At 69.2% G+C, this 55,142-nt stretch carries 51 protein-coding genes, 1 tRNA gene and 1 pseudogene (1 of these 53 running past the window's edge); 29 read left to right on the top strand and 24 right to left on the bottom strand.

The window, feature by feature from the left end; translation table 11 throughout:
* The 3 genes in view from ACE3TL_RS02310 to ACE3TL_RS02300 are tightly spaced (at most 45 nt apart) and all read left to right on the top strand, a layout consistent with a single transcriptional unit that may run on beyond the window.
* Nucleotides 1-1,044: the 3' portion of a PAS domain S-box protein gene (locus ACE3TL_RS02310; RefSeq protein WP_374577036.1), read on the top strand. It extends 453 nt beyond the left edge of the window; 1,044 of the gene's 1,497 nt are visible here — the last part of the coding sequence; its start codon lies off the left edge, out of view; the stop codon is at nucleotides 1,042-1,044.
* Nucleotides 1,037-1,645: a response regulator FixJ gene (gene fixJ / locus ACE3TL_RS02305; protein ID WP_374577034.1), complete on the top strand. Its 609-nt coding sequence runs from the start codon at nucleotides 1,037-1,039 to the stop codon at nucleotides 1,643-1,645. The genes ACE3TL_RS02310 and fixJ overlap by 8 nt, the downstream gene beginning before the upstream one ends.
* A 45-nt stretch (nucleotides 1,646-1,690) precedes the next feature.
* Entirely contained in the window at nucleotides 1,691-2,524 is an 834-nt protein-coding gene (locus tag ACE3TL_RS02300; RefSeq protein WP_374577033.1) for a ChbG/HpnK family deacetylase, read from the top strand.
* Between the two features lie 7 nt (nucleotides 2,525-2,531).
* On the opposite strand, the gene ACE3TL_RS02295 is transcribed toward ACE3TL_RS02300, so the two are convergent.
* Both ACE3TL_RS02295 and ACE3TL_RS02290 read right to left on the bottom strand, forming a co-directional pair.
* Nucleotides 2,532-4,514, bottom strand: a complete 1,983-nt coding sequence (locus tag ACE3TL_RS02295; protein WP_374577032.1) for an OPT family oligopeptide transporter — start codon at nucleotides 4,512-4,514, stop codon at nucleotides 2,532-2,534.
* A gap of 78 nt (nucleotides 4,515-4,592) precedes the next feature.
* Nucleotides 4,593-5,984: an SLC13 family permease gene (locus ACE3TL_RS02290; RefSeq protein WP_374577031.1), complete on the bottom strand. Its 1,392-nt coding sequence runs from the start codon at nucleotides 5,982-5,984 to the stop codon at nucleotides 4,593-4,595.
* An 88-nt stretch (nucleotides 5,985-6,072) separates the two neighbouring features.
* Between ACE3TL_RS02290 and ACE3TL_RS02285 the strand changes: the two genes are divergently transcribed.
* Entirely contained in the window at nucleotides 6,073-6,906 is an 834-nt protein-coding gene (locus ACE3TL_RS02285) for a hypothetical protein (RefSeq protein ID WP_374577030.1), read from the top strand.
* Nucleotides 6,907-6,912: 6 nt separating this feature from the next.
* Here the strand turns inward: ACE3TL_RS02285 and pip are convergent, their stop codons facing one another.
* A complete protein-coding gene (pip, locus tag ACE3TL_RS02280; protein ID WP_374577029.1) occupies nucleotides 6,913-8,013 on the bottom strand; it encodes a prolyl aminopeptidase in 1,101 nt (366 codons plus the stop codon).
* 158 nt (nucleotides 8,014-8,171) lie between these two features.
* Between pip and ACE3TL_RS02275 the strand changes: the two genes are divergently transcribed.
* The gene (locus ACE3TL_RS02275; RefSeq protein ID WP_374577028.1) at nucleotides 8,172-8,861 is read left to right on the top strand and encodes a glutathione S-transferase family protein; all 690 of its coding nucleotides are present in this window, start codon (nucleotides 8,172-8,174) and stop codon (nucleotides 8,859-8,861) included.
* 80 nt (nucleotides 8,862-8,941) lie between these two features.
* Here ACE3TL_RS02275 and ACE3TL_RS02270 read toward each other — a convergent pair whose 3' ends face one another.
* Nucleotides 8,942-9,184 (bottom strand): hypothetical protein, encoded by a 243-nt coding sequence (locus ACE3TL_RS02270; RefSeq protein WP_374577027.1) that lies wholly within the window; start codon nucleotides 9,182-9,184, stop codon nucleotides 8,942-8,944.
* A 181-nt stretch (nucleotides 9,185-9,365) separates the two neighbouring features.
* Between ACE3TL_RS02270 and ACE3TL_RS02265 the strand changes: the two genes are divergently transcribed.
* Nucleotides 9,366-10,769: an aldehyde dehydrogenase family protein gene (locus ACE3TL_RS02265; protein ID WP_374577026.1), complete on the top strand. Its 1,404-nt coding sequence runs from the start codon at nucleotides 9,366-9,368 to the stop codon at nucleotides 10,767-10,769.
* Between the two features lie 52 nt (nucleotides 10,770-10,821).
* Here the strand turns inward: ACE3TL_RS02265 and ACE3TL_RS02260 are convergent, their stop codons facing one another.
* The 4 genes from ACE3TL_RS02260 to ACE3TL_RS02245 are packed head-to-tail and all read right to left on the bottom strand — an operon-like array spanning nucleotide 10,822 to nucleotide 14,177.
* A complete protein-coding gene (locus ACE3TL_RS02260; protein WP_374577025.1) occupies nucleotides 10,822-11,802 on the bottom strand; it encodes an SDR family oxidoreductase in 981 nt (326 codons plus the stop codon).
* A 49-nt stretch (nucleotides 11,803-11,851) separates the two neighbouring features.
* Nucleotides 11,852-12,352: a DUF6306 domain-containing protein gene (locus ACE3TL_RS02255; RefSeq protein WP_374577024.1), complete on the bottom strand. Its 501-nt coding sequence runs from the start codon at nucleotides 12,350-12,352 to the stop codon at nucleotides 11,852-11,854.
* Entirely contained in the window at nucleotides 12,349-13,548 is a 1,200-nt protein-coding gene (metB, locus tag ACE3TL_RS02250) for a cystathionine gamma-synthase (RefSeq protein WP_374577023.1), read from the bottom strand. Before metB ends, ACE3TL_RS02255 begins: the two co-directional genes overlap by 4 nt.
* Nucleotides 13,548-14,177, bottom strand: coding sequence for a peroxiredoxin (locus ACE3TL_RS02245; RefSeq protein ID WP_374577022.1), 630 nt, complete (start codon nucleotides 14,175-14,177; stop codon nucleotides 13,548-13,550). Before ACE3TL_RS02245 ends, metB begins: the two co-directional genes overlap by 1 nt.
* A gap of 378 nt (nucleotides 14,178-14,555) precedes the next feature.
* Between ACE3TL_RS02245 and ACE3TL_RS02240 the strand changes: the two genes are divergently transcribed.
* A complete protein-coding gene (locus ACE3TL_RS02240) occupies nucleotides 14,556-15,401 on the top strand; it encodes a LysR family transcriptional regulator (protein WP_374577021.1) in 846 nt (281 codons plus the stop codon).
* Between the two features lie 32 nt (nucleotides 15,402-15,433).
* Here ACE3TL_RS02240 and ACE3TL_RS02235 read toward each other — a convergent pair whose 3' ends face one another.
* The 3 genes from ACE3TL_RS02235 to ACE3TL_RS02225 are packed head-to-tail and all read right to left on the bottom strand — an operon-like array spanning nucleotide 15,434 to nucleotide 17,125.
* Nucleotides 15,434-16,027 (bottom strand): 5-formyltetrahydrofolate cyclo-ligase, encoded by a 594-nt coding sequence (locus ACE3TL_RS02235; RefSeq protein WP_374577020.1) that lies wholly within the window; start codon nucleotides 16,025-16,027, stop codon nucleotides 15,434-15,436.
* 11 nt (nucleotides 16,028-16,038) lie between these two features.
* On the bottom strand, nucleotides 16,039-16,302 hold the full coding sequence (locus ACE3TL_RS02230; RefSeq protein WP_374577019.1) for a hypothetical protein: 264 nt from the start codon (nucleotides 16,300-16,302) through the stop codon (nucleotides 16,039-16,041).
* A 10-nt stretch (nucleotides 16,303-16,312) separates the two neighbouring features.
* Complete coding sequence (locus ACE3TL_RS02225; RefSeq protein ID WP_374577018.1) at nucleotides 16,313-17,125, bottom strand: universal stress protein; 813 nt, start codon at nucleotides 17,123-17,125, stop codon at nucleotides 16,313-16,315.
* A gap of 153 nt (nucleotides 17,126-17,278) precedes the next feature.
* Here ACE3TL_RS02225 and ACE3TL_RS02220 point away from each other — a divergent pair, with 153 nt between their 5' ends.
* Nucleotides 17,279-17,626 (top strand): DUF488 domain-containing protein, encoded by a 348-nt coding sequence (locus ACE3TL_RS02220; RefSeq protein ID WP_374577017.1) that lies wholly within the window; start codon nucleotides 17,279-17,281, stop codon nucleotides 17,624-17,626.
* Nucleotides 17,627-17,632: 6 nt separating this feature from the next.
* Here the strand turns inward: ACE3TL_RS02220 and ACE3TL_RS02215 are convergent, their stop codons facing one another.
* Together ACE3TL_RS02215 and ACE3TL_RS02210 are read right to left on the bottom strand one after the other, a co-directional pair.
* Nucleotides 17,633-17,914: a DUF1971 domain-containing protein gene (locus ACE3TL_RS02215; protein WP_374577016.1), complete on the bottom strand. Its 282-nt coding sequence runs from the start codon at nucleotides 17,912-17,914 to the stop codon at nucleotides 17,633-17,635.
* A gap of 4 nt (nucleotides 17,915-17,918) precedes the next feature.
* Nucleotides 17,919-18,377 carry a group III truncated hemoglobin gene (locus tag ACE3TL_RS02210; protein ID WP_374577015.1) on the bottom strand — a complete coding sequence of 153 codons (459 nt, stop codon included), beginning with the start codon at nucleotides 18,375-18,377 and terminating at the stop codon, nucleotides 17,919-17,921.
* Between the two features lie 94 nt (nucleotides 18,378-18,471).
* On the opposite strand from ACE3TL_RS02210, the gene ctaD reads away from it, so the two are divergent.
* Both ctaD and ACE3TL_RS02200 read left to right on the top strand, forming a co-directional pair.
* Nucleotides 18,472-20,133, top strand: a complete 1,662-nt coding sequence (gene ctaD / locus ACE3TL_RS02205; protein ID WP_374577013.1) for a cytochrome c oxidase subunit I — start codon at nucleotides 18,472-18,474, stop codon at nucleotides 20,131-20,133.
* A gap of 68 nt (nucleotides 20,134-20,201) precedes the next feature.
* Complete coding sequence (locus ACE3TL_RS02200; RefSeq protein ID WP_374577012.1) at nucleotides 20,202-20,648, top strand: Rrf2 family transcriptional regulator; 447 nt, start codon at nucleotides 20,202-20,204, stop codon at nucleotides 20,646-20,648.
* A 412-nt stretch (nucleotides 20,649-21,060) separates the two neighbouring features.
* Here ACE3TL_RS02200 and ACE3TL_RS02195 read toward each other — a convergent pair whose 3' ends face one another.
* Nucleotides 21,061-21,810, bottom strand: a complete 750-nt coding sequence (locus ACE3TL_RS02195; RefSeq protein ID WP_374577059.1) for a PAS domain-containing protein — start codon at nucleotides 21,808-21,810, stop codon at nucleotides 21,061-21,063.
* Nucleotides 21,811-21,969, bottom strand: a pseudogene (locus ACE3TL_RS02190) (type II toxin-antitoxin system Phd/YefM family antitoxin); the annotation flags it as partial.
* A 251-nt stretch (nucleotides 21,970-22,220) separates the two neighbouring features.
* Between ACE3TL_RS02190 and ACE3TL_RS02185 the strand changes: the two are divergent.
* Together ACE3TL_RS02185 and ACE3TL_RS02180 are read left to right on the top strand one after the other, a co-directional pair.
* Nucleotides 22,221-23,726 carry a sulfotransferase gene (locus ACE3TL_RS02185; RefSeq protein WP_374577011.1) on the top strand — a complete coding sequence of 502 codons (1,506 nt, stop codon included), beginning with the start codon at nucleotides 22,221-22,223 and terminating at the stop codon, nucleotides 23,724-23,726.
* Nucleotides 23,727-24,187: 461 nt separating this feature from the next.
* A complete protein-coding gene (locus tag ACE3TL_RS02180) occupies nucleotides 24,188-24,829 on the top strand; it encodes a PEPxxWA-CTERM sorting domain-containing protein (protein ID WP_374577010.1) in 642 nt (213 codons plus the stop codon).
* Between the two features lie 195 nt (nucleotides 24,830-25,024).
* On the opposite strand, the gene ACE3TL_RS02175 is transcribed toward ACE3TL_RS02180, so the two are convergent.
* A tRNA-Cys gene (locus tag ACE3TL_RS02175) sits at nucleotides 25,025-25,098 on the bottom strand.
* Between the two features lie 161 nt (nucleotides 25,099-25,259).
* Between ACE3TL_RS02175 and ACE3TL_RS02170 the strand changes: the two genes are divergently transcribed.
* From ACE3TL_RS02170 to ACE3TL_RS02145, 6 genes are all read left to right on the top strand, one after another.
* Nucleotides 25,260-25,832 (top strand): protein-L-isoaspartate O-methyltransferase, encoded by a 573-nt coding sequence (locus tag ACE3TL_RS02170; RefSeq protein ID WP_374577009.1) that lies wholly within the window; start codon nucleotides 25,260-25,262, stop codon nucleotides 25,830-25,832.
* 207 nt (nucleotides 25,833-26,039) lie between these two features.
* A complete protein-coding gene (locus ACE3TL_RS02165) occupies nucleotides 26,040-27,500 on the top strand; it encodes a TolC family outer membrane protein (RefSeq protein WP_374577008.1) in 1,461 nt (486 codons plus the stop codon).
* A gap of 134 nt (nucleotides 27,501-27,634) precedes the next feature.
* Nucleotides 27,635-28,171, top strand: coding sequence for a DUF2497 domain-containing protein (locus ACE3TL_RS02160; RefSeq protein ID WP_374577007.1), 537 nt, complete (start codon nucleotides 27,635-27,637; stop codon nucleotides 28,169-28,171).
* 204 nt (nucleotides 28,172-28,375) lie between these two features.
* On the top strand, nucleotides 28,376-31,039 hold the full coding sequence (locus ACE3TL_RS02155) for a valine--tRNA ligase (RefSeq protein WP_374577006.1): 2,664 nt from the start codon (nucleotides 28,376-28,378) through the stop codon (nucleotides 31,037-31,039).
* A gap of 193 nt (nucleotides 31,040-31,232) precedes the next feature.
* Nucleotides 31,233-32,987: a class I adenylate-forming enzyme family protein gene (locus ACE3TL_RS02150; RefSeq protein ID WP_374577005.1), complete on the top strand. Its 1,755-nt coding sequence runs from the start codon at nucleotides 31,233-31,235 to the stop codon at nucleotides 32,985-32,987.
* A gap of 13 nt (nucleotides 32,988-33,000) precedes the next feature.
* A complete protein-coding gene (locus tag ACE3TL_RS02145; RefSeq protein ID WP_374577004.1) occupies nucleotides 33,001-33,732 on the top strand; it encodes a TlyA family RNA methyltransferase in 732 nt (243 codons plus the stop codon).
* A gap of 72 nt (nucleotides 33,733-33,804) precedes the next feature.
* On the opposite strand, the gene ACE3TL_RS02140 is transcribed toward ACE3TL_RS02145, so the two are convergent.
* Together ACE3TL_RS02140 and ACE3TL_RS02135 are read right to left on the bottom strand one after the other, a co-directional pair.
* On the bottom strand, nucleotides 33,805-34,386 hold the full coding sequence (locus tag ACE3TL_RS02140; RefSeq protein WP_374577003.1) for a hypothetical protein: 582 nt from the start codon (nucleotides 34,384-34,386) through the stop codon (nucleotides 33,805-33,807).
* 45 nt (nucleotides 34,387-34,431) lie between these two features.
* Nucleotides 34,432-34,875 (bottom strand): glycine zipper 2TM domain-containing protein, encoded by a 444-nt coding sequence (locus ACE3TL_RS02135; RefSeq protein WP_374577002.1) that lies wholly within the window; start codon nucleotides 34,873-34,875, stop codon nucleotides 34,432-34,434.
* Nucleotides 34,876-35,044: 169 nt separating this feature from the next.
* On the opposite strand from ACE3TL_RS02135, the gene ACE3TL_RS02130 reads away from it, so the two are divergent.
* Nucleotides 35,045-36,331 carry a class I SAM-dependent RNA methyltransferase gene (locus ACE3TL_RS02130; protein WP_374577001.1) on the top strand — a complete coding sequence of 429 codons (1,287 nt, stop codon included), beginning with the start codon at nucleotides 35,045-35,047 and terminating at the stop codon, nucleotides 36,329-36,331.
* A 17-nt stretch (nucleotides 36,332-36,348) separates the two neighbouring features.
* Here the strand turns inward: ACE3TL_RS02130 and ACE3TL_RS02125 are convergent, their stop codons facing one another.
* Nucleotides 36,349-37,014 (bottom strand): DUF4328 domain-containing protein, encoded by a 666-nt coding sequence (locus tag ACE3TL_RS02125; RefSeq protein ID WP_374577000.1) that lies wholly within the window; start codon nucleotides 37,012-37,014, stop codon nucleotides 36,349-36,351.
* 77 nt (nucleotides 37,015-37,091) lie between these two features.
* Nucleotides 37,092-38,156 carry a PA0069 family radical SAM protein gene (locus ACE3TL_RS02120; protein WP_374577058.1) on the bottom strand — a complete coding sequence of 355 codons (1,065 nt, stop codon included), beginning with the start codon at nucleotides 38,154-38,156 and terminating at the stop codon, nucleotides 37,092-37,094.
* Between the two features lie 100 nt (nucleotides 38,157-38,256).
* Between ACE3TL_RS02120 and ACE3TL_RS02115 the strand changes: the two genes are divergently transcribed.
* The gene (locus ACE3TL_RS02115) at nucleotides 38,257-38,709 is read left to right on the top strand and encodes a cell wall biosynthesis glycosyltransferase (RefSeq protein WP_374576999.1); all 453 of its coding nucleotides are present in this window, start codon (nucleotides 38,257-38,259) and stop codon (nucleotides 38,707-38,709) included.
* Between the two features lie 29 nt (nucleotides 38,710-38,738).
* Here ACE3TL_RS02115 and ACE3TL_RS02110 read toward each other — a convergent pair whose 3' ends face one another.
* Together ACE3TL_RS02110 and ACE3TL_RS02105 are read right to left on the bottom strand one after the other, a co-directional pair.
* Entirely contained in the window at nucleotides 38,739-40,355 is a 1,617-nt protein-coding gene (locus ACE3TL_RS02110; RefSeq protein ID WP_374576997.1) for a lytic transglycosylase domain-containing protein, read from the bottom strand.
* Between the two features lie 69 nt (nucleotides 40,356-40,424).
* The gene (locus tag ACE3TL_RS02105; RefSeq protein WP_374576996.1) at nucleotides 40,425-41,246 is read right to left on the bottom strand and encodes a uracil-DNA glycosylase family protein; all 822 of its coding nucleotides are present in this window, start codon (nucleotides 41,244-41,246) and stop codon (nucleotides 40,425-40,427) included.
* Nucleotides 41,247-41,389: 143 nt separating this feature from the next.
* Here ACE3TL_RS02105 and ACE3TL_RS02100 point away from each other — a divergent pair, with 143 nt between their 5' ends.
* From ACE3TL_RS02100 to ACE3TL_RS02080, 5 genes are all read left to right on the top strand, one after another.
* Nucleotides 41,390-43,072, top strand: coding sequence for an electron transfer flavoprotein-ubiquinone oxidoreductase (locus ACE3TL_RS02100; protein ID WP_374576995.1), 1,683 nt, complete (start codon nucleotides 41,390-41,392; stop codon nucleotides 43,070-43,072).
* Nucleotides 43,073-43,224: 152 nt separating this feature from the next.
* Nucleotides 43,225-43,509 (top strand): type II toxin-antitoxin system RelE/ParE family toxin, encoded by a 285-nt coding sequence (locus ACE3TL_RS02095; protein ID WP_374576994.1) that lies wholly within the window; start codon nucleotides 43,225-43,227, stop codon nucleotides 43,507-43,509.
* A gap of 11 nt (nucleotides 43,510-43,520) precedes the next feature.
* Nucleotides 43,521-43,838, top strand: a complete 318-nt coding sequence (locus ACE3TL_RS02090; protein ID WP_374576993.1) for a HigA family addiction module antitoxin — start codon at nucleotides 43,521-43,523, stop codon at nucleotides 43,836-43,838.
* Nucleotides 43,839-43,914: 76 nt separating this feature from the next.
* Nucleotides 43,915-45,621, top strand: coding sequence for a tetratricopeptide repeat protein (locus tag ACE3TL_RS02085; protein ID WP_374576992.1), 1,707 nt, complete (start codon nucleotides 43,915-43,917; stop codon nucleotides 45,619-45,621).
* 7 nt (nucleotides 45,622-45,628) lie between these two features.
* Nucleotides 45,629-46,516, top strand: a complete 888-nt coding sequence (locus ACE3TL_RS02080; RefSeq protein WP_374576991.1) for a 4-(cytidine 5'-diphospho)-2-C-methyl-D-erythritol kinase — start codon at nucleotides 45,629-45,631, stop codon at nucleotides 46,514-46,516.
* Nucleotides 46,517-46,590: 74 nt separating this feature from the next.
* Here the strand turns inward: ACE3TL_RS02080 and ACE3TL_RS02075 are convergent, their stop codons facing one another.
* Together ACE3TL_RS02075 and ACE3TL_RS02070 are read right to left on the bottom strand one after the other, a co-directional pair.
* Nucleotides 46,591-47,904: an ammonium transporter gene (locus ACE3TL_RS02075; protein ID WP_374576990.1), complete on the bottom strand. Its 1,314-nt coding sequence runs from the start codon at nucleotides 47,902-47,904 to the stop codon at nucleotides 46,591-46,593.
* A 38-nt stretch (nucleotides 47,905-47,942) separates the two neighbouring features.
* Nucleotides 47,943-48,281 (bottom strand): P-II family nitrogen regulator, encoded by a 339-nt coding sequence (locus ACE3TL_RS02070; RefSeq protein WP_374576989.1) that lies wholly within the window; start codon nucleotides 48,279-48,281, stop codon nucleotides 47,943-47,945.
* Nucleotides 48,282-48,612: 331 nt separating this feature from the next.
* On the opposite strand from ACE3TL_RS02070, the gene ACE3TL_RS02065 reads away from it, so the two are divergent.
* The 4 genes from ACE3TL_RS02065 (at nucleotide 48,613) to ppdK (ending at nucleotide 54,981) form a co-directional block, all read left to right on the top strand.
* Nucleotides 48,613-48,975, top strand: a complete 363-nt coding sequence (locus ACE3TL_RS02065; RefSeq protein ID WP_374576988.1) for a hypothetical protein — start codon at nucleotides 48,613-48,615, stop codon at nucleotides 48,973-48,975.
* An 80-nt stretch (nucleotides 48,976-49,055) separates the two neighbouring features.
* Nucleotides 49,056-49,982 (top strand): glycine--tRNA ligase subunit alpha, encoded by a 927-nt coding sequence (locus tag ACE3TL_RS02060; RefSeq protein ID WP_374576987.1) that lies wholly within the window; start codon nucleotides 49,056-49,058, stop codon nucleotides 49,980-49,982.
* Between the two features lie 2 nt (nucleotides 49,983-49,984).
* On the top strand, nucleotides 49,985-52,267 hold the full coding sequence (gene glyS, locus ACE3TL_RS02055) for a glycine--tRNA ligase subunit beta (RefSeq protein WP_374576986.1): 2,283 nt from the start codon (nucleotides 49,985-49,987) through the stop codon (nucleotides 52,265-52,267).
* A gap of 17 nt (nucleotides 52,268-52,284) precedes the next feature.
* Complete coding sequence (gene ppdK / locus ACE3TL_RS02050) at nucleotides 52,285-54,981, top strand: pyruvate, phosphate dikinase (protein WP_374576985.1); 2,697 nt, start codon at nucleotides 52,285-52,287, stop codon at nucleotides 54,979-54,981.
* Nucleotides 54,982-55,142 lie beyond the last annotated feature (161 nt).

Below are 55,142 nucleotides of genomic sequence, written 5' to 3'. Positions count from 1 at the left end.
CAGGGGATCATGCAGTCGTTCTCGACCACGGCCGAGCGGCTGTTCGGCTGGACCGGCGACGAGGTGATCGGCCAGAACGTCAAGATCCTGATGCCCTCGCCCCATCGCGAGGCGCATGACGGCTATCTGGAGCGCTACTACCGCACCCACGAGCGGCGGATCATCGGCATCGGCCGCGTCGTCGTCGGCCAGCGCAAGGATGGCTCGACCTTCCCCATGGAGCTGGCGGTGGGCGAGATGTGCACCGAGGGCGGCCGCTTCTTCACCGGCTTCGTCCGCGACATCACCGAGCGCCAGGAGACCGAGGCGCGGCTGCAGGAGCTGCAGTCCGAACTGGTCCACATCTCGCGCCTTACCGCCCTGGGCGAAATGGCCTCGACCCTGGCGCACGAGCTGAACCAGCCGCTCTCGGCCATCGCCAACTATCTGCGCGGCTCCATGCGCCTGCTGACCAGCGAGCCGGTCCCGCGCGAGCGCCTGGCCGACGCCCTCGACAAGGCGGCCGAGCAGACGCTGCGGGCCGGCGAGATCATCCGCCGCCTACGCGACTTCGTCTCGCGCGGCGAGACCGAACGGCGGGTCGAAAGCCTGCCCAAGCTGATCGAGGAGGCCGGCGCCCTGGCCCTGGTCGGCGCCAAGGAGCATGGGGTGCGCGTCGAGTTCGATCTCGACCCGGCGGTCAATTTCGTCCTCGCCGATCGCGTGCAAATTCAGCAGGTGATCCTCAACCTGATCCGCAACGCCATGGATTCCATGGCCTCGGTTTCCCGCCGCGAACTCCACTTGGCCATACGGCCTGATGGCGAGGGCATGGCTCGGGTCACCATCTCCGACACCGGTCCCGGAATCAGCCCGGAGATCGCCGAACACCTCTTCCAGCCTTTCATCACCACCAAGCGTCATGGCATGGGGGTGGGCCTGTCCATCTCGCGCACGATCGTGGAGGCGCACGGCGGGCGGATCTGGGTGGAGGAGACGCCTGGCGGCGGGGCGACCTTCAACTTCACCCTGCACAGCGTTGAAGACGAGGAACTCGATGGCTGACGAGCTGGTGCATGTGATCGACGACGATCCGGCCGTGCGGGATTCGCTCGCCTTCCTGCTGGAGACCGCGAACCTGCGGCCGTGCGTTTACGAATCCGCGCTCGCCTTCCTCGACGCCCTGCCGCAGGTGACGGAAGGCTGCGTGGTCACCGACGTCCGCATGCCCGAAATGACCGGCATCGAGCTGGTCAAGCGGCTGAAGGCCGAGGGCTTCGCCTTGCCGATCATCATGATCACCGGTCATGCCGACGTGCCGCTGGCGGTGGAGGCGATGAAGGCTGGGGTCGCCGACTTCATCGAAAAGCCCTTCGACGACGAGGCCCTGCTGTCGGCGATCCACAGCGCTCTCCAGGCCGGCGAGAAGGACCGCCAGGGCGCGGCCGAGGCCGCCGAGATCGCCGCGCGCATCGCCACCCTGTCGGGCCGCGAACACGAGGTGCTGCAAGGTCTGGTCGCCGGGCGGGCGAACAAGGTCATCGCCTATGACCTCGGCATCAGCCCGCGCACCATCGAGATCTATCGCGCCAACGTCATGACCAAGATGAAGGCCGCCAGCCTGTCGGAGCTGGTCCGTATGGCCATGCGCGCCGAGCGGGTCTGAAGCTTCGGCGCGCCGGCGCCGCGACGATTCGATGGAGGAAGCGCCATGAGCCTTGTCGAACGCCTGGGCTATGGGCCTGGCCAGCGCCTGCTGATCGTCAACTGCGACGATGTCGGCTCCAGCCACGCGGCCAATCTCGCCTGCCTGGAGGCCATGACCGGGGGCCTCGCCACCAGCGGCACTCTGATGGTCCCCTGCGCCTGGGCGCGCGAGGCGGTCGACATGTTCGCCGGCCTCGACCTTGGCGTCCATCTCACCCTGACGGCGGAATATCCCGGCTATCGCTGGCGCTCGCTGACTGGCGCGGCCTCGCTGCACGACGCCGACGGCTTCCTGCCGGCCGCCGCCGCCGAGGTCTTCGCCCGCGCCAGCGTCTCGGACGTGCGCGCCGAGTGCCGCGCCCAGATCGAGCAGGCCCTGGCCTGGGGCGTCGATGTCACCCACCTCGACTCGCACATGGGCGCCAACCAGATCGATCCGCGTTTCTTCGAGGTCTATGTCGAGTTGGCGGCGGAATTCGCCTTGCCGCTGCGCATGGTCGGCCCCGCCGCCGACGCGCGGCTGGGCTTTTCCGGCCGCGCGCAGGCCGCGGCGGCGGGGATCGTCTTCAACGACGAGTTCGTCTCCCGCTGGGGCCATCCGACCGCCGAGCTGATGCGCTCGGTCCTGCCCAAGCTCGGACCCGGCGTCGCGGAAGTGAACCTGCATCCGGTCCACGACGGTCCGGAGCTGCGCGGCTACGACAAGCGCGAGCCGCAGATCCGCATCGACGACCATGCCGTCGCCATGGACCGGGCGATGGCCGACTTCATCCTGGGCCAGGGCTTTGCGCCCATCAGCTTCCGTCCCTTGCGCGACCTGCAGAGGGCTGGCGGATAAGCGGCGCTCAGCCGGGCGGCAGCTTGCGGGCGGTCGCTTCGCTCCAGGCGTAGAGCGCGAAGATCGTCAGGGCGACGAACGCCGCCCCCAGCCACATGGTCTGCTCGGGGAAGGCCGCAGGCGCCACGGCGATGGGCGAGGGGTTGTTGGTCGCCACGATCAGCCCGGCCAGGGCCACGTTGAACAGGCTTTCCCCGACGATGAAGCCCGAAGCCAGCAGCACGCCCAGCCGCTGCGCCGCTGGTCCGTGCGGCCCCTTGGCCACGCGCCGGTCGTAGGCCCAGCCGATCACCGCGCCGGCCACCACCGGTAGCGTCACCGCCGCCGGCAGGTAGATGGCGATGCCGACGCCCAGCGGCGGCAGGCTGTAGCGCTTGGTCCGGCGCAGCAGTTCGTCGACGATCACCAGCACCACGCCCAGCGCGATCCCCACCCCGATGAAGCGCCAGGGCAGGTCGCCCTGGATCACCCCCTTGGCCAGGGTCGAGATCAGCACCGCCTGCGGCGCGGCCAGCGGCTGGTCGGAGATGGTGTTGAGGTTGGCCGCTCCGGCGAAACCGAACGCCTTGTTCAGCACGTCGAGGATCGGCGGGATCACGCAGGCCCCGGCCACCACCCCGACGAGCAGCGCCGCCTGCTGCTTCCAGGGCGTGGCGTCGACCAGTTGGCCGGTCTTCAGGTCCTGCAGGTTGTCGTTGGCGATGGTCGCGACGTTCAGCAGCACGGCGGTGACGAAGAGGGCGTAGGCGACCAGGGCGGCGTGTCCCTGCGGCCCCACCGTGTTCGCCGCCAGCGCCACCAGCAGCAGCGAAGCGCCCAGCACCGACAGGATGGCCAGGCCCGACACCGGGCTGTTGGACGATCCGATCAGCCCGGCCATGTAGCCGCACACCGCCGCCACCAGGAAGCCGGCCAGCACCACGTACAGCACCCCGCCGGCGATCAGCGGGAAGATCACCTGTTCCAGCGGTCCGGCCGCCAGGAAGTCGTTGAGCAGCACCGCCAGCGGAACGAGGCTGGCCAGGATCACCGCCCCGACGATCCAGATCGGGATGTCGCGTTCGGTGCGCGGCAGGTCCTCGCCCTGGCCATGCGCGCGCAGGCTCGAGGCGCGGACCGCGCCTATCAGCCCCGTCCAGACCGGCGCGGCCAGCTTGGCCAGGGTCCAGATCGCGGCGGCCCCGATCGCGCCGGCCCCGATGAACCGCACGTTCGGCGCCCAGGCGGCCTGGGCGACCTCGGCGGCGGGGCCGGCGGCCGGGTGCAGGTGGGTCATGATCGGCACCGCCACGCCCCAGGCGATGATCGTCCCGACCAGCATGGCCATGCCGACCGCGATCCCCATCAGGTGCCCGGCCCCGATCAGCGCCAGTTGCAGCCCGCCGGCCAGGCCCGTGGCCGTGGTCGGGGTGGGGCGGAACCACACCGCCAGTTCGCCGGCCAGGGCGCGGACCCCGATCGCCGCGGCGACCAGGGCCGAGCCCGCCGCCCCGACGATCACCGCCATCAGCCCGGCCTTGGCCTCGGCTCCGCCCGCCTGGTCGCGCGAGCCGGTCCCGACCTTCAACACCTCGGCCGCCGCGCGGCCTTCGGGATAGGGCAGGTCGGAATTGGTCACCAGCGCCCGGCGCAGCGGGATCGTGTACATCACCCCCAGCACCCCGCCGATCACGCAGATCGAGAACGAGGTCCAGAACGGAAAGCCGGTCCACCAGCCGACCATCACCAGGCCCGGCAGCACGAAGATGATCGAGGACAGCGTTCCCGCCGCCGAGGCGACGGTCTGGACGATATTGTTCTCCCAGATGGTCGAGGTCTTCAGCCCGCGCAGCACAACCATCGAGATCACCGCCGCCGGGATGGAGGAGGCGAAGGTCAGGCCCACCCGCAGGCCCAGATAGACATTGGCCGCCGTGAAGACGACGGTGATCAGGCAGCCCAGCGCCAGCCCGCGCAGCGTCAGTTCGATGCGCCTGTCGTCCCCGCGCATATGGCCCTTCTCCCCGCGACGTAATCGCCTAGTGGTGGCAGATCGCAGGCGCCCGCGCCAGGGGGCTGCGCAGGGGGTTCAGAACGGGAAGACGGCCGGGATCGCCACCATGGCCGCGGCCCAGGTGATGAGGTTCAGCGGCAGGCCGACGCGCACGAAGTCCATGTAGCTGTAGCGGGCCATGTTGAAGACCAGCACGTTGGTCTGATAGCCGAACGGCGTGGCGAAGGCGGCCGAGGCAGCCATCATCACCGCCACCAGGAAAGGGCGCGGATTGACCCCCAGGCTCTCGGCCACCGCCACGGCGATCGGCGTCATCAGCACCGCGACCGTGGCGTTGGAGAGCAGTTCGGTCGCAAACAGCGTCACGCCGTAGAGCACGATCAACGCCCCCAGCGGGCCCAGCGGCCGGATCACGTCGATCAGCCGCTCGGCCCCCGCCGCGGCCAGGCCCGTCACCTCCATCGCAGTCCCGACCACCACCATGCCGGCGATCAGCAGCAGGATCTCCGGCCGCAGTCCCGCATAGGCCTCGTCCGGCGTGATGACCCGCAGCAGCACCAGCGCCACGGCTCCGGCGAAGGCGGCCGCGGCGATCGGCGCCCAGCCGAGGCCGGCGGCCGCGATCACCGCCGCGAACACGCCCAGCGAGATCATCGCCGGCCGGAACTGGAACGGCCGGTCGGCGGCGCTGTAGAGCGTCACGTCCCCCAGCCGCGCATCGCCCGACCCGTCCGGCTGATTGCGGGCTTCGCCCAGGCGGGGCAGGCGGAAGGGCAGGCGCAGCCACCGCCGGACCCGTTCCTCCCGCGCCTTCTCCTCGGCCTGGCGCGCGGCCTCGGCCTCTTCCTCGGCGGCGGCCCGGCTCAGTTGCCGCGCGCCGACGAAATAGAGCCAGAGCCCGCCGACCGAGGCGATGACCAGGCCGACCGGGGTGATCTCGAACAGGCCGAACACCGGCTGGCCGGCGTTGCGCGCCATGTCGCTGACCAGCAGGTTGGTCGAGGTGCCGATCAGAGTCAGCAGCCCGCCCATCACCGTCACGTGGCTGAGCGGCATCAGGAACCGCTTGGGCGACAGGCCCAGCGACTGGGCGACATCGCGGATCACCGGCGCGGCCAGCACCACCACCGGAGTGTTGTTGAGGAAGCCGCCCACCGACCCGCACAGGCCGATCACCGCCCATATGCCCAGGGCGCCGACCTTGCTGGAGAACTCGGTGGCCTTGCGGATCATCAGGCCGAGTAGGCCCGACAGCTCGATGGCGTAGGCGATGACGAACAGGCCCGCCAGCGCGATGACCGCGGGGCTTGCGAAGGCGGCCTGCACCTCGACCGGGCGCACCACGCCCAGCACCAGCAGCACCGCCGCGCCGAGGAGAGCCACCACATCGGCTCTCATCTTGCCGTGGATCATCAATCCCACGACGCCGACGAGCACGACCAGGGCCGCGATCTGATCAAAGGTCATCGGTCTTGCAGACTGCGCCATGGGGCGCAGGTCAATTCACAACCTCGTCGGCGCCACGATGCGGAAAGCTCGTGCTAGGGTAGGCGGCATGACCGGATCGCTATCGCCAATCGGCCCGCTCGCCATCGTCCTGGCGGCGGCCGGCCTGACGCTCGCCGGATGCCAGCGGGAGGAGCCCGCGCCGGCGCCCAAGCCGGTGGAAGCCGCTCCGCCGCCGGCGGTCGTCCCGCCCGCGCCGCCCTTGCCGCCGCCCGCCCTCAGCCGCGCCGACATCCTCGCGGCCATCGAGGTCGCAGCCTCCGACTACGCCGCCGGCCGTCCGGCCCAGGGCCACTTGATCGCCGGGCGCAGGTTCCTGGTCCGTCAGCCGTTCGGATGCTTGGACTCCGATGGCGACGACCCCGCCGACGGCCTGGCCAACTGGTCCTGGGGCAAGACGCGCAAGACCATCGTCCTCAGCCTCAGGCCCGCCGACTGGAAGGACTCGGCGCTCGCCGAGGCCGGCGACTGGGAGGCGGTGGAAGGCTTCTGGATCTCGCGGCCCTGGCTGAAGGACGAAACCTGCCCGGCCGGGCAGTGGACGCAGGGGAGCGATGGCGAGGCGCCGGCCCCGGTCTCCACGCCGCAGGTCGCCGGCGTCGCCGCCGTCTTCGAGCATGGCGGTTCGCGCCTGGGCCGCCGCAGCGGCCGGGCCTACGCCTTCACCGTGCGCGGCGAGGGCGACCAGCCGCCGCCCGCGCCCGTCGCCGGCTATCGCCTGGTGCTGGAAGGCCGCCTGGGGTCTTTCGACGACGGCCGCGCCATCCACTGCCGCGCGAGCGGTCCCGACCAGCGGCCGGTCTGCATCGCCGCCGTCCTTCTCGACCGTGTCGCCTTCGAGGACGCCGGCGGCGCCGTGCTCAGCGAGTGGCGCGGGGGATAGACCCCTTCAGAGCCTCGGCAGGCCGTCCATGATCGCCGTCAGGGCCAGCGCCGTGTCGCGCTCCATGGCGCTGTGCCCCGCGTTGGTGACGATGAAGCTGGCCGGCGGGGCGCCCAGGGCCGTCAGGGTGGCGGCCAGGCGCGAGGCCTGGGGCAAGGGACAGACCTGGTCGAACCGGCCGTGGACGATGTGGGTGTCGATCCCGACCAGCTTGTCCGCATTGGCGATGATGTAGTCGGCCGGCAGGAACAACTGGTTGGCGAAGAAGTGCGCTTCGATCTGCGCGAAGCAGAGCGCGAAATCGGCCTCGCCGAACTTCCCCGCCTCCGCCGGTTCGGGGATCATGTTGGAGATCGTGCCTTCCCAAACCGACCAGGCCAGGGCCGCCCCAAGCTGGCGCTCGCGCTCGGCCTCGCTCGCGGGCGTCATGTCGAAGATCGCCTTGTAGGCGCCCATCATGTCCCCGCGCTCGCCCGGCGGTATGACCTCGACGAAGGCCTTCCACTCGTCGGGATAGGTGACGTAGGAGCCGGGCTCGGTCAGCTCGAAGGGCGCGGCCTCATAGCGCGCAGCATTGCCCTGGTACATGTAGAGCAGGTCTTCCCGCGTCCCCAGGAAGACGCCTCGCAGGATCAGCGAGGCCACATGCTCGGGATGGCGGATGGCGTAGACCATGGCGAGCGTGCTGCCCCAGCTTCCGCCGAAGACGTGCATCTTGCCGTCGATCCCCAGCGCTTGGCGCAGCGCCACGATGTCGGCGACCAGATGGTCGGTGGTGTTGTTGGTCAGGGCGACCTTCGCCCCGGCCGAGGCCACGGTCGGCTCGCTCTTCCCGCAGCCGCGCTGGTCGAACAGGATCACGCGATAGCGCGCCGGATCGAAGAACCGCGCCATCACCGGGGCGCAGGCGCCGCCCGGGCCGCCGTGCAGGAACATCACCGGCTCGCCGTCCGGCGCGCCGTATTCCTCCCAATAGAGCTTGTGATCGGGCGCGTGGTCGACCTGCAGCAGCCCCGTCCGGTTCGGCTCGGCCTGGGGATAGGCCCATTCGTCGCCGATCTTGCTGCTCGCCTGGAGTTTCGAGAGGTCGAGTTTCGAGAGGTCCATCGCCTGCCTCCGCCGCCATATGATGCGTCCGGCTTGGACCCATCGGCGGGGCTGATCAAGGGCGGCGATGGAAGTTTCCGCTATGGGAAACCAAGGCTTGCGGGCGGTGGGCGCGGGGAAATAGCTTCCTCTCAAGGAACTATCGGCCGGAGCCTCCCGTGACCCTCGTCCTGCACGCCCATCCGCTGTCGTCCTACTGCTGGAAGGTGCTGATCGGCCTCTATGAACTCGGCGCGCCGTTCGAGGCCCGCACGGTCGATCTGGGCGACCCCGCGGCGCGTGCGGCCTTCGTGGCGATGTGGCCGACCGCCAAGATTCCGCTGCTGCAGGATGGCGACCGCGTCGTGCCCGAAACCTCCATCCAGCTCGAATATCTCGACCGGCGGTTCGGCGGCCGCCTGCTGCCGGCCGATCCCGACGCACGGCTGGAGGCCCGTCTGTGGGACCGGGTGTTCGACAACTATGTCATGACGCCGATGCAGCAGATCGTCGCCGATCGCCTCCGTCCCGAGGACGCCAAGGACCCGCTGGGCGTGGCGCAGGCGCGCGGTCAGCTCCAGACGGCCTACGGCATGATCGAGGCGCGGTTCACCGGCGACGCCCGCACCTGGGCGACAGGCGAGGATTTCGGCCTGGCCGACTGCGCCGCCGCTCCGTCGCTGTTCTACGCCCATCTGGTGGAGCCGTTCGGTGAAGATCGTCCCGCGCTCGCCGCCTATCTGGAGCGCTTGATCGCGCGGCCGTCCGTGGCGCGGGTCCTGGCCGAGGCGCGGCCGGTCTTCCAGTATTTCCCCTATCGTGAGCGGCTGCCGGCCCGATTCTGGGACCCGGAAGAGGCGCAGGCGTGAGTCTGCCCGGGCGCGGACCTACCGCCTGGCCCCCGGCGCGTTCGAGCGGCTGGAGCGCTGGGCCGCGGCGCGCAAGGCCGCTACCAGGTCTTGATCGGCCGCGTGGCCATCGGTGCCTTGTAGATATAGGGGGCGGGCTTGGCTGCGGGGTCGAAGCGCGGCGTGACGCGCAGACTGGAGCTGCGGGCCGCGGCGGGGGCGGCCTTGTAGTCGGCCCTGACCAGCAGGGCAGGTTCCTTGGCGCGCGTGACGGTCCCGCTCTGCGCGACGGCGGCTCCCGCGACGGCCAGGCCGACCGCGGCTCCCAAGGCGACGATCTGCACGCCCCTTCCTCCCATTTCAGTCCGGGCCTTCTGACGAGGCCTCGAAGATCAGGCTGCACCGGTTTCCACGGCCAGGCAAGACGTCGGCGCCCCCTCTCGCCGCGTCATGGTTGGCGCGGAGGCCCGGACATGTGACCTTGGGCCAAGGCCGTAGAGGCGCACGAAAATGGGAGAAGACGCGATGGGTCCGTTCAAGCTGCTGATCGATGGCGCGCTGGTCGACGGCGACAGCACGATGGAGGTGCTGAACCCGGCCACCGAGGCGGTCCTGGCGACCTGCCCGCGCGCCTCCAAGGCCCAGCTCGACCAGGCGGTCGCGGCCGCCAAGGCTGCGTTCCCCCCCTGGGCCGCCAAGCCGATCGAGGAGCGCCGCGCCGCCCTCCTGGCCATGGCCGACGCCATCCAGGCCGCCGCTCCCGACCTTGGCCGCATCCTGACCCAGGAGCAGGGAAAGCCGCTGCAGGACGCCATGGGCGAGGTGTTCGGCGCCGCCGCCTTCTTCCGCTACTTCGCCAGCCTGGACGTGCCGACCAAGGTCATCGACGACAGCCCGGACCGCAAGGTCGAGCTGCGCCGCCGCCCGCTGGGCGTCATCGGCGCCATCGTGCCCTGGAACTTCCCGCTGATCCTGATGGCCTTCAAGGTCCCGGCCGCCCTGCTGGCCGGCAACACCGTGGTGCTGAAGCCGGCCGGCACCACCCCGCTCTCGACCCTGAAGATCGCCGAGCTGGTCAAGGACCTGCTGCCGGCCGGCGTGCTCAACGTCATCGCCGACGCCAACGACCTGGGCGGCGAACTCACCAAGCATCCCGACGTGCGCAAAATCTCCTTCACCGGCTCGACCGAGACCGGCAAGCGGGTGATGGCCGGCGCGGCCGAAGCGCTCAAGCGCATCACCCTGGAGCTCGGCGGCAACGACGCCGGCATCGTGCTGGGCGACGTCGATCCGGCCGCGACCGCGCCCAAGATCTTCGGAGCGGCGTTCCAGAACTCAGGCCAGGTCTGCATCGCCATGAAGCGGGTCTACATCCACGAAAGCGTCTACGACGCCATGTGCGACGAACTGGCCAAGCTCGCCGAAGCCGCCGTGGTCGGCGACGGGCTGGAGCAGGGGACGCAGTTCGGCCCGCTGCAGAACAAGGCTCAGTACGAGAAGGTCCTCGGCTACATCGAAGACGGCCGCCGCGACGGCAGGATCATTGCCGGCGGCGGGGCTGTGGAAGGCAAGGGCTACTTCATCCGCCCGACCATCGTGCGCGATATCGCCGACGGCTCGCCCCTGGTCGACGAGGAGCAGTTCGGCCCGGTCCTGCCGCTCATCAAGTTCTCCGACCCGGAAGACGCCCTGAAGCGCGCCAACGCTTCGGAGGTCGGGCTCGGCGGCTCGATCTGGTCGTCGGACCTCGACAAGGCCTATGAACTGGCCACCCGCATGGACACCGGCACGGTCTGGATCAACAAGCACGCCGAACTGGCCCCCAACATCCCGTTCGCCGGCGCCAAGCTCTCGGGCGTCGGGACCGAGCTGGGCGAGGAAGGCCTGCTGGAATTCACCCAGTCCCACGTCATCAACATGGCCCGCTGAGCGGGCTCATAGGCACCGGGGCCGCGGTGAGCGGCCTCGGCGTCGCCGCGCCTCAGTAACCGCCGATGATCGGCAGGATCTCGCCGGTGATGTAGCTGGAGCAGTGGGGGGAGGCGAGGAAGACGTAGGCCGGTGCGATCTCCTCGGGCTGGGCTGGCCGCTTCATCTTGGTCCTGGCGCCGAACTGGCTGACCTCGGGCGCGGCGCGGTCGGCGGGGTTCAGCGGCGTCCAGACCGGCCCCGGCGCCACGGCGTTCACCCGGATGCCGCGCTCGATCAGATGGCCGGCCAGCGAGCGGGTGAAGGCGTGGATTCCTCCCTTGGTCATCGAATAGTCCAGCAGCTCCTTGCTGCCCTCGATGCCGGTCACCGAGCCGGTCATGATTATGGCCGATCCCGGCTTCATGTGCGGGGCGGCGGCCTTGGCCAGGTGGAAATAGCCGTAGAGATTGGTCTTCAGCGTCTGGTCGAACTGCTGCTCCGAGAGGTCCTCCAGCCGCCCCACATGCTCCTGGAAGGCGGCGTTGTTGACCAGCACGTCGAGTCGCCCGAACGCCTCCAGCGTCCGCTCGACCGCGGCGCGCGCCATGGCTGGATCGGCGACGTCGCCAGGGATCAGGATCGCCCGGCGGCCCTCCGTCTCGACCGCCGCCTTGGTCTCCTCGGCGTCCCCATCCTCGGCCAGATAGGCGATGGCCACGTCCGCCCCCTCGCGCGCGAACAGCACCGCGACCGCGCGTCCGATGCCGGAATCGGCCCCAGTGATCAGGGCGACCTTGTCCTTCAGCTTGTCCGAGCCCTTGTAGAAGGGCGCATCGTACATCGGCGCCGGGTCCAGCCGCGCCTCCAGTCCGGGCTTCTGCTGGTGCTGGGCCGGGAAGGGCGGTTCGGGATAGGCGCGCGCGCCCGCCTGCATCGCCCCCTCCTGCCTGGGCGCGAACGAGCGTTCCTCCGCCGCCTCGGCGCGTTGCTGGATGTCGCGTTGCTCGCGGGCGGCGGCCTTGCCGGCCTCGCCGGACGTCTGCTGGGTCATGGGGATCTCCTTTCGAGCGCCAATCCCCAAGCCGCCCGGAATGTTCCGGTCAGCGCCTGGCCGGCGCGCCGTGCTGCATGGCCCTTCGCCCCAGGTCGATATTGGCGACATGCGCTTCCAGCATGCCTTTCAACTCGGCGTGGAGCTGGTCGTCGCGGATCTTGGGCAGGGCCTCCTCCAGCCGCCGCGCCACCCACGACTGGCCCTTGTCGAGCAGGGCCAGCCGCGCCTCGAAGCCGTCGAGCGCCATGACCTTGCCGTAGAACGCCCCGACCTTGGTCGACGGCTTGACGCCCAGCCGCTTCAGCGCGCCCGACAGCACCCGGCACCAGTGCGCCTCGTCGTCGCGGATGGTCCGCGCGAAGGCCAGCAGCGACGGCTCCGGCGCGGTCTGCGACAGGCGCGCGCCCACCCTCACCCCGGCGCGTTCGGCCTGCAGCAGTTCCTGCAGCATCGCCACCACCTCGTCGCGGCCGAGATAGCCCATATAGACGTCGTCGGCCTCGGCGGCGTAGCAGACCGGCGAGGCGAGGCGGCCTGGCTCGCTCATGACGCCCTCGCCGCCTTCAGGGGCCGGGCCGCGCCCAGCGCCGCGTCGAGGTCGGCCAGCAGATCGTCGACCCGTTCCAGCCCCACCGACAGCCGCAGCAGCCCGTCGGTGATCCCCGCCGCCGCCTGCGCCGGCCGGCTCATCCCGGCGTGGGTCATGGTCTGCGGATGGGCGACCAGGCTTTCCACGCCCCCCAGCGACTCGGCCAGGGTGAAGACGCCCAGCGCGGCGGCGAAGGCGCGCACCGCCTCCAGCCCGCCGGACAGCTCGAAGCTGAGCATGGCCCCGAAGCCGCGCTGCTGGCGCACGGCCAGGGGATAGTTCGGATGGCTGGGCAGGCCCGGATAGTGGACCGCTGTCACCATCGGATGGGCGTCCAGGAACTCGGCGATCGCGGCCGCCGACTCCTGCTGGCGCTCGACCCGCGCGAACAGCGTGCGCACCCCGCGCAGGGTCATGTAGGCGTCGAAAGGCGAGCCGACCGAACCGACCGTGCCGGCCCAGTTGGTCAGGGTCTCGACATCGCCCGGATCGGCGGCGATCACTGCCCCGCCGACCACGTCGGAATGGCCGTTGATGAACTTGGTCGTCGAGTGAAGGGCGAAGTCCGCGCCCAGGCTCAGCGGCTGCTGCAGGGCCGGCGAAAGGAAGGTGTTGTCCACCGCCACCTGGGCGCCGGCGGCCTTGGCCCGCTCTGCGACGCCCGCGATGTCCACCACGCGCATCAGCGGGTTGCTCGGCGTCTCGATCAGCACCAGGCGCGGGCGGTCCTGCAAGGCGCGTTCGACCGCCGCCTCGTCGCCCTGGTCGACCAGGGCCAGCCTGAACTGCCGCCGCTCGGCGCGGGCGCCCAGCAGCCGCAAGGTTCCCCAATAGGCGTCGTGCGGCGCCACCACCAGGTCTTCGGGGCCCGCCAGCGACAGCACCAGATCGATGGCCGCCATGCCGCTGGAGGTCACCACCGCGCCGGCGCCGCCTTCCAGCTCGGCCAGGGTCCGCCCCAGGAGGTCGCGCGAGGGATTGCCCGCCCGGCTGTAGGCGTAGGGGCCCTCGCGCTCGATGGCCTCGAAGGCGTAGGTGGTGCTGAGATGCAGCGGCGGAGCCACGGCGCCGAACGCCGGGTCCTCGTTGACGCCGGTCAGGACGGCGACGGTTTCGGGCGCCAGGCCCGCGGGCCGCGGGGCGGGTTTGCGCATCACGGAACCTGCACCATCCGAAGGTACGGCTTGAGCGTTGTCCAGCCCTGCGGGAAGCGCGAGCGCGCCGCCTCGTCCGACAGGCTGGGGGGGATGATCGCCGCCTCGCCGGGCAGCCAGTCGGCGGGCGTGGCCACTTGCTCGGCGTCGGTGAGCTGCAGGCTGTCGATCGCCCGCAGGATCTCCTGGAAGTTGCGGCCGGTGCTGGGCGGATAGGTCAGGATCAGCCGGATGCGCTTGTCGGGGTCGATGACATAGACCGCCCGCACGGTCAGGTTCGGGTCGCTCTGCGGATGGATCATGCCGTAGAGGTTCGCCACCCGGCGGTCGGCGTCGGCCAGGATCGGATAGTTCACCGCCTGGCCTTGGGTCTCGGCGATGTCGCCGGCCCAGGCGGCGTGTGACTCGACCGGATCGACCGACAGCGCGATGGGGCGCACGCCCCGCCGGTCCCATTCCGGCTTCAGCCGCGCGACCTGGCCAAGCTCGGTCGTGCAGACCGGGGTGAAGTCCTTGGGATGGCTGAACAGCACGCCCCAGGACGCGCCGAGCCAGGCGTGGAAGCTGATCGGCCCTTCGGTGCTGTCCTGCTCGAAGTCGGGTGCGGTCTGGCCCAGTTGCAGCGTCATGGCCGATCTCCTGATCTGAAGGATGAATGTTCTGCAGGCGGACCGGGGAGGGCGGCGGCGCCGACATCCCCCGCGCCCGTCGCCGGAACCGCGGCGAACGCGAGAGACGCCTCCCCGCCCGTAGGGCGCATGCGGCCGGGCCGGTCCAGCTCGGTCTGGACACGTGTCCGCCGACGAAGTCGGCGTCTCAGGCGCAGGTCCTCGCCTGGATCCGGGTTTGTGATCTTCGTCCGCGTCACCGACCGTAGAGTCCTGCTCGCCCCTCCCAGCGGTCCGCCCGCATGGCCAAGGGAAAGCCGACGTCACTGTGCGACTGGCGCCAGGTGCAAGCAAACGAATGGTATTGTCTATTCAGATGAAAAATGTTGCGCTCAACCCATGGATATCGGGCTCGCCAAGACCTTCATCGAGATCGTCGCCACCGGCAGCTTCGTCGGGGCGGCCGAGCGGCTGCATCTCACCCAGACCGCGGTCAGCGCGCGGGTGCGCCTGCTCGAGGAGCAGGTCGGCCGCCGCCTGTTCGTCCGCAACCGCGCCGGGGCGCGCCTGACCCCGGCCGGCGAGCGCTTCGCACACTACGCCACCGCCCTGGTGCAGATATGGGAGCGGGCGCGCCAGCAGATCGCCCTGCCGCCGGGGCGCGAGAACCTGATCGGCCTGGGCGGCGAGTTCAGCCTCTGGAGCCCGCTGCTGGCCGACTGGATGCTGTGGATGCACGAACACCAGCCCCAGGTCGCGATCCGGGCCGAGGTCGGCGGCGCGGCCCAGTTGCTCGACCGCGTGCAGGAGGGCTCGCTGGACGTGGCCGTGCTCTACAGCCCGCCGCCGCGCCCCGAACTCGTCCTCGAACTGCTGGTCGAGGAGAAGTTGGTCCTCGTCACCACCGCCGAGGACGGCGCCGTCGGCCCCGACAACTACATCTTCGTCGACTGGGGTGAGCCCTTCCGCACCAGCCACGCGACCGCTTTTCCCGAGCTGTCCAGGCCGGCGGTCTCGATCTCCCTCGGCCCCCTGGCGCTCAGCCATCTGCTGGCGGTGGGCGGGGCCGGCTATTTCCGCCGCGCGGTGATCTGGCCCTATGTCGAAAGCGGCCAGGTGCGGCTGGTCGAACGCGCGCCCGAGTTCGCCTATTCGGTCTATCTCGTCTACTCGACCCGCAGCGCCGCCGACCTCATCGCCCCGGCTCGCGAGGGCCTGCGCGCCTGCCTCGCCCGCGCCGCCTGAGCTTCCCATGTCGCCGTCCGGTGACCACAGCCCTATTGCGGCCGGAACGCTCCGGCCTCGGTGACCACCAGGTCCAGCGGCCGCTCGCCGGCCAGCGGCGCGACGGTCTCCAGCCGCATCAGCTCCAGCCCGACCCCGACCGCATAGGCTTCCGGCGCGGCGGCGAGCAGCCGCCCACTGCGCGCCGGCTCTTCGCAGAGCCGGTAGTTCTCGCCGTCGAACCCGGCCAGCGCGACGAACACCACCTGCGGCTGGACCATCGGCCCATCGCGCGGGAAGGGAGCTGAAGTGCCCGCGGCGAGCGGATCGCCCGGCGTCCAGGCGCGGAAATGGAACGGGCGCCCGTCGGGGGCGTCCACCGGTAGGGCGGCCACGCCCCCCGCCGCCAGGATCGACCGCGCCAGGCCCAGCACGCTGACCTCGTGCGCGGCGGGCCAGTAGAGCGCCACGGTCCGGCCCAGCAGGTGTGGGATCGCGGCGGCCGCATGCTCGCGCGCCGCCTTGGCCCGCCGCCGGCGCTCGTCCAGCGGCAGGGCCGCGCCGATTTCCAGCAGCCGCGCTCTCTCGGCGCGCCGCCAGGAGAGAACGGCCGCCGCAGACAGCGGCCGGGCGGCGGGCAGGGCCATCGCGCCGCGGCCTAGTCGATCGCGAACGGGTTGCCGATCAGCGCATAGCCGTCCTCGGCCACCGCCTGGCAGGCGGCCTTGGGGTCGAAGTCGGCCCGCATCTCCTCGGCGCTGAGGTCGAAGCGCCTGACGAAGGTCCAGGCCTCGTCTCCCTCGTGATCGCCGGGCAGGTTGGCGCCGTCCGGATCGCCGCTCAGCCCGAACATCCGCCGCCCCTTGCGGCGGAAGAGAAAGAGGCTGAGGGCCTCCTGGCCGGTCAAATGTGTCTCGCTCATGCTCTTCGCCTCAGTGGGATAGAAACAGCGCCAGGTCCGACGCGTCCTCCAGCAGGGTCTGGGTGGTGCCGCCGAAGATGAAGCGTTGCAGGCGCGGATGGCCGAAAGCGCCGGCCACCAACATCGCTGCTCCCAGCCGCCGCGCCTCCGCCAGCAGCAGCGGCCCTGCCGGGCTGCGGCCGTGCAGGGTCGAGGCGTCGGCCGCCACGCCGCAGTCGGCGAGATAGTTCAACAACCGCCCGGCCTCGCATGGCTCGCGCGCGGCGTAGGGAACGGTCAGCACCGTCACCTGGCGCGAGCGCCGCAGCCAGGGGGTCGCTCGCCGCACCGCGCGGGCCGCCTCGCGCCCGCCGTCCCAGGCGATGACCGCCGGCGCATCCGGCGGCGGGGCGCGGTCGGCGATCAGCGCCGGGCGCTGCTCGTCGATCAGCACCTGCTGGAAGGCGTGGGAGAAGAAGCCGCGGCTGCGCGCGGCTCTCGGCGGCCACACCACCACGTCGGCCAGGCGCGAGGCGACCCGCAGCCCCAGCCAGTCGTCGCCGGTGACGTTGTCGAAGCTCTTGTAGCGGTAGTCGAGCCTCGCCAGCGCCGTGCGCGCATGGGCCTCTCCGACCCGCGTGGCCTGCTCCAGTTCGCCGATGGCCATCGCCGTCGTGCTGACGCCCGCCTCATTGACCCAGGGGATCAGTTCGCTGGCCGGGGTCGAGGTGTAGGCCGCGCTCACCGTCGCCGAAAACGGCTCGGCCAGCGCCTTGGCGACGGCCAGGGTTCGGGGGTCGGCGCCTCCGCCTGACAACGGGGCGAGAATGCAGGTCCAGTCCATTTCCCGGAGATCTCGACGACGCGGGGTTCCGAAATTCTGGCGGGATCAATGATCAAGGCAAACGAATGCTATTGCTCTTTAGGTGCAGTTATTTTCATGCATGAACCGCCCCTCCGCGTGCCACCTTGCGCTCACGAGGCGTGGAGGAACCTCATGCCTGTGAAGATCAAGCGCATCTACGAACCCGCGGCGCCCGAAGACGGCCAGCGCATCCTGGTCGACCGGCTCTGGCCGCGCGGTGTCGCCAAGGCCGAGGCCCATATCGACCTCTGGCTGAAGGAGGTGGCGCCCAGCGCCGATCTCCGCCGCTGGTTCGGCCACAAGCCCGAGCGCTGGGCCGAGTTCCAGAAGCGCTATCTCGCCGAACTGAAGGACAGTCCGGCTTTCGAGGACTTGCGGCGGTGGGTGCGCGGCAAGCCGACCACGCTGCTCTACGGTGCAAGGGACGAGACCCACAATCAGGCGAGGGTCCTGGCCGATCGTCTCAATGGCGACGACTGATCCCGGTCAGCGGTGGAACTCCACATAGAACCGCACCGGGCCGAGCGGCTCGACCTCGTGCAGGATGGTCGGCTCCACCACCCCGGGCGCGCCGGGCTCCAGCACCGTCTCGTGCGCCAGGCGGCGGGGATCGCGGATGCGATAGGCCAGCCGCCCTTCCAGCACGTGGATCAGGCCCCAGACCCCGTCCTTGGTGGAATGGCTGCGCCGCAGGGCCGCCGGAACCGTCTCCTCGGTGAAGGTGTCCGTGCGGCGGTAGGGGCTCGCGCCCGCCGGAAGCTGGGCCAAGGGATCAGGCCTCGCCCGCCACCGGCCGCCGCTGGGGCGTCATGGGCGGGAACTCGCCGCGGCTGGCGGCGATGCCCAGTTGCAGGCTCTGGGCGATCATCTCCGACTTGGCGATGAACAGCTCCGCCGCCGGCGGCGGGCAGACGGCGCGGGCGGTCTGGGCGAACAGGTGCAGCCAGCGGGCGAAATGCGTCGGCCGGATGTCGGGAATGCCCACATGCGCGGCCATGGGCGAGCCCTTGAAACGCCCCGTCATCAGCAGCACCGACGACCAGAAGTCGCACATCTTGTCCAGGTGCGTGTCCCAGTCGTCGATGATCCGGTTGAAGATCGGCCCCAGCGCCGGGTCGCGCCGCACCTGGCCATAGAAGGTGTGGACCTGCTCGTGGATCATCGCCTCGGTGACCCCGGCCTCGACGCCTGGCCCCACCCTGGGCGGCGTTCCACGCGGCGGCTTGGTCATGGCGAACTCCTCTTAATAAGCAGTATCTATAATATTGCTTATCGCGAGCGTAAAGGAGTATGGGGAATCCATCTTTATCCGAGGAGGCGGTCAGATGGCAGAGGGTTCAGGGGCGCTGCACGGCGCCGAACAGGCGGGTCGCGATACGCCGTCGTTCATCGCCCGATGGTTCTTCTCGACCAATCACAAGGACATCGGCGTCCTCTATCTGATGTTCGCCATCTTCGCCGGCGTGATCGGCGGGGCCTTGTCGGGCTTGATGCGCTGGGAGCTCTACGAGCCTGGCCTCCAGGTGTTCGCCGAGGGCTCCTGGCTCTCCCAGCTCGGCGCCTTCAACGGCAAGCACGGCTTCAACGTCGCGGTCACCGCCCACGCCCTGGTGATGGTGTTCTTCGTGGTGATGCCGGCCCAGATGGGCGCGTTCGGCAACTACTTCATCCCGCTGATGATCGGCGCGCCGGACATGGCCTTCCCACGCCTGAACAACATCTCCTTCTGGCTGCTGATGGCCGCCTTCACCCTGCTGATGGTCTCGCTGTTCGTCGACGGCGGGCCGGGGATCGGCTCGGGCACCGGCTGGACGCTCTATCCGCCGCTTTCCACCAGCGGCCACGCCGGGCCGTCGGTCGACCTGGTGATCCTGTCGATCCACCTGGCGGGCGCCTCCTCGATCCTCGGCGCCATCAACTTCATCACCACCATCTTCAACATGCGTGCGCCGGGCATGACGCTCGCGCGCATGCCGCTGTTCGCCTGGTCGGTGCTGATCACCGCCTTCATGCTGTTGACCACCCTGCCGGTGCTGGCGGGCGCGATCACGATGTTGCTGACCGACCGCAACTTCAACACCCACTTCTTCGACGCGGCCGGCGGCGGCGACCCGATCATGTACCAGCACCTGTTCTGGTTCTTCGGCCACCCCGAGGTCTACATCATGATCCTGCCGGGCTTCGGCGTGATCAGCCACGTGGTCGCGACGTTCTCGAAGAAGCCGATCTTCGGCTACATGGGCATGGTCGCGGCGATGGTCGCCATCGCCTTCCTGGGCTCCATCGTCTGGGCCCACCACATGTTCACCGTCGGGATGAGCCTGCAGCTCACCATCTACTTCTCGGCGGCCTCGATGGTCATCGGCGTGCCCACCGGCATCAAGGTCTTCTCGTGGATCGCGACCATGTGGGGCGGCTCGATCGAGTTCAAGGCGCCCATGCTCTGGGCGATCGGCTTCATCTTCGTGTTCACGGTCGGCGGGGTCACCGGCATCGCCCTGGCCAGCGCCGGTCTCGATAAGACCTTCCACGACACCTACTACGTCGTCGCCCACTTCCATTACGTGCTGTCGCTGGGCGCCATCTTCAGCCTGTTCGCGGCCTTCTACTACTGGTTCGAGAAGATGTCGGGCCGCCGTTACAACGAGGCGCTGGCCTGCATCCACTTCTGGGTGTTCTTCGTCGGGACCAACCTGATCTTCTTCCCGCAGCACTTCCTCGGCCTGCAGGGCATGCCCCGCCGCTACGCCGACTATCCCGAGGCCTTCGCCCTCTGGAACAAGGTGTCCTCGATCGGCTACGTGGTGATGGCGGCCAGCATGGTGGTCTTCTTCATCCTGATCGCCGAGGCCTTCCTGCGCGGCCGTCGCGGCCGGGCCAATCCGTGGGGGGAGGGGGCGACCACCCTGGAATGGACCCTGTCCTCGCCGCCGCCCTTCCACCAGTTCAACGAGCTGCCCCGGATCGACTCTTCCCACCAGCATTGAGGCCGCGCCGAGTAGACCGGGCCTGACGCCCGCGGGTAGATGTCGGCAATGCGATCACAAGGACGATCATGCGCCTGACCGTCTATACCGACTACGCCCTGCGGGTGCTGATGTACGTGGCGGTTCGCCCAGAGCCGCTGCCGACCATCGGGCAGATCGCCGACGCCTATCAGATCTCGCGCAACCATCTGATGAAGGTGGTCTACGAGCTCGGCCAGGCCGGTTATCTCGAAACCGTCCGGGGCAAGAACGGCGGCCTGCGCCTGGCGCGCAAGCCGCAGGAGATCGGCCTCGGCCGGCTGGTGCGCGAGACCGAGCCGGACATGGCGCTGGTGCCCTGTTTCGACCCGATCCGCGCCCAGTGCGCGATCACTCCGGCCTGCCGGCTGCGCGGCGCGCTCTCCGAGGCGAGGGCGGCCTTCCTGGCCGTGCTGGACGGCTACACCCTGGCCGACCTGGTCGGCAACGGCGCCGCGCTCCAGGCCCTGCTCGGCCTCGCCCCGGCCGAGCCTTAGAGCGCGTTAGGGCGAAGTGTGGGCGGTTCGCCCGCCCGAACGCGCTCTACATGCTTGATTTAGAGCCCTTTTTAACGGGTTTGGTGATTCCACCAAACCCTAAAGGGCTCTAGGCCGGGCGGGCGAAGTATTCGCTCTTGCGCAAATTTTGCGGAAACACGGTTATGGAAATTACGCAGGCTTGGCGACGCCCTGCATATTTGCGTTGCGCGGCGCAAATATTGGTTCTCATCTTTTCGGCGTACGCAGCCTCGTCTGCGTGCGCTTGAAGTCGCCTGCCGTCACCCAGCTCTGCGGCAGGTTCGCCCCCGACCGGCTCGGCCGGTGCTCCGAGCGGCCGGGTCGTCCTGGCGGTCGCTCGGAGCTGTCGGGACGGAGTGGTTGGGGGCTCGTCGCGGCGATGCGCTGGCCCCTAGATTTCAACTCCGACCACGGCGATGGCGACGCAGGCCCCATCGCGGCGGATGGGCGCGCACGACACCTTCAGCCGGCAGATTCCCTGGGTCCGCATCATCAGGTTGAACACCCCGACATGACTTTCGGTCGTTCCGCAGACCAGGGTGTTCAGCGTGCGGGCGGTCTCTTCCCGGTCGGCCTCGGCGCACACGTCGATCAGGCGGATGCGTTCCAGGTCGCTGCGCGAGAAGCCCAGGATGTGACAGAGATAGTCGTTGACGTAGCTGAAGAACCCCATCGGGTTCACATGGAAGATCGAGATTTCGCAGAGGTCGTTCAGCGCCCTGTGCTCGGTGCGCCAGACCTCCGAGGCGCGCCGCAGTTCGTGCAGCTCGGTCACCTGCAGGAACGTGTAGGCCAGCCCGCCGCGGAACGGGAAGATGCAGACGGTGTAGATTCGGCTCGGATCGTTGACGCCGGTCATCTCGAAGCGCACCGCCTCGGCGGTGCGCAGTACGCGCCGCATCCAGGACACCAGCGTGGCGACGGCCTCGTTTTCCCGGGCCAGGTTCTCGAAGTCGAGCTGCATGGCCGCGTCGGCGTCCAGGCCCATATTGGCCGCGGCCACCGCGTTCAGGCCCCGGATGCGCAGGTCCCGGTCCAGCCACACGAAGCCTTCGCGCAGGTGCGCCGCCAGGGTGGTGACGCCGTCCATGCCGAGATCGAACTCGGCGATGTCCGGGGCCACCTCTCCGCGAGCGCTCAACGCGAAGTATTCGCTCGCCGACATAAGGACGACCCGAGGGCGACCGTGATGGGTCACAAGGACTGGATGCGAAGCGGCCACATCCTGCCAATGCCCGAAATTTCGACTGATCTCGGCCGCCGATATTCTGCCGCCCGGCTGATCGAATCCTTTCGGCATAAATCCCCTTTGGCCGCTGTGTTTATTAAGCCTGTCGGAGCATGCGGCGGACCGCCGCACCTGTTCAAGATGATCGGTTGATGAATTTTACCTTTCGCGGCCGGCTGTGCAAAATACACGGAAAATTTCTGCGTAAATTGCGTGACTTGTCGCCGCAGGATTGGCGTCGGTGACGATGCGCCTGAACTTACGATGATTTTAAGCCTGTCGCGCCAAGCTGGCGCCTCGGCGGGCCGCATCCAGGAGATTTCATGTCCGAGTTCTTCCGGTCGGGGCTGGCCGCGGCGCATGCGCGCCGGCCCGCAGAAGCGCTTGCCTGGTTCGAGCGTGCGGTCGCGGCCGACCCGGCGGACACCCAGGCGCGCGCCTGGCTCGGTCAGTCCCTCTGCGCCGTCGGGCGCCGCCTGGAAGGCGTCGAGGCTCTGCGGCGCGCAGGCGAAGATTTGCTCGAACATGGCGATCTGGAGAAGGTCTGTACGATCATCGGCCAGTTGCACGGCTGGGGCGATTTCCCGGGCGCCCTGGTCCTGGCGCGGTCGGCTGCGGCCAGGGCGCCGGAAAACCTCCAGCTCCAGCATCTGCTCGCCATAACCTGCGGGCAGCTCAACCTGACGGACGAGGCCTTGGCCGCTGTCGAGACGGCCGAGGCCATGGCTCCGGGCGCCCCCATGCTGCAGGTCTTCCGCGCCAGCCTGGAGGCCGACGCCAAGCGCTTCGAATCGGCGCGCTCACGCCTGGAGGATGTCCTGGCCCACAGCCCTGCGCCTCGCGAGGCTCATCGGGCTCACAAGGAGCTGGCGCGGGTGCTTGACGCCCTGGGAGACTATGCGGGCGCCTTCGCGCATCTCGATGCGGCCGCCCCGCTGGCCCAGGGCCTGCCCGAATTCCAAAGGCTCGATCTGCGGTTCATTCCGGCCATGGTCGCGGCCAACCGGCAGGGATTCACGTCCCAGCTCATGGGCCGCTGGCGCGCCCACGCCTTTGAGGATCCGGCGCCGGTCTTCCTGCTCGGCTTCTTCCGCTCCGGCACTACCCTGGCCCAGCAGGTGCTGGCTGTGCATCCCGATGTCTTCGTCGCCGACGAGGCCGGCCTGCTGGAGGACGTCAAGCGCGAGCTCCACGCCCTGGTCCCCGGCATGGGCAATGTGCACAACAAGCTCGATCGCCTCGACGCCGCCGGCGTGGCCCAGCTACGCAGCGCCTACTGGCGCGCGGCGCGAGGCCGCTATGGCGAGGCGCTGGAAGGGCGCACCCTCGTCGACAAGTTCACTCTCAACACCGTCGACCTCGGCCTCATCAACACGATCTTCCCCGATGGGAAGGTGGTCTTCGCCCAGCGCGATCCTCGCGACGTCTGCATCAGTTGCTACATGCAACTCATGCCCCCAAGTTCCGCCACCCGGCATCTTCAGGACTGGGAAGGGACGGCCCAGTTCTACGCCCTGGTCATGGACTGGTGGTTGTTCATACGGCCGCGCCTCACGATCCCGGTGTTCGAGCTGCGCTACGAGGCTGGCGTCGCCGACTTCGAGGGGACGTTCCGGGCGGCTTTCGAGTTTCTCGGCCTGGATTGGCCCGAGGACGCCGAGACCTTCTACAGGAACGCGCGCGGGCGCTTCATCGCCAGCCCCAGCCGCAATCAGGTTTCCCAGCCGATCTATGGCTCTTCGGTGGCCAGATGGCGGCGCTACGAAGCGCAGGTCGAGCGCGTCGCCGACCGGCTAGCACCCTTCGTTCAGGCCTTCGGCTACGCCTGACGCCGTTCCGTGGCTTATCTGGTGGGCGCTGGCGCTCCCGACACCACCTTTGGTGCACGCCCTTTTATGCTTCGGGGCCTGTTCGCGGGTGAGAAGACATCGGACACGGACAGTCCGCCGCGAAGTTACTACTGAAATGATATACTATAACATCTCTATAAGCTGTGAGACATCTTGATGAATGCTACGCCTGAGGGGCGAGTATGGTTGACTCTTTCTTAAAGGAGGCGTTCGTTCGCCGTATTCCTGCCATGGTCGAGGGTGGCGATCGGGGTAGGTTGCTCGGAATCAAAGGTGAACTCTATGAACAAGAGCCTGCTTTTCGGCTCGGTCGCGCTGCTGACATTCGCAGCCGCGTCGGGCGCCGGCGCAGCCGGCTTTATCAACGGGGGCTTCGAAGACGGTAACTCCAACGGTTGGGAGTCCGGGGGGCGTATCGTGCGAACATCTACAATAATAACTTGAATCCTGACACGATCGTCCAAGGCGACGATGGGGGCAGGTCCATCGTCATCGATAAGAACTACGTCGACAACAGAGTCGGCGCCGCGCTTGGCGATACGGTATACGCCGGCAACTACGCCTATCGGGTTCAAGATACGAACACGGGCGGCTATGCCTCGGTTCTGCGTCAGGAAGTGAAGAACTATACTGATAGTTCGATCTTCTTCGCCTGGAAAGCGGTTCTCCTAGGCGCCCACGATGACTACGATGCGGCCACGCTGATCATTACGCTCAAGGATCTCACGACCGGAACGGAGCTGATCACGCGCCAGTATAATGCTGCCGACAATGGGACTGGCGTCGACGCTCGTTTCAGCTCTCTCAACAATAACTTTTACACTCCCAAGTGGCAGATTGAGCAGCTCGACATCGACTCCACTCTGAGCGGTCACGACTTCCTGCTGTCGGTCCTGGCGGCGGACTGCGAGCCGACCGGTCACTGGGGCTATGCCTATATCGATGGCTTCGGCGCAGTCCTTCCGGAGCCCGGCGCGGTTCCGGAACCGGCGACCTGGGCCATGATGATCCTGGGCTTCGGCGCGGCTGGCGCGGCTGTGCGCAACAGCCGTCGTCGTCAAGCGGCTCTGGCGGCCGCCTAGGCCCTTTGGCCGGTTCGGGTGGCGATCACCACCTGAACCGGGCCAACTGGTTCTTGTTTCAAGAGCTTGGGCGCGGTCCCGTCTGTCGAGACGGGCCGCGCTTCGGGGTTTCGGCCGCGGCGTCCAGCGTCGCGGCCGTTCTTTTGCGCCTGCGTCTTTCGCAGGCGCATCCGCTTCTAACTCATTGAAGGAATTTGGAGGCCTGACCCGGAATCGAACCGGGGTGCACGGATTTGCAGTCCGCTGCGTCACCACTCCGCCATCAGGCCGCCGCCGGGTCGAACCGGGGAGGGCGGATCGCTAACAGAAGCCATCGCCCGCGGCAATCCTCTCTCATGCGCCGATTGCCTTCGTGTCGGGGCCGGACCTATAAGCGCGCCATCGTTTCGCTGTTCCAGCGTCCGCCCTACGTACTCTCCCTCGAGGAAACATGGCCGCCGATTTCGCCGCCGCCCGGCTCAACATGGTCGAGAGCCAAGTGCGCACCAACGACGTGACCGACGTGCGCCTGCATGACGCCATGCGCGCCATCCCGCGCGAGGCGCTGATTCCCGCCGACAAGGCGTTCCAGGCCTATGCCGACGCCGATGTCGAATATGCGCCGGGCCGCTTCCTGCTGCGTCCGCGCGAGGTCTCCAAGCTGCTCCAGGCCCTGCGTCCGGTGGAGGGCGAGCGCGCCCTGGCCATCGCCGCGCCCTACGCCGCCGCCGTGCTGGAGGCGATCGGGCTCGATGTCGCCCGCCTGGACGGCGAGGATCTGAAGACCGCGCCGGGCGCGGGTTATGATCTGGTCGTGGTCGAGGGCGCCGTCACCCGCGCGCCGCAGGCCTGGCTCCACGCCCTGTCGCCGGACGGCCGGCTCGGCGTGATCGAGCGCGACGGGCCGACCGCCAGGGCGGTGACCTATGTCCGCGCCGAGGACGGCTTCGGCCGCCGGGTGCTGTTCGACGCCATGGCTCCGGTGCTGCCGGGCTTCGAGCCTCAGCCGGGATTCGCCTTCTAGGCGAGGCCCCGGCGTTGGCCACAGTAGAGACCGCACCCTGCAAAAGGCTCGCCCCGAACGGCGCAGATGAAACACCGGCGAAACCTTCGGGTGAAAAAAGCTTAAGGTCGCGCCCTCTAGTCCCGCGTCAATTAGCCGGTCATATAGGGCCGGGTTCTCTTCGCCGTTTCGAGGATAAGCATGTTCATCAGTCGTCGCGGAGGTTTGTTGGCCGCGGTCTACGGCGCAGGCCTTGCGCTCGGGCTGGCGGCTTCGGCCTCGGCTGAAACCCTCGCCGACGCCATTGCGCTGGCCTACGACTCCAACCCGACCCTCCAGGCCCAGCGCGCGACTCAGCGCGCCCTCGACGAGAACTGGGTCCAGGCCAGGGCCGGCTATCGCCCGACGCTCACCGCCCAGGGCCGCCTGGCCTACGACAAGACCAATACGCCGGGCGGCGTCCGCGTCCTGGGCGTCCTGCAGCCCGACCTGCAGAACGAGACCGAGAACAACGCCCTCAGCGCCACCCTGCAACTGACCCAGCCGATCTATACCGGCGGGCGGGTGGCCTCGGCCGTCTCGGCCGCGGAGGCCGACATCCTGGCCGGGCGCGAGGCCCTGCGCCGCACCGAGGCCACGGTGATGCAAGGCGTCATCCAGGCCTATGGCGACGTGCGCCGCGATCAGGAGGGTCTGCGCATCCGCGAGGAGAACGTCCGCGTCCTCCAGCGCCAGCTCGACGAATCGAACGCCCGCTTCGACGTGGGCGAGATCACCCGCACCGACGTCGCCCAGTCCCAGGCGCGCCTCGCCGCCGCCCAGGCCCAGTTGACGCAGGCCCAGGCCCAGCTCGCCGCCAGCCGCGCCAGCTACGCCGCCGTGGTCGGCCAGAACCCCGGCGACCTCGCGCCCGAGCCGGATCTCGGCGTCCTGCTGCCGGCCGACGTCGCCCAGGCCTACGAGGCCGCCGAGATCGACAATCCCCAGATCCGCCAGTCCGAATACGTCCAGCAGGGCAGCCGCGCCCGCCTGGCCGCGGCCCGCGCCGAGCGCATGCCGACCCTGGGCGTCAGCGGTACGGTGACCAACAGCGGCCCGGCCGATCCCTATGAGCGCGACATGTTCGGCCGCGGCGTCACCGCCGGCGCCACCCTGACCGTGCCGCTGTTCACCGGGGGCCTGACCTCCTCGCGCGTGCGCGCCGCCCAGGAACGCCACAACGCCGACCGCATCGGCGTGGAAGCCTCCCGCCGCGCGGTGATGCAGAGCCTGACCCAGGCCTGGAACCAGCACATGGCCTCCAAGGCCAACATCGCCTCCACCGAGGAGCAGGTGAAGGCCGCGCGAATCGCCGCCGAAGGCACCCGCCAGGAGCAGCAGGTCGGCCTGCGCACCACCCTCGACGTGCTGAACGCCGAGCAGGAGCTGCGGCAGGCGGAATTGTCGCAGGTCAGCGCCCAGCGCGACGAGTTCGTCGCCGCGGCTCTGGTGCTGGCCCAGATGGGCCGTCTGGAGGGCCCGATGCTGAACCCCGGCGTCACCCGCTACGACCCGACCACCAACTTCAGGAAGAACCGCATCACCTGGGGCTGGGTGCCCTGGGAGGAGCCCATCGCCGTGGTCGACGGGGCCTTTGCGCCGAAGACGGTCGAAAAGCCCGTCAAGGGGCCGCCCGCGGCCTCGAACTAGGGTTAAGTTTCCGGGCGCCGTTTCGCCTCATGCGCGAATAGGCGCTTGCGCCGACGGCGGACTTTGCAGGATCATCCCCTCGCGCCGGTTACGGCGTGACGGATTCTTTTTACGCACCAGCGGCGACTCTCCACATGTCCGAACAGACTTCGCAAGAACCGACCATGGAGGAGATCCTGGCCTCCATCCGGCGGATCATCTCCGAAGATGACGCGCCGGCGGAGGGTGCGGCGCCTGAGGCCGAGCCCGAGGCGGAACCCGCCCAGGCGGCCGCTCCGGCCTTCGAACCCGAGCCCGAACCCGAGGCGGAGGAGGACGACGGCGCTCTGGAGCTGACTGAGCGGATCGAGACCCTCGGCGATCTCGACGTCTACACGCCCTCCGTCAACGAGGAGCCAGAGCCCGTCTACACGCCGCCGTCTGCGCCCGCCGCGCCGGTCGAGGTGGGCGAGGGGCTGGTCGGCGCGGTCGCCGCCAACGCCGCGGCCTCGGCCTTCGGCCAGTTGTCGGCGGCGATCCAGATGCCGGCCGACGGCCGTACGCTGGAGGACGTGGTCCGCGAACTGCTGCGCCCGTTGCTCAAGCAGTGGCTCGACGACAACCTGCCCGCCATCGTCCAGGCCACCGTCGACAAGGAAGTCGAACGCATCGCGCGCGGCCGAGTACGCTGATCGCGTAAGAAGGTGTCATCCCGGTTTGCGAAGCAAGACCGGGACCCATGAACACCGGTGGGGCAAGATGGGGCTTGAGCCGCGCCCTGTCTCCACGATCAGGCGACAATGGATCCCGGTCTTCGACTTCGCCGAAACCGGGACGACACGAGTTCGGGTCATCGCGCTTCCACGCGCAGGACCGAAACGCTATGCAGCCCCGACATGCTTGAAAAGACCTTCGACCCCAAGTCCGCCGAACCGCGCCTCTACGCCGCCTGGGAATCCTCGGGCGCGTTCGCGCCGTCCTCCGATCCGGCCGCGCCGACGTTCTCGATCGTCATCCCGCCGCCGAACGTGACCGGCTCGCTGCACATCGGCCACGCGCTCAACAACACCTTGCAGGACGTGCTGGTCCGCTTCGAGCGGATGCGCGGCAAGGCGGCCTTGTGGCTGCCCGGCACCGACCACGCCGGCATCGCCACCCAGATGGTGGTCGAACGCCAGCTCGCCGCCGCCGGCAATATCGGCCGTCGCGACATGGGCCGTGACGAGTTCATCGCCAAGGTCTGGGAATGGAAGGCCAAGAGCGGCGGGACCATCACCAACCAGCTTCGCCGCCTGGGCGCCTCCTGCGACTGGAGCCGCGAGCGCTTCACCCTGGACGAGGGACTGTCGGCCGCCGTCCGCAAGGTGTTCGTCACCTTGCACAAGCAGGGCCTGATCTATCGCGACAAGCGCCTGGTGAACTGGGACCCGCACTTCCAGACCGCCATCTCCGACATCGAGGTCGAGCAGAAGGAGGTCGAGGGCGCCTTCTACCACTTCGCCTATCCGCTGGAGGACGGTTCGGGCGAGATCGTGGTCGCCACCACCCGGCCGGAAACCATGCTGGGCGACACCGCCGTCGCCGTGCATCCGAGCGACGAGCGCTACAAGCATCTGATCGGCAAGTGCGTCCGCCTGCCGATCGTGAACCGCCCGGTCCCGATCATCGCCGACGACTACGCCGACCCGGAAAAGGGTTCCGGCGCGGTGAAGATCACCCCGGCCCACGACTTCAACGACTACCAGGTCGGCAAGCGCAACAACCTGCCGATGATCAACATCTTCACCGAAGAGGCGAAGATCAACGAGAACGCCCCGGCCGAATACCGCGGCCTCGACCGCTTCGAGGCCCGCAAGAAGGTGGTCGCCGCCTTCGAGGAGCTGGGCCTGCTGCGCGAGATCGAAAAGACCCGCCACGCCGTCCCCCACGGCGACCGCTCGGGCGTGGTCATCGAGCCCTATCTGACCGACCAGTGGTATGTCGACGCCAAGGTCCTGGCCCAGCCGGCGATCAAGGCGGTCGAGGACGGCCGCATGGTCTTCGAGCCCCGCCACTGGGAGAAGACCTATTTCGAATGGATGCGGAACATCGAGCCCTGGTGCATCTCGCGCCAGCTTTGGTGGGGCCACCGCATTCCGGCCTGGTACGGCCCCGACGGCAAGATCTTCGTCGCCGAGAGCGAGGAAGGGGCCAAGGCCGCCGCCCTGGAGCACTATGGCCACGAGGAATATCTGCGCCAGGACGAGGACGTCCTCGACACCTGGTTCTCCTCGGGCCTCTGGCCGTTCTCGACCCTCGGCTGGCCCGAACAGACCGAGGACCTCAAGCGCTTCTACCCGACCAGCACCCTGGTCACCGGCTTCGACATCATCTTCTTCTGGGTCGCCCGGATGATGATGATGGGCATCCACTTCATGGGCGAGGTTCCCTTCGACCGCGTCTTCATCAACGCCCTGGTCCGCGACGCCGAGGGCAAGAAGATGAGTAAGTCCAAGGGCAACGTCATGGACCCCTTGGAACTGGTCGACGACTACGGCGCCGACGCCCTGCGCTTCACCCTGACCGCCATGTCGGGCCAGGCCCGCGACATCAAGCTCTCGCGCCAGCGGATCGAGGGCTATCGCAACTTCGGCACCAAGCTCTGGAACGCCGCTCGCTTCACCCAGGTGAACGGCTGCGCCCACGCCGAGGGCTTCGATCCGGCCGCGGTCAGGAACGTCCTCAACCGCTGGATCGTCGGCGAGACGACCCGCACCGCCCAGGCGGTGACCAGGGCGCTGGAGGACTGCGGCTTCGATGCGGCCGCCACCGGCCTCTACCGCTTCATCTGGAACACCTTCTGCGATTGGTACGTCGAGCTGGCCAAGCCGATCCTGAGCGGCGCCGACGAGGCGGCCAAGGCCGAGACTCAAGCCACCGCCGCCTGGGCGCTGGACGTGATCCTGAAGCTGCTGCACCCGGTCATGCCGTTCCTGACCGAGGAACTGTGGGCCCAGACCGCCGACCTCGGCGCGCCGCGCGGGGAGGGGATGCTGATCACCGCCGCCTGGCCCGACCTGCCCGACAGCCTGATCGACCCGGCGGCCGACGCCGAGATCGGCCTGATCGTCGCCGCCGTCAGCGAGGGCCGCTCGGTGAAGGCCGAGTTGAACGTGCCCCATTCGGCCCGTCCGCCGCTGCTGGTGATCGAGTCGAGCGAGGCCCAGCGCCAGGTCTTCCAGGCCAACGCCGCGGTCATCGCCCAGACCCTGCGCGTCGCTGCCGTGCAGTTCGTCGACCAGGCGCCGCAGGGCGCCATTCCCTACGTCGTGAGCGGCGCGACCCTGGCTCTGCCGGTGGCCGAATTCATCGACCTGGCCGCCGAGCGCGCGCGCCTGGCCAAGGAGATCGCCGGCCACGCCTCCGACATCGCCCACGTGATGAAGAAGCTCGGCAACCCGGCCTTCGTCGCCAACGCCAAGGAAGAGGTGGTCGAGGAGAATCGCGAGCGGCTGGCCGACTCCGAAGCGGCCAAGGCCAAGCTCGAGCACGCCCTCTCCCTGCTCGAAGCGGTGGTCTGAGGCCGATTGAGGTTAGGAGCCCTTCTTCCCTTGCGGGAGAAGGGAATCTGGTTCGACGGCTGGCGGGCCGCCACGATGCGGCCGATTCCCTGTCGCCGCGCCAAACGTCCGTTTGCCTCTGACGCTAGGTTATGCTTGTTCACCTGCGAGATGCGGGCGCGTGTACGCCTGCGCGAGCATTAGGAGAACGCCCATGTCCGAGCCCGAGCTGCCTGCCGGTTGGCCTGCCATGTCCATCGCCCAGGCCCATGCGATGATCACGCAGCCCGGCTCGCCCGCCGAGGTCGAGACCATCGATATCCGCGGCGTTCCCATCAAGGTCTGGAAGAATGCGCCGCCCTCGCTGCGCGCGGTGGTCGAGGCGGCCCGCGCCCATGGCGGCAAGGACTTCCTGGTCTATGAAGACGAGCGCGTCACCTTCGAGGCCTTCTATCGCGCCGTCTCGGCCTTCGCCCGCAAGCTACAGGCGGACGGCGTCGGCAAGGGCGACCGGGTGGCGATCATCATGCGCAACCTGCCCGAATGGGTGGTGGCCTTCTATGCGGCCTCGTCTCTGGGCGCCATCGTCACCCCGCTGAACGCCTGGTGGACCGGGCCTGAGCTGGAATACGGCCTGACCGACTCCGGGACCAAGGTCGCGATCATGGACGCCGAGCGCTACCAGCGCATGGTCGAACATTTCGCCAACTGCCCGGACCTGGTGCGCGTCTATGTCAGCCGCGAGGTCGAGGAGATCGCCCATCCGTGGGTGTCCAAGCTGGAGGACGTGCTGGGCGCCGCAGGCGACTGGGCGAACCTGCCCGACCAGCCGTTGCCGGAGGCCGAGATCGGTCCCGAGGACGACGCCACCATCTTCTACACCTCCGGCACCACCGGCCGGCCGAAGGGGGCGCTGGCCACTCAGCGCGCCCTCAACACCAACATCATCACCGCCGCGGCGGCCGGCGCGCGCAGCTTCCTGCGCCGCGGCGAAGCCCCGCCCGCGCCCGATCCGAACGCGCCCCAGCGCTCGTCGCTGATCTCGATCCCGTTCTTCCACGTCACCGGCTGCATGGCGGTCCTCAACCCCAGCCTGTTCTCCGGCGCCAAGCTGGTCATGATGTACAAGTGGGACGTGATCCGCGCCTTCGAGCTGATCGAGCGCGAGAAGATCCAGTCGGCCGGCGGCGTGCCGACCATCGCCTGGCAGCTCATCGAGCATCCGGCCCGCGCCAACTACGACCTCTCGTCGCTGGAAAGCGTGGCCTATGGCGGCGCGCCCTCCGCGCCCGAACTGGTCCGTCGCCTGCGCGAGGTGTTCCCCAAGTCGCAGCCCGGCCAGGGCTGGGGCATGACCGAGACTTGCGCCACCGTCACCTCCAACGGCGCCGAAGACTATCTGAACCGCCCCGATAGCTGCGGCCCGGCCGCCGCGGTCTGCGAGCTGCAGATCCGCGATCCGGGAGACGGCGTCACCGTCCTGGCGACTGGCGAGGTAGGCGAGCTGTGGTCCTTCGGGCCGATGAACTGCAAGCTCTACTGGAACAAGCCCGAAGCCACCGCCCAGACCTTCGTGAACGGCTGGGTCCGCACCGGCGATCTCGCCAAGCTGGACGAAGAGGGCTTCTGCTACATCATCGACCGGGCCAAGGACATGCTGATCCGCGGCGGCGAGAACATCTACTGCGTCGAGGTCGAGAACGTCCTCTACGACCACCCGGCGGTGATGGACGCGGCCATCGTCGGCATCCCGCACCGCACCCTGGGTGAGGAGCCGGCCGCGGTCGTGACCCTCAAGCCGGGCGCCGAGGCCTCCGAGGAGGAGCTGCGCGCCCACGTCGCCGAGCATCTGGCCGCCTTCAAGGTGCCGGTGAAGGTCAAGTTCTGGCACGAGACCCTGCCGCGCAACCCGAACGGCAAGATCCTCAAGAACGAACTGAAGAAGCTGTTTGAGGAGGAGCAGGCGTAAGCCTGAACCGGGCTTGGGCAGGAAGCGCGCGGATGTCGTCCTGGTCGAACGCGGCCTGTTCGACAGCCGCGCCAAGGCCCGGGCGGCGATCGAGGCGGGCGGCGTCAGCATCGCCGGCCGCCCGCTCGCCAAGCCGTCGGAACTGATCGACGAAGGTGCGGTGATCGAAGCGGTCGCCGCCCACCCCTATGTCGGCCGTGGCGCGCTGAAGCTGGCCCGCGCCCTGGACCTCTGGCCGGTGGCCGTCGCCGGCCGCACGGTGCTGGATGTCGGCGCCTCGACCGGCGGCTTCACCCAGGTCTGCCTGCAGCGCGGCGCGGCCCGCGTCTACGCCGTCGATGTCGGCCGCGGCCAGTTGCATCCGAAGCTGGCGGCCGATCCGCGCGTGGTCTCCCTGGAGGGCGTCGACGCCCGCAATCTTGCCGCTGACCTGATCCCCGATGCGCCCGATCTCATCGTCACCGACGTCAGCTTCATCGGCCTGGCCAAGGCGTTGCCGGCCGCCCTGGCGCTCGCGCAGCCCGGCGCCGACCTTGTCGCCCTGGTCAAGCCGCAGTTCGAGGTCGGGCCAGAGGCGGTAGGGAAGGGCGGTTTGGTCAAGGACGAGGCCGCGCGCGCCAAGGCCCTGGCGGATGTCGCGGCCTTCCTCGCGTCAAGCGGTTGGAGGGTCCGCGCCAGCGCCGACAGCCCCATCGCCGGCGGCGACGGCAATCGCGAATACCTGCTCTGGGCGCAGAAGGCCTGACCCCGCGAAAAAGGCCGCCCGCGTTTCCGCAAGCGACCTTCTCCACCCCAGAGCGGTCTTGAGAGACGTGTTTTAGTCGACGACCTGATAGTTGCCGTTGGCGTCCGGGCAGACGCGCACGAAGCGCTTCTGGGTGCGGCCGTCGGGCAGGTAGATCGGGCTTTCGGCCAGGGTGCAGCCGTCGGTCGCCGCCGGCCGCTCGACCACGCGATAGGGTTCGCCCCGGTCGTAATAGCGGCGCTCGTCGTACGAGCGCGAATAGTAGCCGTCGCTGTACTGCGGCTGGCCGTAGCTGTTGTCGTAATAGCTGGTGCGCGGCTGGCGATAGGTCCCGCCGCAGGCGGCCGAGTTCTTGCCGACCATCGCCCCGCCCAGGGCGCCCAGGGCCCCGCCCAGCAGCGCCCCTTCGGTGCGCGCGTTGCGGGCCGCCGCGTTCGAGCCGATGGCCGCGCCCAGGGCGCCGCCGATCAGCCCGCCGACCGTGCCGCGGTTGGTCGAGTCCCGCCGGCATGGATCGTAATAGCCGTTGTCGCCGCCGTAATAGCCGGCGCTCTGGGCGGCCGCGAAGGTCGGGACGCTCAGCGCCCCGCCCAGGGCCATGACGCCGGCCACGCCCGCAAGCGCGCTCTTGGCGAAGATCGAACGGAAGTTCATCGGAATTTCCCCTCTGGGACTTGAACCAGTGACGTGGATTTGGGCTTAGCCGCGCGGACGCCAGACGCCGTCGCGGTCACGGCACACCTGGAAGCTTTGGGTGCGGCCGTTATAGGTGTCCTTCACCCAGCGGCAGTTGCTCGAGGCGGCGTAGTTGCTGCGCTGGACGTTGTTGTTGCGATAGGTCGCGCGCGGCGCGGGGCGATAGCGGTCGCACTTGGCGTTGCGCTTGCCGATCTCGTGGCCGGCCACCGCGCCCACCGCACCGCCCAGCAGCGCGCCTTCGGTCTTGGCGCCCTTGGCCGCCACGCCGCCGCCCGCCAGGGCGCCGACCAGGCCGCCGACGATGGTGCCCTTGTTGGCCTGCTGGCGAGTCTGCTCGCGGCAGGGGTCGTAGGATTGGGCCGACGCCACGCCCGGCAGCGCGACCGTGGCGGGGACGGTCAGGGCCATCATCCCGGCGGCGGCGAAAGCAAGAGCACGTTGCATCGATCAACTCCTTCGTACATTGCCTAGGCGGCGCCGGAGTACCCCCTGCGCCTCGAAACTTGGCTGAACGAACCTGAACGCCGCTTGAGCGGGTCGTTCATCTTCGTTCATCTTCCTTGACGCCTTGTCCCGCTTGGGGTTGGCGAGCGATCCCGAAACGAGCCTGACCATGCGACGCCACCGGCCTCAACGGGCCCGCCCCACAGATGTTCCCGCCGGCCCGGCGGTCGAGACGCTGATCGAAGCCGTAGGGGGCGAAGGCGACGGGATTGCGGCCGGCCCGCTCTATGCGCCCTTCACCCTGCCGGGCGAACGGGTGCGCCTGGCGCCGGGGCCCCAGCGGCGCGAGGTCGAGGCGATCCTGGAGCCGAGCCCCCAGCGCGTGACCCCGCCGTGTCCGCATTTCGGGGTCTGCGGCGGCTGCGCCCTGCAACACTGGGAGCACGGGGCCTATCTCGCCTGGAAGGTCGAGCGGCTGGTTCGCACCCTGGCCCGCGAGCGGATCGAGACCGAGATCCTGCCGGCCTTCGCCGCCGCGCCGGGCACGCGACGGCGCCTGGCCCTGCACGCGCGCCAGGGCCGCAAGGACGCCGCGCGGCTCGGCTTCAAGACCCGCAAGTCGTGGGAGGTGGTCGATATCGCCGCCTGTCCGATCGCCGATCCGGCCTTGGAGGCCGCCTTGCCGGCCCTGCGCCGCCTGGCCGCGCCGCTGTTCGAGCACCCGAAGTCCGCGCCCACCTTGCACGTGACCCTGACCCCGACCGGCGTCGACATCGACATCAGCGGCGTGGAGCGCAAGAGCGGCGGGCTCTCGGCCGACGCCCGCATGCGCCTGGCCGAAACCGCCGCGGCGGCCGACTTCGCTCGCGTCACCCTCGACGGCGAGATCGCCTATCTCGCCCGCCAGCCGACCGTGCGTTTCGGGCCGGCGACCGTGGCTCTGCCGGCTGGTTCCTTCCTCCAGGCCGTGCCGGAGGCCGAGGCCGTGATGACCGCCATGGCCGCGGAGGCCGCCGCCGGCGCCGAGCGCATCGCCGACCTCTTCTGCGGGGCGGGAGCCTTCACCTTCCGTCTGGCGCAGGTCGCCCCGGTCCTGGCCGCCGATGGCGCGGCGCCCGCCATCGCGGCCCTGCAGGCGGCGGTCGCCACCGCGCCGGGCCTGCACGGGATCATGGCCCAGGCCCGCGACCTCGTGCGCCGCCCGGTCCTGGCCGAGGAGATGAAGCGCATCGACACCGTGGTCTTCGACCCGCCGCGGGCCGGCGCCGCCGAACAGGCCGCCGAGATCGCCCGCTCGGGCGTCTCGCGCGCCATCGGCGTCTCCTGCAATCCCGCCACCTTCGTGCGCGACGCCCGCACCCTGATCGACGCAGGCTTTCGGCTGGAGAGCGTGAAGCCCGTCGACCAGTTCCTATGGTCGCCGCACGTTGAGCTGGTCGGGGTGTTCAGCCGCTAAGGCCAGGGGGGCCGGGGTCAGGTTTCGACCAGGCGCGCGGCTCCGCCCGCAGGCTGCAGGTTCAGCGCTTGAACCTGCGCCTCGGTCACGCCGCTGACGACCTTGCGCAGCACCAGCGCCAGCGGAAAGGCGGTCAGGCACGAGGCCAGGGTCAGCGTCTCGCCCAGCGCCAGCGCGCCCGGGTCTTCCATCGACGAACCGAGGCGTGCTCCGGCCATGGAGAGGAAGTTGGTCAGCAGGAAGAGGCCCCACCACCAGGGCAGCAGGCCAGGAGCAGCCAGGTTGCGCCAATCGGTCGGCGCAAGGCTGATCCGCCAGGTCTCGCTCATCGCCCGGTAGGGCATCACCAGGCTGGCGAATGGGATGAAATACCAGCCGACGGCCCAGCCGGGGCCGGTCGCCTTGTCCGGGGCCAGCAGCTTGGCGTTCAGATTGACCCGATAGATCCATTTCAGGGTCAGGACGGCGGTCGCCACATAGATCGCCAGATAGGCCAGGGCGACCAGGCCCGCCGCCGCGACCAGGCCGGAATCCTCGGCCCCGCCGCTGCTGAGCCGGCCGATCTCTCCCAGGGAAACCAGCCCCATGAGCGCCTCGCCCACGAGGTAAACGATCAAAACCGTCCGCACGGTCCTGGCCAGAGGCCGCGGATCGATCGGCTGACGCTCGCCCTTCTTGTTCATTCGCTTTCGCCCCCCATCGTCCCTGGCGCAGCGCCGGGACCTGTCCTGAATTGGAATCGACAACGGCGTGCATTTCGTTAAGCGCGGTCGAACAGGTCGCCCTGGTCGCCGGCCTTCGGCGGAACCTTGAACTGCGTCAGGTCCATCCCGCCGAACCGCGCCTCCAGGCCGAACCGCTTTCGGGCCGCGGCGAAGCGCCTGGCCAGCAGTTCGGCGATCGGCCCTTCGCCGCGCATCCGCGTCCGCCACTCGAAGTCGTAGTCGGCCCCGCCGCGCATCTGGCGCACCAGCGACATCACCCGCGCCGCGCGGTCCGGATGATCGGTGGCCAGCCATTCGCGAAACAGGTCCTTGATCTCCCGCGGCAGGCGCAACATCACATAGCCCGCGCCGCTGGCCCCCGCCTGAGCGGCCCGTTCCAGCACCGCCTCCAGTTCGTGATCGTTCAGGGCCGGGATGACGGGCGCGAACATCACGCTGACCGGCACGCCCGCGGCGCTCAGGGCCTGGATGGCGCCGATCCGCCGCTCGGGCGTCGCGGCCCGCGGCTCCATGCTGCGCGCCAGCCTGCGGTCCAGGCTGGTCACCGAGACCGCCACCCGAACCAGGTTGCGCGCGGCCAGCCGCGCCAGCACGTCCAGGTCGCGCAGGATCAGCGCCGACTTGGTGATGATCGAGCAGGGATGGCCGAACCGCTCCATCACCTCCAGCACGCCCCGCGTGATCCGCGTCTCGCGCTCGATCGGCTGATAGGGGTCGGTGTTGCCGCCGATATGGATCACTTCGGGCCGGTAGCGTGGGCTTGAAAGCTCCTTCTCCAGCAGCCTCGCCGCCTCGGGCTTGAAGAAGAGCTGGCTCTCGAAATCGAGCCCCGGCGACAGCCCCATATAGGCGTGGGCCGGCCGCGCGTAGCAGTAGATGCAGCCATGTTCGCAGCCGCGATAGGGGTTGATCGAGCGCGAGAAGCCGACATCCGGGCTGTCGTTCTTGGCGATGATCGTCCGCGCCGTCTCGGCCGTCAGGGTGGTGCGCAACTGGACCGGCTCGGCGTCTTGGCCGGTCCAGCCGTCGTCGAACGCCTCGCGGGCCTGGCTTTCGAACCGCCCGCTGGCGTTGGACCGCGCCCCGCGGCCCCTGACCATGATCTGTCGGCTGAACTTGCTCACGGCCCGAGCATAGGGCGCGATAAGAACAAAACAAGAACAATCTTGACGCAGCGCTGACGGCCGGGCCTCTGGCGCCATGATCTCCGTCGTCATCCCCGCGGGCCCGGACGCCCGCGATCTCGCCGGCCTGCTGTCCGCCCTCGTGCCGGCCGCGGTCGGCGGCCTGGTGCGCGAGGTGATCCTCGCCGATCCGGCGCCTGACGCGACCATCCAGGCGATCTGCGAGGAGGCCGGGGCCGACCTCGCGCCCGATCTCGCCGCAGCCTTGGAGCGTGCGAGGGGAGAGCTGATCCTGGCCCTGCCGCCGACCCTGCGCCTGCGTCCCGGCTGGGAGGAGAGCCTGCGCCGTCACCTGGAGCGGGACGGCGGCCCGGCCCTGGTCTGCGCTGCGCCGCCTTCGCTGTTCGAGCGCCTGACCGGCCCGCGCCTGGCCGGAGTCCTGCTTCCCGCCGACCAGGCGCGCGAGTCAAAGCCGGCCGACCTTGCCGACCTGCGCCGCCGCCTCGGCCGCGCCGTCCTGTTGACCTGATCGGCCCCGCTCGCGTCGGCGAAGGCCGGTTACCGGTCCAGCCGCGCGTCGACGAACGCCGCGCCCTTGGCCAGGGCGTCGAGCGTGTGGGTGTCCATCCCGAACTTCTTGCGATAGGTCCAGTAGCCGGCCATCACCTTCTCGACGTAGTTGCGCGTCTCGGCGCTGGGCAGGCATTCGATCAGCAGCAGGCTGTCGGCTTCCTCGCCCACCATCTTGGCCGTCTTCAGCAGGGTTCCGGGCCCGCCATTATAGGCCGCGACCGTGCGCAGGATGTCGTAGCCGACCCCGCGCTCCATCAGCCAGGTCACATAGTCCTGGCCGACCCGCAGGTTGAAGGCCGGGTCGAACATCGGGCTCATGTCGGTCTTCAGCTTGTCGTCGCCGGCCGCCCGCGCCGCCGCCTCGGGCATGAGCTGCATCAGTCCGACCGCCCCGGCCGACGACACCGCCGCCGGGTTGAACCGGCTTTCCTGCCGCACGATGGCGTAGACCAGGGCCTTGTCGATGGTGAAGCCTGACTTGGGCGCCAGTTCCGGCGTCGGGTAGTCGATCTCCAGCGTCCCGCGCGTCACCGGCAACGCCTTGGCGATGTCGGCGTCGGAGGTCAGCGGCGCGTTCAGCGCCAGGATCAGCGACATCCACTGCGACCGCTCTGCCTCGTTGCGCGCCAGGGTCAGGCCCGCGCGCAGCTCCAGCCCCGCCTCGACCGGCAGGCCGACCTGGGCCAGGGCCGTGGCCCGGTGGGCGCGGGTGTTCTCGCGGATGAACGGGGTCAGGTGCGCGCTGGAGGTCGAGGCCGGCGCGCTCGGCGCCATCGCGGGCGCCGCGGCGCTGGAGAACACCGCCGGGGTGAACTCGCCGGTCGGGGCGCTCGTGGCGCGATCCGCCGCTTCCAGCCGCACGCGCCGCGCGGCGATCATGCCGTAGAAAGTATCGGGATGGCGCGCGGCCAGCTTCAGGAAGCCCTGGGCGCGGCCGGCGTCGCCCACCTGCTCCAGCGAGCGCGCCGCCCAATAGGCCGCGCCCGAGCGCAGCCACGGGTCTTCCTTGTCGTCGCGCGCCACCTGGCTGAAGAAGCTCTGCGCCAGGTCGTAGTTCTTGAGCCGGAACGCCGCCAGTCCGGCGATCCAGCGCTCGCCCGCCGCCGGCGCCAGGTCCAGCGCTCGCTTGACGTCGCCCGAATAGAAAGCCTCGCGCGCCTGGCGGCTGCGGTCGGCCGGCGCCTTGCCGGAAATGCCTTGGGCGGTGATCTCGACCTGACGCCAGTCGGCCCCGGCCAGCACTGGGGCCTTCGGCGGCGCTGCGCCGAGCGGGCGGCGCTTCTGGGCCAGCAGGTAGATTCGCTCCGCGCCCGGCAGGTCGCTGTACTGGTCCAGCCACTTGGCCAGGTCCTCGTAGCTGGCCTGGAAGCCGGGGCGCATCAGTTGCCGGAACGCCAGGTGCCCGGCCAGGGATCGATCCTTGATCTCGGCCGTTTGCATCTCGGCGTCGATGAAGTCGCCGCGGTCCACCGCATCGAACGCGGCGGCGTAACGCTTCGCGTCCCAGGGGCTCAGGGCCATTGGGGCGGCGTGGCTGTTTCCGGCGATGGCGGCGCAGATCATGGTCAAGACCGCGATCCGCATGCCTTTGCGTCTCCGCATGCGATCCTCACGTCGGCCGCCTCTGCGCGCGGTCTGGACGTGACCCTCAGTTCTCGTGACGCGGGAGTCTTATGCGCCCCGCTCCGGGCGATCAAGCCGTTCGGTCAGGGTCAGAAGGTCGCTCCACGCCTTCTTCTTCGCCCCCGGCTGCCGCAGAAGGAACGCCGGGTGCAGCGTCGGCATGGCCGGCAGCTCCAGGTTTCCAGCCTCCGAACGCCATTCGAACCAGCGGCCGCGCAGCGAGAGAATCCCTTCGCTGCGCTTCAGCATCGACTTGGTCGAGGGCGCCCCGACCAGCAGCAGCATCCTGGGCGAGACCAGTTCGATCGCCCGCTCCAGGAACGGCAGGCAGGTCGCCTGTTCCTGCGGCGTGGGCGTGCGGTTGCCCGGCGGGCGCCAGAAGACGGTGTTGGTGATGAACACCCGGTCGCTCAGCCCCGCCGCCGCCAGCATCCGGTCCAGCAGCCGGCCGGCCCGGCCGACGAACGGCTCGCCGCGCGCGTCCTCCTCGGCGCCGGGGCCTTCGCCGATCACCAGCAGCGGCGCGTCCGGCGCGCCGCGGGCGAACACCGCCTGGCGCGCGCCCTCGAATTTCAGCGGACAGCCGTCGAACCCGGCGATGGCGGCCTTCAGCGCCTCCAGGTCGGGCGCCTGCGCGGCCAGCCGCCGCGCCTCCAGCACCGCCGAGGCGACATCGGCCGCCGGCCCCCCGCGCGGGGCCGCCTGGGGCGGCGGAGGCGCAGGTTTGCGGTCGGCCGGTTTGGGCGCCACGAACTTCCCGGCCTCGATCCGGTCCAGCGGCTCATCGAGCAGCATGGAATCGATCCCGGCCTCGGCCCAGAAGGCGAGCAGGCTCTCGGCGACGCGGTCGAAGGGGGCGGCGGGGCTCATTCGGGCTCTTAAAGGGCGTCCATGGCGGAGTTCGCGCTTGACCGCCCTAATACAAGCTTCGGATAAGTCGCCGGACGGATCAACGCTGCGACAGACAAGGGGTAGGGGAAATCCCCGGCGCGGCCAACTGGGAGTAGGGGATCATGAGCGACGCCATCGAGACGGTCGAACGCGAGGCGATGGAATACGACGTCGTGATCGTCGGGGCCGGTCCTTCGGGCCTGTCGGCGGCCATCCGCCTGAAGCAGCTCGCCGAGGCCGCCGGGACCGAGGTCTCCGTCGCCGTCCTGGAAAAGGGCTCCGAGGTCGGCGCCCACATCCTCTCCGGTGCGGTGATCGACCCCAAGGGCATCGATGAGCTGCTGCCCAACTGGGAGGAGCTCGGCGTTCCGCTGGAGACCAAGGTCACCCGCGACAAGTTCGTGATTCTCGGCCCGCACGGCGACCTGGACATCTCCTGGCTGCCCTTCCCCAAGTGGATGCTGAACCACGGCAACTACATCGCCTCGCTCGGCAACGTCTGCCGCTCGCTGGCCCAGCACGCCGAGGCGCTCGGCGTCGAGATCTATCCGGGCATGGCCGCCTCCGAGGTCGTCTATAACGAGGACGGCTCGGTGAAGGGCGTCGTCGCCGGCGTCTTCGGCATCGACAAGGACGGCAATCAGACCGCCGACTACCAGCCGGGCATCGAGCTCCACGCCAAGTACACCTTCATCGGCGAAGGCGTGCGCGGGTCGCTGGCCAAGCAGCTCCAGGCGCGCTTCGGCCTCACCAACGGCCGCGAGCCGCAGAAGTTCGGCATCGGCATCAAGGAACTCTGGCAGGTGCCGGACGAGAACTTCGAGCCGGGCCTCACCCAGCACAGCTTCGGCTGGCCGCTCGACAACACCACCGGCGGCGGCTCGTTCATGTATCACTTCGGGGACAACTACGTGGCCATCGGCTTCGTGGTGCACCTGAACTACAAGAACCCCTGGCTCTCGCCCTTCGACGAGTTCCAGCGCTTCAAGACCCATCCGGCGATCCGCGGCTATCTGGAAGGCGGCAAGCGCATCGCCTACGGCGCGCGCGCCATCACCGAAGGCGGCTCGCAGTCTCTGCCCCAGCTCTATTTCCCTGGCGGCGTGCTGCTGGGCTGCTCGGCCGGCATGGTCAACGTCCCGCGCATCAAGGGCAGTCACAACGCGGTCAAGAGCGGCATGCTGGCCGCCGAGGCCGCCTTCGAGGCCATTTCCGCCGGCCGTTCGAGCGACGAGCTGACCGCTTACGAGGCCGCCTACAAGAAATCGTGGATACACAAGGAGCTGTGGGCCGTCCGCAACTTCAAGCCGCTGTGGTCGAAGTTCGGCACCATCCCGGGCATCGTGCTCGGCGGCGCGGACGCCATGATCGCCAATCTCCTGGGCGGCTGGTCGCCCTGGGGCACGCTCAAGCACGGCAAGTCGGACGCCGAATCGACGGGCTTGGCCAAGGACTACAAGCCGATCGTCTATCCGAAGCCCGACAACGAGTTCAGCTTCGACAAGCTGTCCTCGGTCTTCCTGTCCTCGACCAACCACGACGAGAACCAGCCGGCCCACCTGAAGCTGAAGGACCCCAAGGTCCCGATCGAGGTGAACCTGCCGCGCTATGGCGAACCGGCGCGCCTGTTCTGCCCGGCCGGCGTCTACGAGGTGCTCTACGACGAGCAGGGGAACAACCCGCGGTTCCAGATCAACTTCCAGAACTGCGTCCACTGCAAGACCTGCGACATCAAGGACCCGTCCCAGAACATCAACTGGACCACGCCCCAAGGCGGCGACGGCCCCAACTACCCGAACATGTGACGGGCGCGACGCCTCCCTTCGGGGAGGCGTTTTTCGCTGGAAACGCCTGCTTTCTTCCGCAAGTCGCAGCGGCGATCATGTCGTGGGAGCGGGCGGCGTCGACATCTCCCATGGATATATGTACCATATCATGGTACAAGCTCGCCGGAGACATGATGATCCAGAGCTTCCGGGACGAAGTGACCAAGGAGGTGTTCGAAGGGCGGTCGCCGCGCCGCTTCCCCGCGAATCTTCTCGCAGCGACCCGTCGGAAGCTCTTTCAGTTGGACGCAGCCGTTGTGGTCGAAGACATGCGCGCTCCGCCGGGCAATCGTCTGGAAGCCCTCAAGGGCGATCGCGATGGGCAATGGTCGGTACGCGTCAACGATCAGTACCGCGTTTGCTTCGTCTGGGGACCGCAAGGCCCGGAACTGGTCGAGTTCGTAGACTATCACTGACGGAGGACAGCATGGCCCACGACTATACTCGGTTCGCCGCGCCGGCTCCGCATCCCGGCGAACACCTGCGCGAGGACTACATGCCCGCCTATGGGCTCACGGCCGGTCGTCTGGCGAAGGCCATGGGCCTTGGCGAGGCGCGCCAGCGCATCGAACGCCTCGTGCGCGAACAGCAGGATGTCACCGCCGACACCGCCCTGCGCCTCGGCCGGGTCTTCGGGACCACGCCGGACTTCTGGCTGAACCTGCAGGCTGCGCACGACCTGTCCAAGGCGGCCCTGGCTAATCGCGAAGCCATTGAGGCGATCCAGCCTCTCAGGGTCGCATAGGCCCGAAGCGTACGAATCCAATCCCGCCGCGCCCTGCCGCCTTGAACTCGCCGTGGAAAGCCGCAAGGGTCGGCCCATGCGCCGTCTGCTTGTCGCCATCGCCCCGCTCGTCATGTTGTCCGCCTGCGCGACCGCGCCGCGGCAGGAGCTGTCCTGGACCCCGCCGACCCAGCTTGGCATGGGCGGCTCGGCCTATGGGGCCTTCCTCGCCGGGCAGGGGGCGCTGAATGACGGCGCCGGGGCCGAGGCCGCCGCCTATTTCGCCCGCGCCGAGATCGAGGGCGGAGCCAGCGACATGCTGCGCGACCGCGCCTTCACCGCCGCCGTCCTGGCCGGCGACATCACCAAGGCCGCGGCTCTGGCCCCCGACGGTCCCGAGGCCTCCGAAGCGACCAAGCGCCTGGGCAGGGTGGTCCAGGCCGTCGAACTCATGGCCGTCAACAAGGGCAAGGACGCTCACGCCCTGCTCGCCGGCGAGTCGATCGGCTTTCCGCACCGTGGCGTCGCGGCCCTGCTCAGCCCCTGGGCCGCGGCCATGGCCGGCGACCGCGAAGGCTCGCTGGTGCGGCCCGAAATGCGCGGCGACCGGGTGGTCGATTATTTCGGCCAGCTCGGCCAAGCCTATCTCTACGAACGCGCGCGCCGCTATGACGAGGCCGAGACCGACTTCAAGGCCCTGACCGGCGGCGAGACGCCCGGCGACATCGCCGTCCTCGCCTATGGCGGCTTCCTGGAGCGGCGCGGCCGCCGTCCCGAAGCCGTCGCCCTCTACGACCGCGGCCTGGCCGCCCAGCCGCTCAGCGAATCCCTGACCCTGGCCAAGGCGCGGGCCGCCGCGGGCAAGCCCGCCCCGCCGCCCCCGACCCTGCGCGAGGGCGCGGCCCAGGTGCTGATCGCCCCGGCCGCGGCCATGCTGGCGGCCAAGCAGCAGCAGCTCGGCTTGGCCTATCTGCGCCTGGCCCTGCGCCTCGATCCAAACCGAAACGAGGCCTGGCTGATGGTCGGCGACATCATGGAGGCGGCCGGCGACGTCGAAGGCGCGCGGCAGGCCTATATGAAGCCCAGGCCCGGCGCGCCGGAGTTCAGCAGCGCCCGCACCAAGCTCGCCTGGAGCTACCAGAACGCCAAGCAGCCGGACGTGGCGCTGAAGATGGCGCAGGAGGCGGCCGCCACCGGCGATCGCGAGGCCCGCATCACCTATGCCGACCTGCTTCGGGCCAACGACCGCTACGCCGAGTCCGCCGAGATGATGAGCGGACTGATCGCCGAGACGCCGTCTCCCGACTGGCGGCTGCTCTATATGCGCGGGGTCGCCTATGAGCGCTCCGGCCGCTGGCCGCAGGCCGAGGACGATTTCAAGGCGGCGCTGAAGATCAGGCCCGACGAGCCGGAACTGCTCAACTATCTCGGCTACACCTGGATCGACCGCGGCGAGCACCTGGCCGAGGCCCTGGGCATGGTCGAGCGCGCGGTCGCCGCCAATCCGCAGTCCGGGGCCATGGTCGATTCGCTCGGCTGGGCCCACTACCGGCTCGGCGACTACAAGAAGGCCGTGCAACTGCTCGAACAGGCGGTGGAGTTGGAGGCCGGCGACCCGGAGATCAACAACCACCTTGGCGACGCCTACTGGCGGGTCGGGCGGCGGATCGAGGCCGAGTACCAGTGGAAGCGCGTCCTGACCCTGGCGCCCGACGCCAAGATCAAGGCCGACGTCGACGAAAAGCTCGCCTCCGGCCAGGGGCCGAAGGGCCCGTCGGCCGCGCCCAAGGTCGCCGGGAACTAGCGGTCCCATGCGCCTGACCGCCTTCGCCCCGGCGAAGATCAACCTCTTCCTGCATGTCGGCGCGCCGGGTGGCGACGGCTATCACCCGCTGTGCAGCCTGATGGTGTTCGCCGATGTCGGCGACCGCCTGGCCCTGCACGACGCCGACGTGCTGTCGGTCCGCGTCCACGGCGCCTTCGCGGCCGATCTGGCGGGGGAGGGGAACAACCTCGTCCTGCGCGCGGCCCGCGCGCTGCTGGCCAAGGCCCGCGGCCCCCAGCCGCCGGTCGGCGTCCTGCTGGACAAGGCCCTGCCGGTGGCCGCCGGCCTCGGCGGCGGCTCCAGCGACGCCGGGGCGGCCCTGCGCCTGATCCGCGACGCCTGGGGCCTGCCGGTGGACGAGGCGGGGCTGGAGGAGATCGCCGCCTCGCTGGGCGCCGACGGCGCGGCCTGTTTCCGGGCTTCTCCCGTCATCGCCGAAGGGCGGGGCGAGCGGCTGTCGCCGGCGCCTGGCCTGCCGCCGATCGAGGCGGTGCTGGTCAATCCCCGCGTCGAGGTCTCGACCCCCGCGGTCTATCGCGCCTTCGACGCTGCGGGCGCCTTCGGCGACGTGACGCCCCCGCCGACGCCCGAGGCTTTCGAGAGCGTCGAGGAACTGGCCGCTTGGCTCGGCTTCACGCGCAACGACCTGGAGGCGCCGGCCATCGCCCTGGCGCCGGCCATCGGCGACGTGCTCGCCGTCCTGCGCGCCGAGCCGCAGGTGCTGTTCGCCCGCATGTCCGGTTCGGGCGCCACCTGTTTCGCCATCTGCCCCGGCGACTTGGAGGCCAACGCCCTGGCCGAGCAGCTTGGCGCCCTGCGCCCCGACTGGTGGGTCGCCCGCTGCCGCCTCGGCGGTCCCTGGCCCGAAGCCTGAGCCCAAACGAGAACAGGGGCCCCGTATGGGACCCCTGTTCCGCTCCCCCCAGAGCGCTCCCCAGAGCGCGGCCGTCAGCCGTGCAGGGCTTCGCCGTGTTGCGACATGTCCAGGCCTTCGACCTCGGCCTCGTCGCCAACCCGCAGGCCGATCGTGTACTTGACGATCATCAGCAGGATGAAGGTCCCGATCGCCGTGAAGCCGATGGTCACCGCCACGCCGTAGATCTGGGTGAGGAGGCTCGCGCCTTCGCCCAGGCTGTTGACCTTCGGGTCGGCCAGCACGCCGGTCAGCAGGGCGCCGGCGATCCCGGCCAGGCCGTGCACGCCGAAGGCGTCCAGGCTGTCGTCGTACTTCAGCAGCCGCTTCAGCCACACCGCGCCGAAATAGCCCGCCGCCCCGCCGGCCAGGCCGACGATCAGCGCCCCTTGCGGGTTCACGAAGCCGGCGGCCGGGGTGATGGCCACCAGGCCGGCGACCGCGCCCGAGGCCAGGCCCAGCATGCCGGGCTTCTTGCGCTCGACCCATTCGATCAGCATCCAGGTGACGCCCGCCGCCCCGGTCGCGACCTGGGTGTTCAGCATCGCCACCCCGGCCAGCGCGTTGGAGGCCACGGCCGAGCCGGCGTTGAAGCCGAACCAGCCGACCCACAGCAGGCTGGCGCCGATCATGGTCAGCACCAGGTTGTGCGGCGCCATGTTCTCGGAGCCGTAGCCCTTGCGGCGGCCGAGTACGAGCGCGCAGACCAGGCCCGCGACCCCGGCGTTGATGTGCACCACGGTCCCGCCGGCGAAGTCCAGCACGCCGGCCCCGCCCAGGAAGCCGCCGCCCCACACCGCGTGCGCGGTCGGCGCATAGACCAGCAGCGACCACAGCACCGTGAAGACCAGCACCGCCGAGAACTTGATGCGCTCGGCATAGGCGCCGGCGATCAGCGCCGGGGTGATGATCGCGAACGTCATCTGGAACATCACGAACACCGATTCCGGGATCGTCGCGGCCAGACCGTTGGTGCTCTCCATCGTCACCCCGCCCAGGAAGGCGTTGCCCAGCCCGCCGATGACTGCGTTCAGCCCCTCGTTGGGGTTGGCGCCGAAGGCCAGCGAATAGCCGGCGACCATCCACACCACCGAGATCACGCAGGCGATGGCGAAGGATTGGGCCACCGTGGCGATCACGTTCTTGCGGCGGACCATGCCGCCGTAGAACAGGGCCAGGCCCGGAATGGTCATCATCAGCACCAGGGCTGTCGAAGTCAGCACCCAGGCGGTGTCGCCGCTGTCCAGCGCTGGCGCGGCGTCCTGGGCGAAGGCCGCCGGAGCGAGCATCGCCGCCCCGATCGCCAGGCTCGCCAGTCCCGCCAGCTTGGTGAATCCTGTTCTTTTCATCTGTCGCAATCCCCTTGATTCTCTATGTCCGGCGCGCGTCACAGCGCAGCCGAGCCGGACTCCCCGGTCCGGATCCGCACGGCTTCCTCGACGTCGAGGACGAAGATCTTGCCGTCGCCGATCTTGCCGGTGGCCGCCGCGGCCTTGATGGCCTCCACGGCCTTGCCGGCGGCGCTGTCGTCGACCACCGCCTCCAGCTTCACCTTCGGCACGAAGTTCACCTGGTACTCTGCGCCCCGGTAGATCTCCGTCTGGCCCTTCTGGCGGCCGTAGCCCTTCACTTCCGAGACCGTCAGCCCCTCGACGCCGGCCGCCACGAGCGCTTCGCGCACGTCGTCCAGCTTGAAGGGTTTGACGATCGCCATGATCAGTTTCATCGCCTGCTCCCGCGCGAGCCCTTCAGCCAGGGATGCGCCCTTCGATTGGTCCGTCTGCGCCGGGCGGGGCGGCTGGCGCCCGCCGACGACAAGGCGACGCTAGGGGGAGGGAGCCGCATGGCGGGCGGCCTGTACGCCGCTGGCGCTCGAAAATGCGGCGCCCGCGCAAAGCATGGGCGCCTGGGGCTCGCGGCGCCCAAAAATCGGGCGAAACACCCCTCCAGCACCGTCGGACCCCCTCCCGTGGTGGGGAACCAAGCCGCACGCCGGGCGCTTGAACCTCACGCAGCCTGGCTTGCCGGGCCGCCTTGAGATTGAGACGAGGACGAAGATGATCAGGACCCTGCTCACCGCCGCCGCGGCGACCGCCTTGCTCGCCGGCGCGGCCCACGCCCAGGATGCTTCCGCCCAGGAGCGGACTCCGGCCCAGACCCACAGCGACATGTCCGCACCCCCGGCGCCGGACACCGCCGTCAATCCGCCGACCGACTCCATGGCCGCGCCGCCGCCGGCGGCCGGATCGGAAACCACAGGCCCGGCCAGCCCCGACGCCGTCGCCGCCGGCGTTCCGGCCTCGGCCACCGTCACCACGGCCACCGTGACCAACGGCCCGGTCGCCGATACGCCCGAGAACCGGGCCAAGTACGCGCCCCTGTCCCACGCAGGCAAACGCAGCAAGGCTGCGGGTAACTAGAGGCAGCCATTCCGCCTTGAAGCGAAGGTCGGCGGGCCCTATGGTCCGCCGACTTTTTTTGCGCCTGCGAAACCAGCTCGATGCCATCCGACAAGCCGCTTTCGTTTCAGGGTCTTATCCTGAAGCTTCATGACTATTGGAGCCGCCAGGGCTGCGTGATTCTGCAGCCTCACGACGTCGAGGTGGGCGCGGGCACCCTGCATCCGGCCACGGTGCTTCGCGCCCTGGGCCCCAAGCCGTGGCGCGCGGCCTATGTCCAGCCCTCGCGCCGCCCGGCCGACGGCCGCTATGGCGAGAACCCGAACCGCCTGCAGCACTATTATCAGTACCAGGTGATCCTGAAGCCCAACCCCGACAACCTGCAGGAGCTCTATCTGGGCAGCCTGGAGGCGATCGGCCTCGACACCCGCCTGCACGACATCCGCTTCGTCGAGGACGACTGGGAAAACCCGACCGTGGGCGCCTGGGGCCTCGGCTGGGAAGTCTGGTGCGACGGCATGGAAGTCACCCAGTACACCTATTTCCAGCAGGTGGGCGGCCTGGACGTCTCGCCGGTCGCCGGCGAACTGACCTACGGTCTCGAGCGCCTGGCCATGTACCTGCAGAACGTCGACCATTTCACCGACCTGGCCTTCAACGATCCGGACGGCCCGCTGCCCATGACCTATGGCGACGTCTTCCTGGAGAACGAGCGCCAGCAGTCGGAGGCCAACTTCCACCTCTACGACGTCGAGACCCTGAAGCGGCAGTTCGCGGATATGGAGCGCCAGGTGCCGCGCCTGCTGGAGGGCAGGGGGCCGCAGGGCCAGCGGACCGTGCTGCCGGCCTACGATCACGTGCTGAAGGCCAGCCACCTGTTCAATCTCATGGACGCCCGCGGCGCCATCGCCGTGGCCGAACGCCAGAGCTATATCGGCCGCATCCGCGACCTCACCCGCATGTGCGCCGAAGCCTGGGTGGAGAACGAGGGGGGAAATAGCGTCTCCGCCGAGGCGGTGAAGGCCTGACCATGCCCCAGCTTCTGATCGAACTGTTCTCCGAAGAGATTCCCGCGCGCATGCAGGCTCAGGCTGCGCGCGACCTCGACCGCATGGTGCGCGAGCGCCTGGCCGAGCAGGGCCTGTTGCCCGAAGGCCTCAAGACCTTCGCCGGCCCCCGCCGCCTGACCCTGGTGGCCGAGGGCCTGCCGGCCGCGCAGGGCGACCGCCACGAGGAACGCAAGGGTCCGCGCGTCGGCGCGCCGGATGCGGCCATCGAAGGCTTCCTGCGCTCCACCGGCCTTTCCCGCGACCAGCTCGTGGAAAAGGACGGCGTCTGGTTCGCCCATATCCATCGCAAGGGCCGTCCGACCACCGAGATCGTCGCCGAGATCCTCGACCAGGTGATCCGCAATTTCCCCTGGCCCAAGTCGATGACCTGGGGGACGGGGACCCTGCGCTGGGTGCGCCCGCTGAAGCGGATCGTCTTCCTGTTCGACGGCCAGGTCGTGCCGCTGAACGTCGACGGGATCGAGGCCGGCGACGTGACCGAGGGCCACCGCTTCATGGGCTCGGGCAAGCCCTTCAAGGTCAAGGACTTCGACTCGTACCGCGACAAGCTGGCCGCACACTTCGTCATCCTCGACGTCGAGGAGCGCAAGGACCGCATCATGGACGGGGCGCGCACCCTCTGCTTTGCGCGCAATCTCGACCTGGTCGACGACGACGGCCTGCTGGACGAGGTCTCGGGCCTGGCCGAATGGCCGACCCCGGTGATGGGCGATATGGACCCCGCCTTCCTCGACCTGCCGCCCGAGGTGATCCGCACCTCCATGCGCACCCATCAGAAGTATTTCGCCGTCCGCCCGGCCGGCGAGGAGGGCGGCAAGCTCGCCCCGCACTTCATCACCGTCGCTAATATCGAGGCGCCCGACGGCGGCAAGGAGATCGCCCGCGGCAACGCCAAGGTGCTGTCGGCCCGCCTGAACGACGCCCGCTTCTTCTGGGACGAGGATCGCAAGATCACCCTGGAGGATCGTCTTGCGAAACTGACCGGAGTCACCTTCCACGCCAGGCTTGGCACCCTGGCCGAGCGGGTGGAGCGGCTGGAGCTGCTCGCCCGCGCCATCGCCCCGCGCGTCGGCGCCGATCCGGCCAAGGCGGTGCTGGCCGCCCATCTCTGCAAGGCCGACCTCGCCACCGGCATGGTCGGCGAATTCCCCGAGCTGCAGGGCCTGATGGGCGGCTACTACGCCCGCGAGGAAAAGATCAGCAACGTCGTCGCCGACGCCATCCGCGATCACTACAAGCCGGTGGGCGCGGGCGACGAGGCGCCCGACACCCCCATCACCATGGCGCTGGCCATCGCCGAGAAGCTCGACACCCTGACGGCCTTCTTCGCGATCGACGAAAAGCCGACCGGCTCGCGCGACCCCTACGCCATGCGCCGCGCCGCGCTCGGCGTGATCCGCATCCTGCTGGGCTCGGAGGCCCGCGCCCCGATCCGCGAACTGGTCGCCGACTGGTATCGCTCGCTGCGCTGCTACGTCGATCCGGGCCGCGCGCTCTACGTCTCGACCCGCCGCACCACCGGCTATCTCGGCCCGGCCTATCGCCAGCCCTCGGAAGTCTTCCAGACCTATGTCGAGGAGTTCGAGGACGCGTTGCTGGAAGGCGTCCCTTACGTCGTCTCCACGACCGAGGACTTCGACATCCGCTTCGACCGCTCGGCCGCCGCGGGCGATGCGCCGGAAGGCGAGGTCCAGTATCAGTTCCGCCCCTATCCCGTGGTCGCCGACGAGGTGCTGGGCTTCATGGCCGACCGCCTGAAGGTCGCCCTGCGCGACCAGGGCAAGCGCCACGACCTGGTGGATGCGGTGTTCGCGCTCGGCGATGACGACCTGGTGCGCATCGTCGCCCGGGTCGAAGCGCTCGACGGCTTCCTCTCCGGCGCCGACGGCCAGAACCTGCTGGCCGGCTACAAGCGCGCGGGCAACATCCTCAAGGCCGAGGAAAAGAAGGGCGAGCTGCCCGCCGGTCCCGCCGTGGCCATGCCTGGCGCGCCGGGCGAGGAGGGGGCTCTCATCGCCGCCCTCGAAGCGGCCGAGCCCTCCGTGGCTCAGGCGTTGCAGCAGGAAGACTTCGCCGGGGCCATGCGCGCCCTTTCGGGACTGCGTGCGCCGGTAGACGCCTTTTTCGAGGCGGTTTTGGTGAACTCTGAAAACGCGGCGGAACGTGATAACCGCCTGCGTCTTCTCGTGCAGGTTCGCGACCTCATGGAACGGGTCGCGGACTTCTCGCAAGTGACGGGCTAAAGGAGGCCTAGAAGGATATGTCGACCGATACGCTGACCAAGTCGCGCTGGGTCTACGCCTTCGGGGGCGGCGGCGCGGACGGCGACGCCTCGATGAAGAACCTGCTGGGCGGCAAGGGGGCGAACCTCGCCGAGATGTCGTCGCTCGGCCTGCCGGTGCCGCCCGGCTTCACCATCACCACCGAGGCCTGCGTCCACTACTACTCGAACGAGAAGCAGTACCCGGCCGAGCTGAAGGAGCAGGTCGCCGCGGGCCTGGCCAAGGTCGAGCAGATCACCGGCAAGACCTTCGGCGACGCGGCCAATCCGCTGCTGGTCTCGGTCCGCTCGGGCGCCCGCGCCTCCATGCCGGGCATGATGGACACCGTCCTCAACCTCGGCCTCAACGACGAGACCGTCGCGGGCCTGGCCAAGCTTTCGGGCGACCGCCGCTTCGCCTTCGACAGCTACCGCCGCTTCATCCAGATGTACTCGAATGTGGTGCTCGACCTCGACCACCACATGTTCGAGGAGATCCTCGACGAGCATAAGGAACGCCTCGACGTCACCGTCGACACCGCGCTTTCGGCCGAGGACTGGGAACGCGTCGTCTCCGACTACAAGGCCGCCGTCGAGCAGGAGCTCGGCAAGCCGTTCCCGCAGGACCCGCACGCCCAGCTCTGGGGCGCCATCGGCGCCGTGTTCGCGAGCTGGATGAACGACCGCGCCAAGTTCTATCGCCGCATGCACGACATCCCCGAAAGCTGGGGCACCGCCGTCAACGTGCAGTCGATGGTGTTCGGCAACATGGGCGACTCATCGGCCACCGGCGTCGCCTTCACCCGCAACCCGTCCACGGGCGAGGCCCGCCTCTACGGCGAATTCCTCATCAACGCCCAGGGCGAGGATGTCGTCGCCGGCATCCGCACGCCCCAGGCCCTGACCAAGATCGCCCGCGAGGAGATGGGCGAGAAGTCGCCTTCGATGGAAGAGGCGCTACCCGAGGTCTTCGCCCAGTTCAAAGCCGTCGTCGAGAAGCTCGAAAAGCACTATCGCGACATGCAGGACATCGAGTTCACGGTCGAGCAGGGCCGGCTCTACATGCTCCAGACCCGCAACGGCAAGCGCACCGCCAAGGCCGCGCTGAAGATCGCCGTAGACCTGGCCAGCGAAGGGCTCATCACCCAGGAAGAGGCGATCATGCGGGTCGAGCCCGCCAGCCTCGACCAGCTCCTGCACCCGACCATCGATCCGGCCAGCCCGCGCGACGTCATCACCACCGGCTTGCCGGCCTCGCCCGGCGCGGCCACCGGCATGATCGTCTTTAACTCCGACGAGGCCGAGCGCCTGGGCACGAGCGGCGAGGCGGTGATCCTGGTCCGCGACGAGACCAGCCCCGAGGACATCCACGGCATGCACGCGGCGCGCGGCATCGTCACCGCCCGCGGCGGCATGACCAGCCACGCCGCCGTGGTCGCCCGCGGCATGGGCCGGCCCTGCGTCTCCGGCGCCGGCGAAATGCAGATCGACGCCAAGGCCGGCGAATTCCGCGTCCGCGGCCGCACCTTCAAGGCCGGCGAGATCATCACCATCGACGGCTCCAAGGGCGAGGTGCTGGCCGGCACGGTCAAGATGATCGAGCCAGAGCTGACCGGCGACTTCGCCACCCTCATGCAGTGGGCCGACAAGGCCCGTCGCCTGAAGGTCCGCGCCAACGCCGAAACCCCGCTGGACGCCCGCACCGCCCGCCAGTTCGGCGCCGAGGGCATCGGCCTTTGCCGCACCGAGCACATGTTCTTCGACGAGGACCGCATCGCCGCCGTGCGCGAGATGATCCTGGCCGACGACGAGGCCGGCCGCCGGGCCGCCCTGGCCAAGATCCTGCCGATGCAGCGCAACGACTTCGTCGAGCTCTTCACCATCATGGAGGGGCTGCCGGTCACCATCCGCCTGCTCGACCCGCCGCTGCACGAGTTCCTGCCCCATACCGAGGCCGATCTCCAGGCCGTCGCCGACGCCACCGGCCTTGACGCCGCCAAGCTGATGCGCCGGGCCAAGGAGCTGCACGAGACCAACCCCATGCTCGGCCACCGCGGCTGCCGCCTGGGCGTCTCCTATCCCGAGATCTACGAGATGCAGGTCCGCGCCATCTTCGAGGCGGCTTGCGAGATCGCCGAAGGCGGCAAGGCCGCCCCGATCCCGGAGATCATGCACCCGCTGGTCGCCAAGGGTGAAGAGATGCGCTACCTGCGCCAGCTCACCGACCGCACCGCCCAGGCGGTGCTGAAGGAACGCGGCCGCGAGATCGAATATCAGGTCGGCACCATGGTCGAGCTGCCGCGCGCGGCCATCCGCGCCGGCGACCTGGCCGAAAACGCCGAGTTCTTCTCCTTCGGCACCAACGACCTGACCCAGACCACCTTCGGCATCAGCCGCGACGACTCCGGCCGCTTCCTGGGCGCCTATCTGGAAAAGGGCATCTTCGAGAAGGACCCCTTCGTCAGCCTCGACCAGGACGGCGTCGGCGACCTGATCCGCATCGCCGCCGAACGCGGCCGCGCGGCTCGTCCGAACGTCAAGCTCGGCATCTGCGGCGAGCATGGCGGCGACCCGGCCTCCATCGAGTTCTGCGAGAAGGTCGGCCTCGACTATGTGAGCTGCTCGCCCTTCCGCGTCCCCATCGCCCGCCTCGCCGCCGCCCAGGCCGCGGTCGGCGGCATGGAGAAGGACCGCTAGAGCCCTTTAGGGTTTGGTGGAATCACCAAACCCGTTGAAAAGGGTTCTAAATCAAGCATGTAGAGCGCGTTAGGGCGAACCGCCCACACTTCGCCCTAACGCGCTCTAGGCGGTTATGGCGGCTCCCTTCGGGGAGCCGCTTTCTTTTGCCGGCTAAAGCA

Origin of the sequence: Phenylobacterium sp., assembly GCF_041920015.1 — a bacterium.
Classification (GTDB): Bacteria; Pseudomonadota; Alphaproteobacteria; order Caulobacterales; family Caulobacteraceae; genus Phenylobacterium.
This window is presented reverse-complemented; position numbering and strand designations above follow the sequence as displayed.

Coding starts and splice junctions, on each gene's coding strand:
- ACE3TL_RS02200 (WP_374577012.1), top strand. CDS start 20,202: ATGCGCCTGACCGTCTATACCGACTACGCCCTGCGGGTGCTGATGTAC.
- ACE3TL_RS02140 (WP_374577003.1), bottom strand. CDS start 34,386: ATGAACTTCCGTTCGATCTTCGCCAAGAGCGCGCTTGCGGGCGTGGCC.
- ACE3TL_RS02085 (WP_374576992.1), top strand. CDS start 43,915: ATGCGCCGTCTGCTTGTCGCCATCGCCCCGCTCGTCATGTTGTCCGCC.
- ACE3TL_RS02220 (WP_374577017.1), top strand. CDS start 17,279: ATGCCTGTGAAGATCAAGCGCATCTACGAACCCGCGGCGCCCGAAGAC.
- ACE3TL_RS02210 (WP_374577015.1), bottom strand. CDS start 18,377: ATGACCAAGCCGCCGCGTGGAACGCCGCCCAGGGTGGGGCCAGGCGTC.
- ACE3TL_RS02095 (WP_374576994.1), top strand. CDS start 43,225: ATGATGATCCAGAGCTTCCGGGACGAAGTGACCAAGGAGGTGTTCGAA.
- ACE3TL_RS02260 (WP_374577025.1), bottom strand. CDS start 11,802: ATGACCCAGCAGACGTCCGGCGAGGCCGGCAAGGCCGCCGCCCGCGAG.
- ACE3TL_RS02235 (WP_374577020.1), bottom strand. CDS start 16,027: ATGGCCCTGCCCGCCGCCCGGCCGCTGTCTGCGGCGGCCGTTCTCTCC.
- ACE3TL_RS02285 (WP_374577030.1), top strand. CDS start 6,073: ATGACCGGATCGCTATCGCCAATCGGCCCGCTCGCCATCGTCCTGGCG.
- ACE3TL_RS02090 (WP_374576993.1), top strand. CDS start 43,521: ATGGCCCACGACTATACTCGGTTCGCCGCGCCGGCTCCGCATCCCGGC.
- ACE3TL_RS02075 (WP_374576990.1), bottom strand. CDS start 47,904: ATGAAAAGAACAGGATTCACCAAGCTGGCGGGACTGGCGAGCCTGGCG.
- pip (WP_374577029.1), bottom strand. CDS start 8,013: ATGGACCTCTCGAAACTCGACCTCTCGAAACTCCAGGCGAGCAGCAAG.
- ACE3TL_RS02060 (WP_374576987.1), top strand. CDS start 49,056: ATGCCATCCGACAAGCCGCTTTCGTTTCAGGGTCTTATCCTGAAGCTT.
- ACE3TL_RS02290 (WP_374577031.1), bottom strand. CDS start 5,984: ATGACCTTTGATCAGATCGCGGCCCTGGTCGTGCTCGTCGGCGTCGTG.
- ACE3TL_RS02115 (WP_374576999.1), top strand. CDS start 38,257: ATGATCTCCGTCGTCATCCCCGCGGGCCCGGACGCCCGCGATCTCGCC.
- ACE3TL_RS02110 (WP_374576997.1), bottom strand. CDS start 40,355: ATGCGGAGACGCAAAGGCATGCGGATCGCGGTCTTGACCATGATCTGC.
- ACE3TL_RS02105 (WP_374576996.1), bottom strand. CDS start 41,246: ATGAGCCCCGCCGCCCCCTTCGACCGCGTCGCCGAGAGCCTGCTCGCC.
- ctaD (WP_374577013.1), top strand. CDS start 18,472: ATGGCAGAGGGTTCAGGGGCGCTGCACGGCGCCGAACAGGCGGGTCGC.
- ACE3TL_RS02130 (WP_374577001.1), top strand. CDS start 35,045: ATGCGACGCCACCGGCCTCAACGGGCCCGCCCCACAGATGTTCCCGCC.
- ACE3TL_RS02240 (WP_374577021.1), top strand. CDS start 14,556: ATGGATATCGGGCTCGCCAAGACCTTCATCGAGATCGTCGCCACCGGC.
- glyS (WP_374576986.1), top strand. CDS start 49,985: ATGCCCCAGCTTCTGATCGAACTGTTCTCCGAAGAGATTCCCGCGCGC.
- ACE3TL_RS02295 (WP_374577032.1), bottom strand. CDS start 4,514: ATGCGCGGGGACGACAGGCGCATCGAACTGACGCTGCGCGGGCTGGCG.
- ACE3TL_RS02230 (WP_374577019.1), bottom strand. CDS start 16,302: ATGAGCGAGACACATTTGACCGGCCAGGAGGCCCTCAGCCTCTTTCTC.
- ACE3TL_RS02255 (WP_374577024.1), bottom strand. CDS start 12,352: ATGAGCGAGCCAGGCCGCCTCGCCTCGCCGGTCTGCTACGCCGCCGAG.
- ACE3TL_RS02155 (WP_374577006.1), top strand. CDS start 28,376: ATGCTTGAAAAGACCTTCGACCCCAAGTCCGCCGAACCGCGCCTCTAC.
- ACE3TL_RS02125 (WP_374577000.1), bottom strand. CDS start 37,014: ATGAACAAGAAGGGCGAGCGTCAGCCGATCGATCCGCGGCCTCTGGCC.
- ACE3TL_RS02225 (WP_374577018.1), bottom strand. CDS start 17,125: ATGGACTGGACCTGCATTCTCGCCCCGTTGTCAGGCGGAGGCGCCGAC.
- ACE3TL_RS02300 (WP_374577033.1), top strand. CDS start 1,691: ATGAGCCTTGTCGAACGCCTGGGCTATGGGCCTGGCCAGCGCCTGCTG.
- fixJ (WP_374577034.1), top strand. CDS start 1,037: ATGGCTGACGAGCTGGTGCATGTGATCGACGACGATCCGGCCGTGCGG.
- ACE3TL_RS02245 (WP_374577022.1), bottom strand. CDS start 14,177: ATGACGCTGCAACTGGGCCAGACCGCACCCGACTTCGAGCAGGACAGC.
- ACE3TL_RS02135 (WP_374577002.1), bottom strand. CDS start 34,875: ATGCAACGTGCTCTTGCTTTCGCCGCCGCCGGGATGATGGCCCTGACC.
- ACE3TL_RS02265 (WP_374577026.1), top strand. CDS start 9,366: ATGGGTCCGTTCAAGCTGCTGATCGATGGCGCGCTGGTCGACGGCGAC.
- ACE3TL_RS02070 (WP_374576989.1), bottom strand. CDS start 48,281: ATGAAACTGATCATGGCGATCGTCAAACCCTTCAAGCTGGACGACGTG.
- ACE3TL_RS02120 (WP_374577058.1), bottom strand. CDS start 38,156: ATGGTCAGGGGCCGCGGGGCGCGGTCCAACGCCAGCGGGCGGTTCGAA.
- ACE3TL_RS02185 (WP_374577011.1), top strand. CDS start 22,221: ATGTCCGAGTTCTTCCGGTCGGGGCTGGCCGCGGCGCATGCGCGCCGG.
- ACE3TL_RS02160 (WP_374577007.1), top strand. CDS start 27,635: ATGTCCGAACAGACTTCGCAAGAACCGACCATGGAGGAGATCCTGGCC.
- ACE3TL_RS02170 (WP_374577009.1), top strand. CDS start 25,260: ATGGCCGCCGATTTCGCCGCCGCCCGGCTCAACATGGTCGAGAGCCAA.
- ACE3TL_RS02150 (WP_374577005.1), top strand. CDS start 31,233: ATGTCCGAGCCCGAGCTGCCTGCCGGTTGGCCTGCCATGTCCATCGCC.
- ppdK (WP_374576985.1), top strand. CDS start 52,285: ATGTCGACCGATACGCTGACCAAGTCGCGCTGGGTCTACGCCTTCGGG.
- ACE3TL_RS02065 (WP_374576988.1), top strand. CDS start 48,613: ATGATCAGGACCCTGCTCACCGCCGCCGCGGCGACCGCCTTGCTCGCC.
- ACE3TL_RS02080 (WP_374576991.1), top strand. CDS start 45,629: ATGCGCCTGACCGCCTTCGCCCCGGCGAAGATCAACCTCTTCCTGCAT.
- metB (WP_374577023.1), bottom strand. CDS start 13,548: ATGCGCAAACCCGCCCCGCGGCCCGCGGGCCTGGCGCCCGAAACCGTC.
- ACE3TL_RS02100 (WP_374576995.1), top strand. CDS start 41,390: ATGAGCGACGCCATCGAGACGGTCGAACGCGAGGCGATGGAATACGAC.